This window comes from Bradyrhizobium sp. BTAi1 (assembly GCF_000015165.1).
GTDB classification, from domain to species: Bacteria; Pseudomonadota; Alphaproteobacteria; order Rhizobiales; family Xanthobacteraceae; genus Bradyrhizobium; species Bradyrhizobium denitrificans.
This window is the reverse complement of sequence record NC_009485.1, coordinates 1,960,490-2,017,052: the sequence shown is the minus strand read 5'-3', so window position 1 is coordinate 2,017,052 and position 56,563 is coordinate 1,960,490. Positions and strand designations below refer to the sequence as shown.

The 56,563-nt window shown below is 65.3% G+C and carries 52 protein-coding genes and 2 pseudogenes (2 of these 54 cut by a window edge); 13 read left to right on the top strand and 41 right to left on the bottom strand.

What is annotated here, in order from left to right; translation table 11 throughout:
* Together BBTA_RS09075 and BBTA_RS09070 are read right to left on the bottom strand one after the other, a co-directional pair.
* Positions 1-817, bottom strand: the 5' portion of a protein-coding gene (locus BBTA_RS09075) for a transporter substrate-binding domain-containing protein (protein WP_012042174.1). Its footprint begins 350 nt before the window's first position; 817 of the gene's 1,167 nt are visible here — the first part of the coding sequence; it begins with the start codon at positions 815-817; the stop codon falls past the left edge of the window.
* Positions 818-985: 168 nt separating this feature from the next.
* Positions 986-1,987 carry a GlxA family transcriptional regulator gene (locus BBTA_RS09070; protein ID WP_148221421.1) on the bottom strand — a complete coding sequence of 334 codons (1,002 nt, stop codon included), beginning with the start codon at positions 1,985-1,987 and terminating at the stop codon, positions 986-988.
* A 56-nt stretch (positions 1,988-2,043) separates the two neighbouring features.
* On the opposite strand from BBTA_RS09070, the gene BBTA_RS09065 reads away from it, so the two are divergent.
* From BBTA_RS09065 to BBTA_RS09050, 4 genes are read left to right on the top strand one after another with little or no spacing between them, the layout of a single operon-like run.
* Positions 2,044-3,294, top strand: coding sequence for a sarcosine oxidase subunit beta family protein (locus BBTA_RS09065; protein WP_012042172.1), 1,251 nt, complete (start codon positions 2,044-2,046; stop codon positions 3,292-3,294).
* Between the two features lie 8 nt (positions 3,295-3,302).
* Positions 3,303-3,566, top strand: a complete 264-nt coding sequence (locus BBTA_RS09060; RefSeq protein WP_012042171.1) for a sarcosine oxidase subunit delta — start codon at positions 3,303-3,305, stop codon at positions 3,564-3,566.
* Complete coding sequence (locus BBTA_RS09055; RefSeq protein WP_012042170.1) at positions 3,563-6,541, top strand: sarcosine oxidase subunit alpha family protein; 2,979 nt, start codon at positions 3,563-3,565, stop codon at positions 6,539-6,541. The genes BBTA_RS09060 and BBTA_RS09055 overlap by 4 nt, the downstream gene beginning before the upstream one ends.
* Positions 6,534-7,136, top strand: a complete 603-nt coding sequence (locus tag BBTA_RS09050) for a sarcosine oxidase subunit gamma (RefSeq protein ID WP_012042169.1) — start codon at positions 6,534-6,536, stop codon at positions 7,134-7,136. Before BBTA_RS09055 ends, BBTA_RS09050 begins: the two co-directional genes overlap by 8 nt.
* Before the next feature lie 233 nt (positions 7,137-7,369).
* Here BBTA_RS09050 and glnT read toward each other — a convergent pair whose 3' ends face one another.
* The 4 genes from glnT to BBTA_RS09030 form a co-directional block, all read right to left on the bottom strand.
* A complete protein-coding gene (gene glnT, locus BBTA_RS09045) occupies positions 7,370-8,668 on the bottom strand; it encodes a type III glutamate--ammonia ligase (protein WP_012042168.1) in 1,299 nt (432 codons plus the stop codon).
* A 79-nt stretch (positions 8,669-8,747) separates the two neighbouring features.
* Positions 8,748-10,073 (bottom strand): FMN-binding glutamate synthase family protein, encoded by a 1,326-nt coding sequence (locus BBTA_RS09040; protein WP_012042167.1) that lies wholly within the window; start codon positions 10,071-10,073, stop codon positions 8,748-8,750.
* Between the two features lie 10 nt (positions 10,074-10,083).
* The gene (locus tag BBTA_RS09035; RefSeq protein WP_012042166.1) at positions 10,084-10,767 is read right to left on the bottom strand and encodes a protein glxC; all 684 of its coding nucleotides are present in this window, start codon (positions 10,765-10,767) and stop codon (positions 10,084-10,086) included.
* Positions 10,767-11,660, bottom strand: coding sequence for a glutamine amidotransferase family protein (locus BBTA_RS09030; RefSeq protein WP_012042165.1), 894 nt, complete (start codon positions 11,658-11,660; stop codon positions 10,767-10,769). Before BBTA_RS09030 ends, BBTA_RS09035 begins: the two co-directional genes overlap by 1 nt.
* Before the next feature lie 255 nt (positions 11,661-11,915).
* On the opposite strand from BBTA_RS09030, the gene BBTA_RS09025 reads away from it, so the two are divergent.
* Positions 11,916-12,593 carry an XRE family transcriptional regulator gene (locus BBTA_RS09025; RefSeq protein ID WP_012042164.1) on the top strand — a complete coding sequence of 226 codons (678 nt, stop codon included), beginning with the start codon at positions 11,916-11,918 and terminating at the stop codon, positions 12,591-12,593.
* A gap of 65 nt (positions 12,594-12,658) precedes the next feature.
* Here BBTA_RS09025 and BBTA_RS09020 read toward each other — a convergent pair whose 3' ends face one another.
* The 8 genes from BBTA_RS09020 to BBTA_RS08985 are packed head-to-tail and all read right to left on the bottom strand — an operon-like array spanning position 12,659 to position 20,042.
* Positions 12,659-13,585 (bottom strand): NAD-dependent epimerase/dehydratase family protein, encoded by a 927-nt coding sequence (locus tag BBTA_RS09020; RefSeq protein WP_012042163.1) that lies wholly within the window; start codon positions 13,583-13,585, stop codon positions 12,659-12,661.
* 3 nt (positions 13,586-13,588) lie between these two features.
* Positions 13,589-14,590, bottom strand: a complete 1,002-nt coding sequence (locus BBTA_RS09015) for a fumarylacetoacetate hydrolase family protein (protein ID WP_012042162.1) — start codon at positions 14,588-14,590, stop codon at positions 13,589-13,591.
* Positions 14,590-15,165, bottom strand: a complete 576-nt coding sequence (locus BBTA_RS09010; RefSeq protein ID WP_012042161.1) for a cupin domain-containing protein — start codon at positions 15,163-15,165, stop codon at positions 14,590-14,592. Before BBTA_RS09010 ends, BBTA_RS09015 begins: the two co-directional genes overlap by 1 nt.
* Before the next feature lie 16 nt (positions 15,166-15,181).
* Positions 15,182-16,339 (bottom strand): MFS transporter, encoded by a 1,158-nt coding sequence (locus BBTA_RS09005; protein WP_012042160.1) that lies wholly within the window; start codon positions 16,337-16,339, stop codon positions 15,182-15,184.
* A gap of 52 nt (positions 16,340-16,391) precedes the next feature.
* Positions 16,392-17,522, bottom strand: coding sequence for an FAD-dependent oxidoreductase (locus BBTA_RS09000; RefSeq protein WP_012042159.1), 1,131 nt, complete (start codon positions 17,520-17,522; stop codon positions 16,392-16,394).
* 39 nt (positions 17,523-17,561) lie between these two features.
* Complete coding sequence (locus BBTA_RS08995; protein ID WP_012042158.1) at positions 17,562-17,924, bottom strand: Rieske 2Fe-2S domain-containing protein; 363 nt, start codon at positions 17,922-17,924, stop codon at positions 17,562-17,564.
* Positions 17,908-18,861 (bottom strand): VOC family protein, encoded by a 954-nt coding sequence (locus BBTA_RS08990; RefSeq protein WP_012042157.1) that lies wholly within the window; start codon positions 18,859-18,861, stop codon positions 17,908-17,910. Before BBTA_RS08990 ends, BBTA_RS08995 begins: the two co-directional genes overlap by 17 nt.
* A 23-nt stretch (positions 18,862-18,884) precedes the next feature.
* Positions 18,885-20,042, bottom strand: a complete 1,158-nt coding sequence (locus tag BBTA_RS08985; RefSeq protein ID WP_012042156.1) for a S9 family peptidase — start codon at positions 20,040-20,042, stop codon at positions 18,885-18,887.
* Positions 20,043-20,187: 145 nt separating this feature from the next.
* On the opposite strand from BBTA_RS08985, the gene BBTA_RS08980 reads away from it, so the two are divergent.
* Positions 20,188-21,096 carry a LysR family transcriptional regulator gene (locus BBTA_RS08980; protein ID WP_012042155.1) on the top strand — a complete coding sequence of 303 codons (909 nt, stop codon included), beginning with the start codon at positions 20,188-20,190 and terminating at the stop codon, positions 21,094-21,096.
* An 84-nt stretch (positions 21,097-21,180) separates the two neighbouring features.
* Here BBTA_RS08980 and BBTA_RS08975 read toward each other — a convergent pair whose 3' ends face one another.
* The 3 genes from BBTA_RS08975 to BBTA_RS08970 all read right to left on the bottom strand — a co-directional run bounded on the left by BBTA_RS08975 (position 21,181) and on the right by BBTA_RS08970 (position 23,558).
* Positions 21,181-22,164, bottom strand: a complete 984-nt coding sequence (locus BBTA_RS08975; protein WP_012042154.1) for a transporter — start codon at positions 22,162-22,164, stop codon at positions 21,181-21,183.
* 268 nt (positions 22,165-22,432) lie between these two features.
* Positions 22,433-22,693, bottom strand: coding sequence for a hypothetical protein (locus BBTA_RS39980; protein ID WP_148221420.1), 261 nt, complete (start codon positions 22,691-22,693; stop codon positions 22,433-22,435).
* A 295-nt stretch (positions 22,694-22,988) separates the two neighbouring features.
* Positions 22,989-23,558: an HlyD family efflux transporter periplasmic adaptor subunit gene (locus BBTA_RS08970; protein WP_041750505.1), complete on the bottom strand. Its 570-nt coding sequence runs from the start codon at positions 23,556-23,558 to the stop codon at positions 22,989-22,991.
* Between the two features lie 105 nt (positions 23,559-23,663).
* Between BBTA_RS08970 and BBTA_RS08965 the strand changes: the two genes are divergently transcribed.
* Complete coding sequence (locus BBTA_RS08965) at positions 23,664-24,731, top strand: LysR family transcriptional regulator (RefSeq protein ID WP_244424391.1); 1,068 nt, start codon at positions 23,664-23,666, stop codon at positions 24,729-24,731.
* A gap of 205 nt (positions 24,732-24,936) precedes the next feature.
* On the top strand, positions 24,937-26,316 hold the full coding sequence (locus tag BBTA_RS08960) for an aspartate aminotransferase family protein (protein ID WP_012042152.1): 1,380 nt from the start codon (positions 24,937-24,939) through the stop codon (positions 26,314-26,316).
* Between the two features lie 122 nt (positions 26,317-26,438).
* On the opposite strand, the gene BBTA_RS08955 is transcribed toward BBTA_RS08960, so the two are convergent.
* Positions 26,439-27,764: an FAD-binding oxidoreductase gene (locus BBTA_RS08955; RefSeq protein WP_012042151.1), complete on the bottom strand. Its 1,326-nt coding sequence runs from the start codon at positions 27,762-27,764 to the stop codon at positions 26,439-26,441.
* 240 nt (positions 27,765-28,004) lie between these two features.
* Here BBTA_RS08955 and BBTA_RS08950 point away from each other — a divergent pair, with 240 nt between their 5' ends.
* Positions 28,005-28,481, top strand: a complete 477-nt coding sequence (locus tag BBTA_RS08950) for an Lrp/AsnC family transcriptional regulator (RefSeq protein WP_041750504.1) — start codon at positions 28,005-28,007, stop codon at positions 28,479-28,481.
* Between the two features lie 8 nt (positions 28,482-28,489).
* On the opposite strand, the gene BBTA_RS08945 is transcribed toward BBTA_RS08950, so the two are convergent.
* The 7 genes from BBTA_RS08945 to BBTA_RS08915 all read right to left on the bottom strand — a co-directional run bounded on the left by BBTA_RS08945 (position 28,490) and on the right by BBTA_RS08915 (position 36,800).
* The gene (locus BBTA_RS08945) at positions 28,490-30,148 is read right to left on the bottom strand and encodes an ABC transporter ATP-binding protein (protein ID WP_012042149.1); all 1,659 of its coding nucleotides are present in this window, start codon (positions 30,146-30,148) and stop codon (positions 28,490-28,492) included.
* The gene (locus BBTA_RS08940) at positions 30,149-31,003 is read right to left on the bottom strand and encodes an ABC transporter permease (RefSeq protein WP_012042148.1); all 855 of its coding nucleotides are present in this window, start codon (positions 31,001-31,003) and stop codon (positions 30,149-30,151) included.
* Positions 31,000-31,950, bottom strand: a complete 951-nt coding sequence (locus BBTA_RS08935; RefSeq protein ID WP_012042147.1) for an ABC transporter permease — start codon at positions 31,948-31,950, stop codon at positions 31,000-31,002. The genes BBTA_RS08940 and BBTA_RS08935 overlap by 4 nt, the downstream gene beginning before the upstream one ends.
* A gap of 81 nt (positions 31,951-32,031) precedes the next feature.
* On the bottom strand, positions 32,032-33,639 hold the full coding sequence (locus BBTA_RS08930; protein ID WP_012042146.1) for an ABC transporter substrate-binding protein: 1,608 nt from the start codon (positions 33,637-33,639) through the stop codon (positions 32,032-32,034).
* Between the two features lie 51 nt (positions 33,640-33,690).
* Complete coding sequence (locus BBTA_RS08925) at positions 33,691-34,410, bottom strand: HAD-IA family hydrolase (protein ID WP_083780628.1); 720 nt, start codon at positions 34,408-34,410, stop codon at positions 33,691-33,693.
* Between the two features lie 157 nt (positions 34,411-34,567).
* The gene (locus tag BBTA_RS08920) at positions 34,568-35,944 is read right to left on the bottom strand and encodes an aminotransferase class III-fold pyridoxal phosphate-dependent enzyme (protein ID WP_012042144.1); all 1,377 of its coding nucleotides are present in this window, start codon (positions 35,942-35,944) and stop codon (positions 34,568-34,570) included.
* Between the two features lie 13 nt (positions 35,945-35,957).
* Positions 35,958-36,800 (bottom strand): GNAT family N-acetyltransferase, encoded by an 843-nt coding sequence (locus BBTA_RS08915; RefSeq protein ID WP_041751337.1) that lies wholly within the window; start codon positions 36,798-36,800, stop codon positions 35,958-35,960.
* Positions 36,801-36,969: 169 nt separating this feature from the next.
* On the opposite strand from BBTA_RS08915, the gene BBTA_RS08910 reads away from it, so the two are divergent.
* Together BBTA_RS08910 and BBTA_RS08905 are read left to right on the top strand one after the other, a co-directional pair.
* Positions 36,970-37,638, top strand: coding sequence for a haloacid dehalogenase type II (locus BBTA_RS08910; RefSeq protein WP_012042142.1), 669 nt, complete (start codon positions 36,970-36,972; stop codon positions 37,636-37,638).
* 13 nt (positions 37,639-37,651) lie between these two features.
* Positions 37,652-38,926: an FAD-binding oxidoreductase gene (locus BBTA_RS08905; protein WP_012042141.1), complete on the top strand. Its 1,275-nt coding sequence runs from the start codon at positions 37,652-37,654 to the stop codon at positions 38,924-38,926.
* A 21-nt stretch (positions 38,927-38,947) separates the two neighbouring features.
* Here BBTA_RS08905 and BBTA_RS08900 read toward each other — a convergent pair whose 3' ends face one another.
* A complete protein-coding gene (locus BBTA_RS08900; RefSeq protein WP_012042140.1) occupies positions 38,948-39,871 on the bottom strand; it encodes a glyoxylate/hydroxypyruvate reductase A in 924 nt (307 codons plus the stop codon).
* Between the two features lie 205 nt (positions 39,872-40,076).
* Between BBTA_RS08900 and BBTA_RS08895 the strand changes: the two genes are divergently transcribed.
* Positions 40,077-40,973 carry a GNAT family N-acetyltransferase gene (locus BBTA_RS08895; RefSeq protein ID WP_041750503.1) on the top strand — a complete coding sequence of 299 codons (897 nt, stop codon included), beginning with the start codon at positions 40,077-40,079 and terminating at the stop codon, positions 40,971-40,973.
* Positions 40,974-41,040: 67 nt separating this feature from the next.
* On the opposite strand, the gene BBTA_RS39975 is transcribed toward BBTA_RS08895, so the two are convergent.
* Complete coding sequence (locus BBTA_RS39975) at positions 41,041-41,352, bottom strand: hypothetical protein (RefSeq protein WP_012042138.1); 312 nt, start codon at positions 41,350-41,352, stop codon at positions 41,041-41,043.
* A gap of 2 nt (positions 41,353-41,354) precedes the next feature.
* Here BBTA_RS39975 and BBTA_RS08890 point away from each other — a divergent pair, with 2 nt between their 5' ends.
* The gene (locus BBTA_RS08890; protein ID WP_041750502.1) at positions 41,355-42,254 is read left to right on the top strand and encodes a LysR substrate-binding domain-containing protein; all 900 of its coding nucleotides are present in this window, start codon (positions 41,355-41,357) and stop codon (positions 42,252-42,254) included.
* A 223-nt stretch (positions 42,255-42,477) separates the two neighbouring features.
* Here the strand turns inward: BBTA_RS08890 and BBTA_RS08885 are convergent, their stop codons facing one another.
* The 14 genes and pseudogenes from BBTA_RS08885 to soxC form a co-directional block, all read right to left on the bottom strand.
* The gene (locus tag BBTA_RS08885; RefSeq protein WP_012042136.1) at positions 42,478-43,938 is read right to left on the bottom strand and encodes an amidase; all 1,461 of its coding nucleotides are present in this window, start codon (positions 43,936-43,938) and stop codon (positions 42,478-42,480) included.
* Between the two features lie 15 nt (positions 43,939-43,953).
* Positions 43,954-44,751, bottom strand: coding sequence for a xanthine dehydrogenase family protein subunit M (locus BBTA_RS08880; protein ID WP_012042135.1), 798 nt, complete (start codon positions 44,749-44,751; stop codon positions 43,954-43,956).
* A 9-nt stretch (positions 44,752-44,760) separates the two neighbouring features.
* A complete protein-coding gene (locus BBTA_RS08875) occupies positions 44,761-47,148 on the bottom strand; it encodes a xanthine dehydrogenase family protein molybdopterin-binding subunit (RefSeq protein WP_012042134.1) in 2,388 nt (795 codons plus the stop codon).
* 2 nt (positions 47,149-47,150) lie between these two features.
* Entirely contained in the window at positions 47,151-47,639 is a 489-nt protein-coding gene (locus BBTA_RS08870) for a (2Fe-2S)-binding protein (protein WP_012042133.1), read from the bottom strand.
* Between the two features lie 26 nt (positions 47,640-47,665).
* Positions 47,666-48,772, bottom strand: a complete 1,107-nt coding sequence (locus tag BBTA_RS08865; RefSeq protein ID WP_012042132.1) for an ABC transporter ATP-binding protein — start codon at positions 48,770-48,772, stop codon at positions 47,666-47,668.
* Positions 48,773-48,783: 11 nt separating this feature from the next.
* Positions 48,784-49,674, bottom strand: coding sequence for an ABC transporter permease (locus BBTA_RS08860; RefSeq protein ID WP_012042131.1), 891 nt, complete (start codon positions 49,672-49,674; stop codon positions 48,784-48,786).
* Positions 49,671-50,552, bottom strand: a complete 882-nt coding sequence (locus BBTA_RS08855; protein WP_012042130.1) for an ABC transporter permease — start codon at positions 50,550-50,552, stop codon at positions 49,671-49,673. The genes BBTA_RS08860 and BBTA_RS08855 overlap by 4 nt, the downstream gene beginning before the upstream one ends.
* A 72-nt stretch (positions 50,553-50,624) precedes the next feature.
* Complete coding sequence (locus BBTA_RS08850) at positions 50,625-51,977, bottom strand: PotD/PotF family extracellular solute-binding protein (protein ID WP_041750501.1); 1,353 nt, start codon at positions 51,975-51,977, stop codon at positions 50,625-50,627.
* A 741-nt stretch (positions 51,978-52,718) separates the two neighbouring features.
* Positions 52,719-53,694: pseudogene (locus BBTA_RS08845) on the bottom strand (IS3 family transposase); the annotation flags it as partial.
* A 285-nt stretch (positions 53,695-53,979) separates the two neighbouring features.
* Positions 53,980-54,282 carry a 4-oxalocrotonate tautomerase family protein gene (locus BBTA_RS08840; RefSeq protein WP_012042127.1) on the bottom strand — a complete coding sequence of 101 codons (303 nt, stop codon included), beginning with the start codon at positions 54,280-54,282 and terminating at the stop codon, positions 53,980-53,982.
* A gap of 52 nt (positions 54,283-54,334) precedes the next feature.
* Positions 54,335-54,903: pseudogene (locus BBTA_RS38480) on the bottom strand (alcohol dehydrogenase catalytic domain-containing protein).
* A 66-nt stretch (positions 54,904-54,969) separates the two neighbouring features.
* The gene (locus BBTA_RS08830; RefSeq protein WP_012042124.1) at positions 54,970-55,377 is read right to left on the bottom strand and encodes a DUF302 domain-containing protein; all 408 of its coding nucleotides are present in this window, start codon (positions 55,375-55,377) and stop codon (positions 54,970-54,972) included.
* 68 nt (positions 55,378-55,445) lie between these two features.
* Entirely contained in the window at positions 55,446-55,991 is a 546-nt protein-coding gene (locus tag BBTA_RS08825) for a c-type cytochrome (protein WP_012042123.1), read from the bottom strand.
* Positions 55,978-56,563 carry the final stretch of a sulfite dehydrogenase gene (gene soxC / locus BBTA_RS08820; RefSeq protein ID WP_244424390.1) on the bottom strand. Its footprint extends 818 nt past the window's final position, so the window shows 586 of its 1,404 coding nt (coding positions 819-1,404); the start codon falls outside the window, past its right edge; its stop codon occupies positions 55,978-55,980. The genes BBTA_RS08825 and soxC overlap by 14 nt, the downstream gene beginning before the upstream one ends.

Sequence of the window (56,563 nt, the reverse complement as noted above, 5' to 3'; positions counted from 1 at the left end):
CAACGAACCGCCGCGCGGCCTGCGACGACAACGTCTCGAAGAACGGCGCCGCAGTGATGTGGCCTTCGGCGGCCTCCGCCCCCATCTCGGCCACCTCGGCCTCGCTGGTGCTGAGGCTCGCGATCGGCATCCGTGTCGGATCGAAATCGGCGGCGCGATAGGCGCGATAGAACTCGGCTGTCCCGCTGCCCACGACCGTCGAGAAGATCACGTCCGGCGACGTCTTCTTGATGCGGGCGATGACCTTGTCGAAATCCTTGGCTTGCGCAAGCAGCGGAACATAGATCTCGTCCAGCACCTTGCCTTTGCCCTGGACCACGAAATCGGCCATCAGGCGGTTCGACTCATAAGGGAAGACATAGTTCGAGCCAACGAACAGGAAGCGGTTGCCATAGGTCGAGAGCAGGAAGCGCGCCAGCTGCAGCGAATTCTGGTTCGGCGCGGCGCCGGTGTAGATGCAGTTGCGGGAATATTCGAACCCTTCATAAAGGGTCGGGTAGAACAGCAGACCGCGATGGCCCTCGACCGAAGGCAGCACGGCCTTGCGCGTGCTCGACATGTAGCAGCCGAACAACAGACGGATGCGGTCGACCTGGAACAGGCGCTCGGCAAAGGCGCGGAACTTCTTCGGGTCCGAAGCAGGGTCGTAGATGATCGGCTCGATGGGGCGACCGAGAATACCGCCGGCAGCGTTGATCTCGGAGATGGCCAGCAAGGTGGCGTTGAGTTGTGTGCGTTCGATGCCCGAGGTCACGCCGGTATGCGAAAACAGCACGCCGACGCGCCAGCTTTCAGGCTGCCTTTCTGAAGAACCCATGTGACGACAGCACCACTCTCCTGAATGCGCGTTTTCCGACACCGGAGATCGGCATTGCGGACGAACGCCACCTTTATTCTGTCTAGGATGATTACTTGCTTGGCGTCAACCGCACCGCCGGATGGCGGAGCTTGCGCCGCGGAGAGAGGCCGAACAAGATCGGGAGTGTCATCGGTGTGCCCTGCGTTCCTCGCGCGGTGCCAGGCCGAACTGACGCCGATAGCAGCGCGCGAAATGCATCGGCGTCGCAAATCCCGTGGCGAGCGCGACCTCATGGATCGCCATCGTGCTCTGGCGCAGCAGCCCGCGCGCGTGCTCGAGCCGAATCTGCAGATAGCGGCGATGAAGGGTCGTCCCGAGATGTTGCGCAAACAAACGCTCCAGCTGCCGCAACGACAGGTCAGCGCCGGCGGCAAGCTCGCGAGGTGCCAGCGGACGTTCGATCCGCCTTTCCATGCGCAGCAGCGTGTCGACCAGCTTGGGATGATGCACCCCGAAGCGCTGTGCCGGCGACAGCCGCTGTGCAGCCCCGCCGCGCCGGACCTCCGTCTGCAGAAACCAGTCGCTCACCGCCGCCGCCAGCCGCGCGCCGTGATCGATCCTGATCATCGCATGCATCATGTCGAGCGCCGCGATGCCGCCAGCGCAGGTGAAGCGGTCGCGATCGATCTCGAACAGCGAGCGGCTGAGCGACAAGTGCGGAAACGTCTCGGTGAACGCCGGCATGTGCTCCCAATGAAGGGTGCAGCGATAGCTGTCGAGCAGGCCAGCCTGGGCGAGGATGAAGGGACCCGCTGAGACGCCGATCATCCGGACGCCATGCCGCGCCGTGCTCCGCAAATAAGAGAGAGTGGGTGGATGCGAGAAAGTGGCCGGATTTCCGCCGGCGCAGACCACGATGGAGTCGAGACGTGCGGCGCTGCCGATGGTGGCATCGGCCGGGATCCTGACGCCGTTGGAGGCAGCGATATCGCTGCCGCGGATCGCGATGTGACGCCAGCGGTACAGCGTCCGGCCGCTGAGCACGTTCGCCGCCCGCAGCGGTTCGACCGCCGACGCATAGGACATCAGCGCGAAGCCGGGGATCAGCAGGAAGCCAACCCGATGCGCCCGGACGTCGTCGCCCCTCGGTCCGTCGCTTCTAGACCCTCTTTCGTCGTTTCTGGACATCACCTCGGAGAGATAGCAGCGCATTGTGCCTGCGACAACCCGGTGATCGAAGGCGCATGCGCTATTCGCTGTTCTCTCTCGCCCGCCAAGCCCTGCGCGGCCATCGCGACTGGCAGCCGGTCTGGCGCGATGCCGCCCCGCAAGCGAGCTACGACATCATCATCGTCGGCGGCGGCGGCCATGGGCTGGCCACCGCCTATTACCTCGCCAAGGAGCACGGCATTCGCAAAATTGCCGTGCTCGAAAAAGGCTGGATCGGCTCCGGCAATGCCGGCCGCAACACCACGATCATCCGCTCCAATTATCTGCTGCCCGGCAACGAGCCGTTCTACGAATGGTCGATGAAGCTGTGGGAGGGCCTGGAGCAGGACCTGAACTACAACACCATGGTCAGCCAGCGCGGCGTGCTGAACCTCTATCATTCCGACGCGCAGCGCGATGCGTTTGCCCGGCGCGGCAATGCGATGCGGCTGGCGGGCGCCGATGCCGAGCTGCTCGATGCCGACGCCGTCAGGCGCATGCTGCCATTTCTCGATTTTGACAATGCGCGCTTTCCGATCAAGGGCGGCCTGCTGCAGCGGCGCGGCGGCACCGCGCGGCACGATGCGGTCGTCTGGGGCTACGCCCGCGGCGCCAGCGCGCGTGGCGTCGACATCATCCAGAACTGCGAGGTCACCGGCTTCGTGCGTGACGGCGATCGCATCACCGGGGTCACCACGACGCGCGGCACGATCCAGGCCGGCAAGGTCGGGCTTGCGGTTGCCGGCAGCAGCTCGCGGGTCGCGGAGTATGCCGGCCTGCGGCTGCCGATCGAAAGCCACGTGCTGCAGGCCTTCGTCTCCGAAGCCATCAAGCCGCTGATCCCCGGCGTGGTCACCTTCGGCGCCGGTCATTTCTACATCAGCCAGTCCGACAAAGGCGGGCTCGTCTTCGGCGGCGATATCGACGGCTACAATTCCTATGCGCAGCGCGGCAATCTGCCGACCGTGGAGGACGTCTGTGAGGGCGGCATGGCGCTGATGCCGGCGATCGGCCGCGTGCGCATGCTGCGCTCCTGGGGCGGGCTCGTCGACATGTCGATGGACGGCTCGCCGATCATCGACCGCACGCCGCTGCAAGGACTCTATCTCAACGCCGGCTGGTGCTATGGCGGCTTCAAGGCCACGCCGGGCTCCGGCTGGTGCTTCGCGCATCTGCTGGCGCGCGATGAGCCGCATCCGGTCGCGAGCGCCTATCGCCTCGACCGTTTCGCAACCGGCCACCTGATCGACGAAAAAGGTCAGGGCGCGCAGCCAAATCTGCACTGAGGCCAACCATGCGAATTCCCTGCCCGTTCTGTGGCGAGCGCGACGTCAGCGAGTTCGCCTATCACGGCGACACCGCAAAGCGGCCTGATCCGGCCACCGACGACGGTCAGCGGCGCTTCTTTGAGGCCGTCTATCTGCGCGACAATCCCGCCGGCCCGCATCGCGAACTCTGGTATCACGCACAGGGTTGCCGCAGCTGGTTGATCGTGACCCGCGACGTCCGGACCCACGAGGTGCTCGGCGCCGCGCTCGCCACGCGAGGCGCGGCATGATGCCGGATTCCAACCGGCTCGCCTCCGGCGGCCTGATTGATCGCAGCAAGACCATCGGCTTCAGCTTCGACGGCCGCAGCTATCGAGGCTATGCCGGCGATACGCTGGCCTCGGCGCTGCTTGCCAATGATGTTCGCCTCGTCGGCCGCTCCTTCAAATATCACCGTCCGCGCGGCATCATGACCGCAGGGCCCGAGGAGCCAAACGCGCTGGTCGAACTGCGCGCTGGCGCCCGTCGCGAGCCGAACACGCGCGCCACCACCATCGCGCTGTTCGACGGCCTCGAGGCCTGGAGCCAGAACCGCTGGCCGTCGCTGCGCTACGATGTCGGGGCGATCAACTGGCTGCTGTCGCCGCTGTTCGTCGCCGGCTTCTACTACAAGACCTTCATGTGGCCGGCCGCGTTCTGGGAGAAGGTCTACGAGCCGGCGATCCGCCGGGCCGCCGGTCTCGGCCGCGCCAGCGGCGAGGCCGACCCCGACACTTACGAGAAGATCAACGCCTTCTGCGACGTCCTGATCATCGGCGGCGGGGCGGCCGGGCTTGCCGCGGCACTGGCGGCCGGGCGCAGCGGCGCGCGCATCATGCTGTGCGACGAGGATTGCACGCTCGGCGGGCGGCTCAACAGCGACCTCGGAGAGGTCGATGGCCGGCCAGGCGCCGACTGGGCGCGGCACGTCACCGCCGAGCTCGAGGCTTTGCCGAATGTCCGGATCCTCAGTCGCACAAGCGTGTTCGGCGTCTATGATGGCGGCACCTATGGCGCGCTCGAGCGGGTGTCCGATCATCTCGCCGAGCCGCAGCCGCATCAGTCGCGGCAGCGCTATTGGAAGATCGTCGCCAAGCGCGCGGTGCTGGCGAGCGGCGCGATCGAGCGCCCGATCGTGTTCGGGGGGAACGACCGCCCCGGCGTGATGATGGCCGCCGGCGTACGCAGCTATCTGAACCGCTACGCGGTCAAGCCCGGACGGCGGGCCGCGGTCTATACCGGCTGCGATGACGCCTGGACGACCGCGTTCGACCTCGCGCGCAGCGGCGTCACAGTGACGGCCATCATCGATCACCGAGCGACGGTCGCGCCGCAACTCCGGGCCGAAGCAACACGGCTCGCGATTCCCGTCCATCTCGGAGCCGACGTCACCCAGACGCGCGGCGGCCGCCGCGGCCTGCAGGCGATCACGCTGCGGCGCGCGGATGGGCGAGAACAAGGCTTGCCGGTCGACCTGCTGGCCATGTCCGCCGGCTGGTCGCCGCATCTCGCACTGACCACGCATCTCGGACATCGGCCGCGCTGGTCCGAGGCCCATGCCGCCTTCGTGCCGGATGCATTGCCGCCGGGCATGAGCGTCGCGGGCGCAGCGGCGGGCGCCTTCGGTCTCGCCGAGGCGCTGCGGCAGGGCACGGCGCTCGGCACCGCTGCCGCTGAGGCAACGGGTTTTGCTATCACTGCCGCCCCGGCGCCGCGGGCGGACGATGAGCCCATCGCGCTGGCGCCGTTCTGGCATCTCGGCTCGTCATCGAAGGCTTTCATCGATTTCCAGCACGACGTCACCAGCGCCGATGTTGCGCTCGCCGCACGCGAGGGCTTCCGCTCGGTCGAGCTTCTCAAGCGCTACACCACGCTGGGCATGGCGACCGATCAGGGGAAGACCTCGAACATCAATGGCCAGGCGATGATGGCCGAACTGACGGGCCGCAGCATGGCCGAGATCGGCACCACGATGTTCCGCGCGCCAGCGACGCCGGTCGCGATCGGCGCGCTCGCGGGCCATCACCGCGGCCGCGACTTCCGGCCGACGCGCCTGACGGCCGGACACGGCTGGGCCGAGCAGAGCAATGCGAGCTTCGTCGAAGCAGGCGCTTGGCTGCGCGCGCAGTGGTTCGCGCAACCGGGCGAAACCGACTGGCTCACCACCGTCTCGCGCGAGGTGCGCGACGTCCGCAGCAAGGTCGGCGTCTGTGATGTCTCGACACTCGGCAAGATCGACGTCCAGGGCAGCGATGCCGGCACCTTCCTCGACCGCGTCTATATCAACATGTTCTCGACCTTGCCGGTGGGCAAGACCCGCTATGGCGTGATGTTGCGGGAGGACGGGTTGGTGATGGATGACGGCACGGCCGCCCGCTTCGCGCCAGATCATTATGTGGTGTCGACGACAACCGCGAACGCCGCCAAGGTCATGCAGCATCTGGAACATGCGCGCCAGGTGCTATGGCCCGAATTGGACGTGCAGCTCGTCTCCGTCACCGAGCAATGGTCGCAATATTCCATCGCGGGCCCCGGCGCCCGACAGCTGTTGGACCGCCTGCTCGGCGACGTCGTCGATGTTTCCGATGCCGCTTTGCCGTATCTCGGATGCGTCGAGTTCACCTGGCGCGACGTGCCGGCGCGGCTGTTCCGCGTCTCATTCTCCGGCGAGCTCGGCTATGAGATCGCGGTGCCGGCGCAATATGGCGACGCGGCGATCCGCGCGATCATGGAAGCCGGCGCTGAGTTCGGCATCATCCCCTACGGCACCGAGGCGCTCGGCGTGATGCGCATCGAAAAGGGCCATGTCGCCGGTAACGAGATCAACGGCACCACAACAGCCGCCGATCTCGGCCTCGGCCGGATGATGTCGCAGAAAAAGGATTACATCGGCCGCGTGCTGGCGCACCGGCCCGGCCTCACCGATCCCGACCGCCCGACGCTCGTCGGCCTGCGCCCGATCAATCCGATGGCGCGGCTACGCGCTGGCGCTCACATGCTCGCGCTGGGCGCAGCGCCGACGACAGAGAACGACGAGGGCTATGTCACGTCGATCGCGTTCTCGCCGGCGCTCGGGCATTGGATCGGCCTTGCCCTCGTCAAGCGTGGACCGGCGCGACACGGCGAACGCATGCGCGCCTATGATCCGGTGCGCGACGGCGATACCGAGGTCGAGCTCGTCTCGCCGGTCTTCATCGATCCACAGGGAGCGCGGCTCCATGGCTGAGCACAGTCCGTCGTCGTCACCTGCCACGTTCGCCGACGCCGCGCCCGCGCCGCCCGGCAGCCAGGTCACGATCACCGAGCGAGCCGATCTCGGGCTGGCGACGCTGCAGGCCCGCAAGGGCCAGGAGGCGGCCTTGCGCGAGGCGATCCGGCAATATTGCGGCGTCATGCTGCCGGATCGCCCCGCCGTGGCCAGCGCCGACACGATCGCCTTCGCAGGCCTCGGTCCGCAGCATTGGCTCGGCATGGCCGACGGCAGCAGCCATCGCCTGGCCACGGCCTTGAAGGCCGCAATCGGCCCGCTCGCCTCCATCGTCGACCAGAGCGGCGGCTATGTCGTGTTCCGCGTCGGCGGCCCCGCCATCCGCGACGTGCTCGCCAAGGGCTTTCCGATCGACCTGCATGAGCGCGCGTTTCCGCCCGGAGCGGCAGCCACGACGGTGGCCGCACATATCGGCGCCATCATCTGGCGCAACGAGGACCAGGACGGATGCGCCTCGTTCGACATCGCCGTGTTCCGCAGCCTGTCCCGCAGCTTCTGGCATTGGTTCTCGGAGGCGGCGGCGGAGTTCGGCTGCGAGGTGAGGCCGTCCTAGAGCATCCGTGCGACAATCGGTGGCCACGCCTTCGCGCGGCTGATGCCGCCCGATGACTTTGCACAGCCTGGGAACTAACACTCCGCTCTCACCGCGTCATTGCGAGCGTAGCGAAGCAATCCCGAATCATTCTGCGGAGACAGTCTGGATTGCTTCGTCGCTTCGCTCCTCGCAATGGCGCGCGGGGCGATCTGGGCTCACTTGCACATCGTCATGCGAACGACAGCGGCCACTTAGCAATCCAACGTCGTTTCGCGCTCCCACTCCGTCAAATGGCGCGCATAAGCGTTCCACTCCTCGGTCTTGAGCTTGACGTAGCAGGGAATGAAATCGCCGAGCTTTTCGGCCATGACCGGCGAGGCCTGCAGCGCGCGGATCGCATCGAGCAGGTTGAGCGGCAGCTTCTTGCCGGTCTTTACGGCGTGGCCGTCGGTATACATGTTGATGTCGAGGCGCGGGCCCGGGTCGCGATCATTGGCGATGCCGTCGAGGCCGGCGGCGAGCAGCCCGGCCTGCAACAGATAGGGATTGGCGGCACCATCGGCGAGGCGGACCTCGAAGCGGCCGGCTTCGGGAATGCGGATCAGATGGGTCCGGTTGTTGCCGGAATAGGTCACCGAGTTCGGCGCCCAGGTCGCGCCCGATGTCGTCCTCGCCGCATTGATGCGCTTGTAGGAGTTGACGGTCGGGTTGAACAGCGCGGCCAGCGCATCGGCCGAATGCATGATACCGCCGAGGAACTGATAGCCCAATTCGGACACGCCGAGCTCGCCGGCCTCGTCCTCGAACAGATTGCGGCCGTCCTTCCACACCGAGACATGGGCATGGCAGCCATTGCCGGTGAGATCGACGAACGGCTTCGGCATGAAGGTGGCGCGCAGCCCGTGCTTCTCGGCGATCGAGCGCACCATATATTTGAAGAAGGCGTGGCGATCGGCGGTCGTCAGCGCGGTGTCGAACTCCCAGTTCATCTCGAACTGGCCGTTAGCGTCCTCGTGATCGTTCTGATACGGCTTCCAGCCCAGCGCCAGCATGGCGTCGCAAATCTCGGCGATCACCTCGTAGCGCCGCATCAGGGCCTGCTGGTCGTAGCACGGCTTCGACTGCTTGTCCGCGACATCGGACGGCGCACTGCCGTCGGCGGTGATCAGGAAGAACTCGCATTCGACACCGGATTTCAGCTCATAGCCCTGCGCCGCCGCATCGGCGACCATGCGCTTGAGCAGGTTTCGCGGCGCATGTGCCACCGGCTTGCCGTTCATCCAGGGATCGGCCGCGAGCCAGCCGACCTCCGGCTTCCACGGCAGCTGGATCAGGCTCGCCGGATCGGGCATCGCGAACACGTCGGGATCGGCCGGGGTCATGTCGAGCCAGGTCGCGAAGCCTGCGAAGCCAGCGCCGGTCTTCACCATGCCGTCGATCGCCGCCGCCGGCACCAGCTTGGCGCGCTGCACGCCGAACAGGTCGGTATAAGAGATCAGGAAATATTTGATGCCGCGCTCACAGGCGACGGCATGGAGGCTACTCGACATGATTCCCTCTTTGAGTCCTTGAAGACCCCGGCATCGTCCATCCGTCGATCGCGTCGGCGGCGCGCGCAGCGCTGCCAGCCTATTTGTCGCGTCCCGGAATCCAGTTGGTGCCGGCGAGCGGCACGCCGGCCATCGCCGCCGCCTCGATCGTCAAGGCGACGAGATCCTCCGGCTCAAGATTATGCAGATGACTCTTGCCGCAGGCCCGCGCGATCGTCTGCGCCTCCAACGTCAGCACCGAGAGATAGTTAGCGAGCCGGCGGCCGGCCTTGACCGGATCGAGCCGCGCGGCCAGCACGGGATCCTGGGTCGTGATCCCCGCGGGATCGAGACCTTCCTGCCAATCATCATAGGCGCCGGCGGTGGTGCCGAGCTTCTGATACTCGGCCTCCCATTGCGGATCATTGTCGCCGAGCGCGATCAGCGCCGCGGTGCCGATCGAGACCGCGTCGGCGCCGAGCGCGAGCGCCTTGGCGACATCGGCGCCGGTGCGGATGCCACCGGAGACGATCAGCTGCAGCTTGCGATGCAGACCGAGATCCTGCAGCGCCTGCACGGCGGGCCGGATCGCGGCGAGCGTGGGCAGCCCGACATGTTCGATGAAGACGTCCTGGGTCGCGGCGGTGCCGCCCTGCATGCCGTCGAGCACGATGACATCGGCACCGGACTTCGCCGCCAGCGCCGTGTCGTAATAGGGACGGCTGGCGCCGACCTTGACGTAGATCGGCTTCTCCCAATCGGTGATCTCGCGCAGCTCCTCGATCTTGATCTCGAGATCGTCGGGTCCGGTCCAGTCCGGGTGGCGGCAGGCCGAGCGCTGGTCGATGCCCTCGGGCAATGTGCGCATCTTGGCGACGCGTGGCGAGATCTTCTGCCCGAGCAGCATGCCGCCGCCGCCGGGCTTGGCGCCCTGCCCGATCACGATCTCGATCGCATCCGCTTTGCGCAGATCATCGGGATTCATGCCGTAGCGCGACGGCAGATATTGATAGACCAGGATCGACGAGTGGCCGCGCTCCTCCGGCGTCATGCCGCCGTCGCCCGTGGTGGTCGAGGTGCCGGCTGCGGAGGCGCCGCGCCCCAATGCCTCCTTGGCCGGACCGGACAATGAGCCGAAGCTCATGCCGGCGACGGTCACCGGGATCTTCAGCTTGATCGGCTTCCTCGCGAAGCGCGTGCCGAGCGTGACGTCGGTGCCGCATTTCTCGCGATAGCCCTCCAGCGGATAGCGCGAGATCGAGGCGCCCAGGAACAGGAGATCGTCGAAATGCGGCAGCGCGCGCTTGGCGCCGCCGCCGCGGATATCGTAAATGCCGGTTGCTGCAGCCCGCTGGATCTCGGCGATCACGTTCGGGTTGAAGGTCGCGGAGAAACGCGGCGGGGTGCGATGTGGAGGCACGGACATCGTGATGGCCTCAATAGGCGTCGACATTGTCGATGTGGAAGTGATAGAGGCGCCGCGCCGAGCCATAGAGCTTGAAGTCATCGGCGCGCGCCTCGACGCCGGCCCGCTTCAGCACGGCCGCGAGGATCGCGCGGTCTTCCTCCGTCATCGGCTTCTCGATGCAGTCGGCGCCCAGGCTGGCGACGCGGCCACGCACGAACAATCGGGCCTCATAGATCGAATCGCCGAGCGCATCGCCGGCGTCGCCGAGCACGACCAGATTGCCCGCCTGGGCCATGAACGCACTCATCGGCCCGATCGAGCCTTTCACGACAATGTCGATGCCCTTCATCGAGATGCCACAGCGCGCCGAGGCATTGCCCTCGATCACCAGCAGCCCGCCGCAGCCGGTGGCGCCGGCCGATTGGCTGGCGTCGCCTTTGACGCGAACCTCGCCGGACATCATGTTCTCGGCGACGCCGACGCCGGCATTGCCTGAAATCACGACGGTGGCAGCCTTGTTCATGCCGGCACAATAGTAGCCGACGTGACCGTCGATCTCGACGGTGACCGGGGCGTCGAGCCCGCAGGCGACCGCGTGCTTGCCTGAGGGATTGCTGACGATCCAATGCGTCTCGTTGGTGGTGGGCGACAGCGCATGAAGCGCAGCGTTCAGTTCGCGCAGCGGCGCTCTCGCAAGATCGAAGCTCGGCATCAGCGCCGCTCCCAGGCATAGACCGTGGCCGGCTCGGGCTCGAAGATATGCGCCTTGTCGACCCCGGGCAGGCCAGCGAGCGCGCGATACTCCGAGCCGAACGCCACGTAATCGTCGGTCTCGGCCATCACTGCGGGCTTGCAGGAGATCGGGTCGCGCAGCACGGCGAAGCCGGTCTCGGTGCCGACCACGAAGGTGTAGAAGCCATCGAGATCGGACAGGCTGTCGGTGAGCGCCTGCTTCAGCGAGGCGCCCTCGCGGATCCGCCAGCTCAGATAGCCCGCCGCAACCTCGGTGTCGTTCTCAGTGGCAAAGCGCATGCCCTCCCGCTGCAGCATGCGCCGGACGCCATTATGGTTCGACAGCGAGCCATTGTGCACGAGACATTGATCGAGCCCGGTCGAGAATGGATGCGCGCCACGCGTCGTCACCGCCGATTCCGTCGCCATGCGGGTGTGGCCGATACCATGGCTGCCGGCCATACGCGGCAGGCCGAAGCGCTGCGTCACCTGCTCGGGCCGACCGACCTCCTTGTAGAGCTCCATGCGCGCGCCGGCGCCGACGAAGCTGATGTCGTCATGTCCCTCGATGAAGGCGCGCGCCGCCTTCTCCTTGTCGAAGCAGATCGACAACACGGCATGGGTATCGTGCAGGGTCACCGCCGGCGTTTCATTGATCGCCTTGCCGAGCTCGGCCACGGCACGCCGCAAAACGTCCTCGTCGGCACCGGAGATGGTGAGTTTAACGCGGCCCTGCGTGCGATCGCCGTAGACCGCGAAGCCGGCACTGTCGGGTCCGCGATCGCTCATGACGACAAGCATCTCGCTGAGCAACGCGCCGAGCTCCCGCTCCAACCGGGGAGCTTTCAGAAACAGCCCGACGATTCCGCACATGCGCCGCTCCGATCCACATCATTGTGGGACGGGCTGAGCGCCCCGTCCGACCGTCAGGATAGCCCAGCAGCAATTCTCGTCAAGAAACTTTTGTTCACTTCAGGAAAGTTCAGACGTGGACCGGCAGGCGGGCTTGGTGCGGATCGAGAGAACCTGAAAATGGGCGCTTGTACTGGCCGCGACGCCCGCTGCGGCGTATAGACGTCATAGGGTCAGCGCTGCTGCGAGGCCGCCGAGAAGCAAACGAGGTTTCCTGTGGCGAAAGGTGCCGCGAAGCATCCCAGGAAGGACAGCAAGGCCGAGACGTCCCGCGCGGAGCCCGAGCTGCTGACAGGATCGCTCGCGCCGAAGGACGCCACGCCAACCCTGGAGTCGGAGATCGGCGCCGAGGTGCGCCGCTTGCGCAAGGACCTCGATCTCACCGTATCAGAACTGGGCGCGGCGGCCGGCATCTCGGCCGGCATGCTGTCCAAGATCGAGAACGGCTCGATCTCGCCGTCACTGGCGACACTGTCGGCGCTCGCCAAGGCGCTGAACGTGCCGATCGCGCGACTGTTCCGCGAGAATGGCGAGGAGCGCGACTGTTCCTTCGTCAAGGCCGGCCAGGGCGTTCGCATCGAGCGCCGCGGCACCAAGGCCGGCCATCTCTACGATCTGCTCGGCCACTCGCTCGGCGGCGACGTGGTGGTCGAACCCTATCTGATCACGCTGAAGGGCGACGCCGTTCCTTACACGGATTTCCGCCACGCCGGCGTCGAGTTCATCTACATGCTGAGCGGAAAGGTGCGCTATCGCCATGCCGACCGGCTGTATCTGCTGGAGCCCGGCGACGCCCTGTTCTTCGACGCCGCAGCGCGTCACGGCCCCGAGGAGTTGATCAAGGCGCCGATGACCTATCTCTCGGTGATCATCTATCCCCGACGCGCCCGTTAGCGGCGGCACAGCGCGGTCGCGCGCTCGAGGCGAGCTTCGCGCGCCGCAGCGGCTTCGACCTTCTCTCAGATGTAACCGGCGCGGAGCGCATTCGTGATCATCTCCGCCGCCGATCCATCATGGGCGAAGCCCAACGCCAACTCGGCATCAACCTCCAGCATTGGAAAGCGTCCGAACACCTTCTCGATGCTGTCGTCAGGATCGAACGTCACGCGCGCGGGCCGCTCAGCGCCATAGAGCTGCGCCAAGCCTGCCATCACCTCGGCGATCGAAAGTCGAAGCGCCGGGAGTTGCAGAGTGCCGCAGACATCAATCTCGCCGGCGCGGATGAGATTGTCGACCGCGACTTTGGCCGACAGCCACCAGGCGGTCGCGTCCCGTGACACCGGGCAGGCATAGCTCTCGCCCGCGGACACCGCATGCAGCAGTTCGCTCATGAAGGCGGAGCCGAAGCCGCTCACCGGTCGCGGCCTTGCGACGATGCCGGGCAGCCGCAGCGCGATGCCTGACAGCTCTCCGCGCCTGGTGTGATCGGCGAGCGCGATCTCCACCATCCGCTTGTGCGCGCCATAGCTGATCAGGGGCCGCGCCTCCGTCTGCGCGCTGACCGGCGCGCCGGACAGCGCGCCATAGACGGCGATGCTGCTGGCATAGACCACGCGCGGCCGGTTGCCATGCTGGGCCAGCAACTGCAGGAGATCGAGCGACGCATCCAGATTGACGCGGCGACCGAGCGCAGGCTCGACCTCGGCGCGGCCGCCGGGCACGCTGGCGAGATGGAACACGCGGTCGAACGACGCAGCGCCGAGTTGCTCCAGCACGGCGCGGTCGTCCAGGCCGCCGCTGATCCAGGACAGACGCGCACCCAACGCTTCCGGCGGCGCTGCGACGAGATCGAGCCCGGTGATGTCGGCCCCGTCCGTATCGACCAGCAGCCGTTGCAGCAGCGCACGGCCAATGAAGCCCGCGGCACCCGTGACCAGAATACGCATCGCTCACTCCGGCCGATCGGTGCTCGCCGCACGAACCACGCGCTGCGCGATGCGTCCGAACGGGCCTCCCCGGCCATCGGCGAAGCAGGCCTGCATGGTCACCTCGTCACCGAAGCGCAGGAAGGGCGTGCGCGCCTCGCCGCGTTCGATCATCTCGATCGCCCTGACCTCAGCCAGGCAACTCGATCCGGCGGCGCGATCGGCATTCGACACCGTGCCCGAGCCGATGATCGTGCCGGCCGTCAACCGCCGCGTCCGGGCGGCATGGGCGATGAGTTGCGGAAACGAGAACGCCATCTCGCGGCCTGAGGCCGCGCCGATCCGCTCGCCATTGCGGTGAACATGGAGGGCCATGTCGAGCCGGCCGTCACGCCAGGCGTCGCCGACCTCGTCCGGAGTCACCGCCATCGGCGCGAAGCTCGTCGAGGGCTTCGCCTGCAGGAAGCCGAAGCCGGTGCGCACCTCGCGCGCACCGACCGCGCGCAGGCTCCAATCATTGATCTGAACCAGCAGCCGAATCCGTTGCGCGGCCTGCTCTGGCGACACGGCCATCGGCACATCATCGACGATGACGCCGAACTCGCCCTCGAAGTCGATGCCATCCGCCTCCGTCACGAAGGGCACGTCGGCCTGCGGCCCGAGGAAATCGTCGCTGGCGCCCTGGTACATCACCGGGATGGTGTCGAAGTCGGGGATCGGCGGCTTGTTGAAGGCGACATCCATCAGCCGTCCGTGATTCAGGAAGGCCGAGCCATCCAGCCATTGCGGTGCGCGCGGCAGCGGTGCAAGGCATCGCGTGGGATCGAACGCCATCACATCGGCAGCCGATCCATCCTCGAGGCTCTCGGCGAGCCGGCGCAACGCCGGCTCGACCTGCTGCCAATTCCGCAGCGCCGTCAGCAGATCCGGTGCGATGGCGCTGGCATTGCACGCGCGCGCCTGATCCCGGGAGACGATGAGCAGGCCGCCATCGGGGCTGCCGTTCCGATAGGTTGCGAGTCTCATCAGCTGGCCTTGGTCGGGTTGGCTTCCGGACCGAACTTGCCGTCGACCAGGATGAACAGCATCCGGCACGGTTTGTCGCTGCGATTGGCCCAGGCGTGATTGGTGCCGCGCTGGATCACGACGTCGCCGGCCTTGAGGTCCGCCGTGCCCTTGTCGAGCACCAGCGTGATCTCGCCGGAGATCACGATGCCGTAGTCGATCGTCTCGGTGCGGTGCATCAGCGGATGCGGTGACTCCGTCGTCACGGTTGAGGCGTGCGGATCGCCGATCTGGCTGAACGCGGCCTTCATGCGCGTCGCGCCGTTGCGGAGAAAGTCCTCGGTGTCCGGCGGAATGTCGACGAAGCGGATGCGGCTGCCATGCGTCGGCGGTGGCAGCTTGAGCGGCCCGATCGTCGGATCCGGACCATTGTCGATCGGCGCCGGCGTCGCCTGCGTGCTCCAGACCTCGTGGAAGAAGGTGCCGGGGATCGCCGCCAACTCGGTGACGGTCGGCAAGGCGCCGTCGGACGAGATCACGGCGGCGCCCTGCTGGTCGTGTCCGGTGACGACGCGGCGGATTTGCGGAAGGGTCATGCAACAGGTCTCCTGATCAGGCAATTTCGAGAGAGGCAGCGGTCACCGCGCCGCGCGCGGCAAACACACGTGAGAACATCACGGCGGCGATGGACGAGATGATGACGGCGCCGAGCCCGAGCGCGGGATAGCCGAACAGCTGCACCAAGGTGCCGCCGAGGATGGGGCCGATCGCGGCGCCGATCATCAGCATCGCCGGCGTGCCGGCGAGCGCCCGCGCGGTGGGGTCGAGGCGCGACAACAGCCCGAACGCGAAGGTGTGGGTGAAGATCATGACCGCGGCAAAGATCGCGGTCGGCACAGCATAGGTCAGGAAGCCCGAGCCGAAGGTGATCGTCACGGCGATCAGCGCCTGACAGACGGGCCCGGCCAGCAGCACGTATCGGGCCGGCAGCCGCCGCTCCAGAACGGCGGCAAGCGGCGCCGGCAGCAGGTTGACGAAGCCGAGCGCAATCAGCACGCCGGTGACCGCCTCGACACCGAAGCCGCGGTCGGCCCCGATCCGCTCGATGAAGCTGAACAGCATCGCCTGCGTCAGCGCCATGCAGCTGATGCCGGCGATGCCGAACCATACGGCGCGGGGAAGATGGCTCACCTCGGCGATGAGATCCTCGTCGCTGCGCACCACGCCCTTCGGAAAGGCCAGCGCCGCCGCCAGCGCCGCGACCGCCATCACGCCGGCGAACACCACAAACAGCGCAGCCCCGCCGAAGCGCGCCACGAGATTGGGCGTCATGCCGAGAAAGAGAATGGCGAACACACCGAGCGCCATTCCGACAATGGCGAACAGCCGGTGCGGATTGGCACTGCGGGCGATCGTACCATGGGTGAAGCTGAGCCCGCAGGCCGCCGTCGCGCCGGCCAGCGCGTGCAGCATCGCGAGCAACGCAAACTCCGACGTCTGGCTGGCGGCCAGGAACACCAGCGCGGCCACGGCGTATCCGGCAGTTGCCGCCAGCCGGGCGTTCATCCGGTTGAAGCGCGGTGCAAACACTAGGCTGCTGAGCACGGCACCGAGCAGGAACAGCGTGGCCAGAAGGCCGGCCTGCTGCGGACTGAACCGATAGCGCTCGATCAGCGCGCCCACCCAGACCGGGAGCGCGACGAGATCGACCATCCCGGCGCAATGCGCGACCATCAGGGCGATGCGCCCGCGCCAAGTTTCCGTCGTCACCGTCATGGCTTCCTCCCCGTTGATGTTGTTGTTCGTTGATGGTGTTGCCCGCTCAGATCGGCTGCAGCAGCGCGATCGTGGACTCGCGCATGATCCTGGCGTGCTCCGCCTTGTCGCCATTCTCCATCTCGATGCGGCAGAGTTGCGCGGAGTTCTCGATCACCATGCGGCAGCGCTCCCAGCGCCGCGCATGGAAGCGGTCGAACGCCTGCTGCAAGGTCGCGGCGCGTGCGAGCTCCTCGGCCAGCACGATGCCGCTCTCGATGCCGATGCCTGCGCCCGAGGCGAGATGCGGCGTGGTCGCCGCCACCGTATCGCCGATCATGATGACGCGGCCGCGATTCCACGGCGCCGGCACCAGCAGGTTGGCGAGCGGCCGATAATCGATCTGAGCATCCAGGGTGAACAGATGCGGACCCAGCGCCACCAGCACGGGATCGCCGAACGGCGCGAGCATGTCGGCAACCAGTTGCGGCCATGACGCGCGCTCAGCCTGCAGCTTCTCCGGCCGCGCCTCGGTGATGAACATGTACATGTGGCTCGGCGACACCGGGTTGACGCCGACCTTCACCGCCCCACCAAGCCAGATTCGCGGACGTACGATCTCGGCGGGCCGCGGCAACACGGCGCGCCAAACCACCTGCCCGATATATTGTGGCGGCTTGATCTCGGGAAACAGCAGCGCACGGGTCTTCGAATGGACGCCGTCGGCGACCACGACGAGATCATAGTGGCCGGTCGTGCCATCGGTGAAGGTGACCGCGACATCGCCGTCGTGCTGCGTGATCTGCGTGTAGGTGCATCCGACCCGCACGTGAACGCACGCGGCACGCGTCGCATCGGCGAGGATGCGGCCGAGCTCCGGCCGCATGATGCCGCCGCCGCCGGGCACATCCGATCCAACGGTCTTCGGTGTCGGGATCTCGCCGATCCGATGGCCTGCCGGCGTGACCAGGTCAACGCCATCCGCTGTGTAGCCGCGCCGCGCGAATTCCGCGAACACGCCGAGCGTCTCCAGCGCGCGCAAGGTCGGCCCGCTCACCGTGATGCCGGCGCCCTCCGGCCGCCAATTGGCATCGACCTCGACGAGATCGACGTCGATGCCGGCCTTGCGCATCTGAATCGACGCGGCCATGCCGGAAAAGCCGCCGCCGATCGTCAGCACCCTGCTCACCACTGCCATGGCGCCCTCCTCCCTCTGCAGTCCGCCCTTCCGGGCGTGTTATGATGTCACGAACAGCTCGCCGTCGATGACGACCAGCTCGAGCCGGCTCAGCCGCTCGCCGCGGCATGGACCCTGCACGCATAGTCCCGTATCAGGCACGAACTCGGCGCCATGCGCGTGACAGACGATGCGCGTGCCCTCGGCGTTGAGATACGCATCCCTGCGCCAAGCCATCGGTGCGCCATCGATGTGCGGACAGGCATTGCGCCAGCCATGCAACTGGCCCTGCCATCGCACGACGAACAGGCTGTCCTGGCCCTCATCGTCAGGATCGAAGCCGCGCGACTGCGCTTCGCCGATCTCATCGGCGCGACATAGCCGCAACAAGGCAGCCAATCCGGCCTCATGCGTAGTCGCCATTCTCGTGAATCCCCGGGCCCGGGTACCATTTCTTGCGCATCTTCAGCAGGAAGGCCTGCGAGTTGTCCGCCGAGGCCGTCGCCTCGCGCGGTTGCCAGCTCGCATCGTGCTGGTCCATGTCGGCATCCATCTCGATGTGGCAGCCGAACGGGCTGTTGAAGTACCAGAACCAGTTCGATCCCAGGATGTGACGGCCAGGGCCCCAGAACGCCTGATAGCCCTTCTCCACGAAGCGATAGCCGTTGCTGATCATCTCCGAGGGGCCGCCGAAATGGAACGTGAAGTGCTCGACGCCATGCATCTGCGGCGGCGCGCCGATCAGGAAATGGGTGTGGTGATCGAGCGAGCCGCCGGGCTGCAGGAACGGGCCGGTGCCAGTGAAACGGTCGGTGCAGCGGAAGCCGAGGCGATTGACGTAGAAGGCCTCCGCCTTGACCACATCGGGCACGAAATACACGACGTGCGACAGCGAGCGCGGACGGATCACGCTGCCCGGCGGCGGCACGCCGAGACTGTTGATCGGCCGGAACACGACCCCGCCCGGCGCATTCGAGATCTCGCCGGCCAGCACGAAGGGTTTCCGCGCCGTCAGTTGGAAGCCGATCACGAAGCCTGAATCGTCGATCGATTCAATCGAGCCATCAGCCAGCCGCCGCACCTCGCGATCGCGCCGCAGCTCGGCCACGATCGCCCCCAGCGTCGCCTCGTCGGCTACGCCCATGACCGTCTTGCGCAGACGGCAGCCCGGCACGGGCGGCCGCGGCAGCGCCGGATCGTCCTGCCGCGCGATGACCACAGCCGTTCCATCCATCGCCTCGAAGCGGCCGCCGCGATCGGAGACCCCGACCGGCGCAAGGCCGTAGTCGACGAGAAAACGCGACGCGCCAGCGACGTCGTCGACCCCAAATACCAAGCTTTCCAAACCAACGATCTTCATGATCAGCTCCCTCACGCGAGATCTCAGGCGACGCGTCCGCCCAGCGTCTCCGCCACCCAATCCGCGATGTAGTGGCCGGCATTGATGCTGTTGTCGAAGCTCGCATGCTGCGCGCCGCCCTCACGCTCCGTGAAGATCTTCAGCTCGCGCTTCGGCGAATTGACCAGCTGCTCATAGGTCCGCTCCGCCCAATGCAGCGGGATCTGCGAGTCCTTCTCGCCATGCGTCACCAGGAACGGCACCTTGATGCGATCGAGAATGCCGTCGAGGTGGACCTGCTCGGCAATCCGCATGAAGTCGTCCTGATCCCTCGCGCCCCACACCCAGCGTACATGAGCCCAGTAATGCGGGACCGGAAAATTGCCTTCCTTCTGCAGCCGCTTCTTCTGCACATCGCGCCAATCATGATTGGCGCCCCAGGCGACGCCGCAGGCGAAGCGCGGCTCGAAGGCCACCGCGCGCGGGCAGTAATAGCCGCCGAGCGAGACGCCCTCGAGACCGATGCGCTTGGGGTCGACATCGCTGCGGGCCTCCAGCCAGTCGACGACGCGGGACGCCCAGTGCTCGCAGTCGTAACGCGCGGTCAGCCCCTGCAGCCGCAGCGCTTCGCCCGATCCGGGCTGATCGATCACCAGCGACGACACGCCGCGTTTGGCGAGCCAGGCCGGCAGGCCGACGCGGTATTTCATCTCCTTGGTGGAATCCAGGCCGTTGACCTGCACCAGCAGCGGCGCCGGCTCTTCGACACCGGCCGCACGGACCAGGAGACCGGAGATATGAGACCCTTCATAGGGAATCTCGACGCGCTCGCAGTTCTCTTTTGCCAGCGCGATTCCCCTGGCGAAGAGATCGAGACATTTGCGGTACAGCGCCAGACGTCCCGGTGCATCATGCGCCTGGAGACGCTCGCAGGTGATCAGATAGCTCGCCGCGCGGCCATATTTCTCGCCGGCGGACAACAGCCGCCCCTTCGCCTCGTCCTCGGCGGCGAGCGCACTGAGCTTGTCGGCCATCCGGGCCCAGGTCTCGCGGAAGGCCTGGGTACCGCTGGCATCGGGCTGACGCGCAGCCTCCTGCAACGGCGCGCACATCTCCTCGATCTCGCCGATCCGGGCGCCCATCTCGATCGCCAGATCGACCGAGAGATTCCAGACATAGTTGGTCGGAAAATACTTGAACATCATTGCACTTCGGACGCGCTATCGGCCGCGCGCCCCCTCCACGCTTCTTCCCTGGGTCGGGGAATAGCCTGGTTTGACCATTCCGAAAAATTGATTATCAAGATCCGTCACATTGATCTCCTGAATACCTCGCGCGGGGCCGCCGATGCGCTTCAACAACAAGTTCGATCTCAATCTGCTGGTCGCGCTGGACCATTTGCTGCACCTGCGCAGCGTCAGCGGCGCCGCCGCGCGCATGAACATGACGCAGTCGGCGATGAGCAACGCCTTGCTGCGGCTGCGCACCTATTTCGATGACGAACTGCTGGTGAAGATCGGCCGCAAGATGGAGCTGACGCCGCGGGCGGAGGTTCTGAAGGACTCGATCCGGGACCTTCTGGTACGGGTCGATTGGGCCATCGCGTCGTCTGCCCAGTTCGATCCGGCGCAATCCGACCGCTGCTTCAAGATCCTGGCATCGGACTACACGCTGGTGACGCTGATCCCGCGGCTGCTGGCCCGCAGCGAGGCGCTTGCGCCTGGAATCCGCTTCGACTTCATACAGCAGGTGCAGCGGCCGGAGCGCGCGCTTGAGCGCGGCGATGTCGACCTGCTGATCATCCCGGAAGAATTCAGCTCCAAGCTGCACCCGTCCGAGGTGATCTTCGAGGACGATTTCTGCGTCATCGCATGGAGCAAGGGAAAGTATGGCAAGGGCAAGCTGTCACGACAGGATTTCGCGAGGGCGTCCCACGTCGTGATGCGGCCAGCCATCGCGGCGCAATCGCTCGAAACCTATTACCTGGAGCAGCGCAACGCGAGCCGCAGCGAGGACGTGTCGGTCTACGCCTTCACGGCGATCCCGCATCTCGTCGCCGGAACGAACCGGCTCGCCACCGTGCACCGGCGGCTCGCCATCGCCGCGCAGCGCAGCCTGCCGATCCGCATCATCGAACTGCCGATTGCGCTGCCAGTGCTGCTGCAGCGCGTGCAGTGGCACCGCTATCGCTCCAACGATGCCGGCCTGCTATGGCTGCGCAAGCTGATGCAGGAGGTCGTAACCGAGCTGTCCTGATCGTCGCCGGTCCTGCTCGTGGGACAGCCGGCGCAGGACGCCGGCCGCTGGTCGTCTGTGCGATGGAAGACTGGGCCGTGCCGATCAGCGCTTGACCGGCCCGGCTCCCGCCGGCGGCGTGGGCACCCAGAGCGGGAAAGCCAGATTGGCCCAGACGGTATCACCGCGGCTGCCATTCTCGACGTAGAACGTGTGCTGGTAGTTCACGTTGATCTGAAACGGCCCAGCATTATAGGTCAGCGACGGACCGGCGTTGAGCGAGCGCAACCGGTTGCCGTCCTGCACGCCCGCAAAATTGAAGGCCTTGACGCCGTTGATCTTGTCGTCCTGATACTGGTGCGTATAGCCGCCGACGACGCCGAGTTTCCAGGCGCCGATATTGTAGCCTGCGTTGAAGTCGACCACCAGCGCATCGCCGCTGCGATATTGCTGCGACAATTGCGTGAAGGAATTGACCGAGTCGGTGTTGGTGCCGTTGAGCAGCAGACGCGGCGAAACGGCGAACTCGAAGCCCTTCGGATCGGCATAGCGATAGGCGACAACCGGCGAGATGGTCGTATAGTTGGTGCCGACGTTGAGCGGCTGTCGCGCCGAATAGGTGCCGGTGTTCGGCATGATGTCGAGCCCGAACGTGACGGTCTGAACGGGAGACAGCGCCCAGCTCAGGATGATCGGCGAGAAGGTGATGTTGCCAAGACCGTTGGCCTGGAACGAGCCGCCGGGATTGGTGCTTTCCAGGTGCACGAAGGGCACCACGAGCTGCGAATAGACGTGAGCGCCGAAGAATTCACCGGGATAGCTGGCGAGAAAGCGCATCGTCTCCGATACAGCAGACAACTTGAAGTTGATCGGCAGTTTGTTGCCCTGCCCGTCATACAGGCCGTTGGCGCTGGTGTAGCTGGTCTGGCTGATCGCGAACAGGCCAGGGATCGGCGGGAACGACGCGATGAATACGCCGGGCGAGCCCGCGGGATAGTTCGTGGCGGCGTTCTCGGCCGCCCATGCTCCCTGGATCATTGCAGCCAGCAGCAACGCTACGGAAGCGGACCGCTTCAGTCCTCTCGTCATCATTCCCCCCTTGGCGGCGCGTTTTCTACGAAACGAGCTTGCCCCGACCGGCCGATGCGACGCGCCGGCGCCCAACCGATCGCGCCATTGATGGGCGATCCCCGATCATTCGTAAAATTGATCGTTTTGATTTGAGATATTTATAGATTTGATATGAATGCTGCGGCGGGTGTGACGTTGCAGCGTTGGCTCCAACGAATAAGGCCTCTGAAGTCACCCTCAGAGGCCTGGTGTCTACGCAACCGGTAGAGGCACTATCACGCGACGATCATCTCGTCTGGTTCTGCACGCGAGACGCTTGTCCCTGCTTTGGCTGATGTGCCACCGCGGCATCGTTCCAGACGATCGCCTCCACGCAATTGCCACCGGCACCGGCAACCGATGCTTGGCATTGCGCCAGAGTCGAAAAACACCCCTTCACCGCGGAATCCTTTGCGCAGTATTCGGCGGCTTGTGCCCATGAGGAATTCAGCAGCAATGCACCGGCCACACAGAGCGTGGGCACAGCAATCCTGAAGATCGATTTCATATCAAAGTCCTTCTCATCCGCGGTCGGCCAAGTGGATCCTTGCCACTCCGTAAGCGGACAATGCGACGCGTGCGAGCCCTTGATAATTGGGATTGGTACAAACAGCATCTTTGGATTCGACGCATAATCCCTTCAGGCTTGGCCGGCTATCCGCCTCGCTGGAGGTCGCCCCGGCAGTGGGCCGGCCGCTCCCGCGGCGTCATCTGTCAACATAGACTTGCTCCCCGCCGTCTGCCGGGGTGCCCGGATTGCTTTGTGAGTAAGCTTTGCAGGTCTTGCGTTACTATCTCTCAGCTCACGGCAGATCGGTGATTTTCAGGCCGGACATCGGTATCGGGACACGGCACACGCAAACTGGAGATGCGGCACGAAGATCGCCGTCGCGAGGCTTCGTGTTGATGGTCGGTATCACCGATGCACTCGCCGGAAAGGTCGCTGCGTCGACGGCATCGTCAAATGCGATCAGCACGGGGATCATGATCTCTGACGCGTGCATTGACCCGCCGTCTTCGCCCGAGAGGCGCAGCAGGGCCGTCTTTTCTGAAACCTCGACGACATGGCCGGACAACGTACGGTCCGGCGGACCCTTGATGTCGATCGATACGGGCTGTCCAGCAGCTATCCGGGTCGCGTGGCGATCGTCGAAATAGGCAACGACGTACGCCGTATCCGATTTGGCGTCCATTTGGACGACGGCGTCGTTCGTCGAAACAAGATCGATCGTGAGCGTCAGATGATACCAGCCGGCGGCGCCCAGGAGGGCGGCACCGGTCATTGTCGCGTAGACGAGGCGGCGACGTGAGCCAAATCCAGCGATGGCGCGCTGGGCCAGATAAGCCAGAGTGCCGAATCCTGTTCTGATCAAGTGTGCGGCGTGAGGCCGGTATCGCGATCTCGCGAACATGTGAAAGGCTGCCTTGTGATTGGAGAAATTCGCCCAATATAGGGAGCGGCCGCCGACCGCGAGACGGTGGCCAGGCGCGGGCAGGATGCCGACGAACTCGCATTTGCTCTTTCTCGGATCAGTTTCGATCCAAATGCCAGTTTGGGCGCGCGCCGCTGTTCTGATAAGGCGGGACGGACGAAATGGGTAATTTGGGTTTTGCAGATAATGGCTCGCGTTCAGCTTTCTGAGCTTACGGCATTCGTCGCTGTCGCCGAGCGCCTCAGCTTCACCAAGGCGGCCCGAGAACTCGGGATGGCGTTGCCGACCATCAGCCAGACTGTCAGATCGCTCGAGGAGGATCTCGGGGTCCGGCTCTTCAATCGGACGACCCGCAGCGTGGCGCTGACGGAGGCAGGAGAGCGGCTGCTTGCAGAAGTCCTGCCGGTGCTCGAGGGCGTAGGTCAGGCGCTTGAAAGCATCAACCTGTTCCGGGAGAAGCCGATCGGGACTCTGCGTCTCACCGTCGTTCGTCCGTTCGGGTTGAGACAGCTGGCGCCATTGATCCGATCGTTCTCGGCCGAGTATCCGGACATTCGTCTGGAGATCGCTTTGGACGACGCCAACGTCGATATCGTCAAACACCGCTTCGATGCGGGGATTCGTGTCGGCAGCGGCGTGGGACGAGACATGAAGATCGTGCGCATGCTCGATGACTTTGCTATGCTGACCGTGGCATCGCCAAACTACTTATCGAGGCATCCGGAGCCCTTGAGTCCCGGCGATCTACGTCGTCACAACTGCCTCAAATACAGATCGCCAGGCGAGAATTCGATCCATCAGTGGACCTTGAGCGACGGTCGTCAGAAAATGGACGTCCCCGTCGAAGGGTCTCTTGTCGTGAACGACCTTGATCTTCTGGTGGAGGCGGCCTTGAACGGCGTCGGCATCGCCTATTTGCCGAGACCGATCGTCGAGACTCATTTGGCAGCAGGGCGATTGGTGCATGTCCTGCCGGGCTGGGAGTACATGATGCCAGGCATTTTCCTGTTTCACCCAAGCCGGCGCCAAGTGCCCGTACCGCTGCAGGTCTTTGTGAAATTCATACAGAAGTGGCGAAAGACGCTGTCGGTCGGCGTGCACCAATCACCCTAGACCTCGGCGGACTTGGTCGACGCGGTCAGCATTGCCGACCGCTCGGGTCATGGCGACCAGGCGCAGCTCAGTTGCCGAAGCCGCTTCGGCCGTTCACCGGGCCGAGCCCGCGCGGCGACAGTGCCTCCGACCCATGATGGGATTATCGTTTTCGTCCGGTTCGCGATAGACTGCCCTCTTCCGCCACCAGAAAGTCCCCTCCTCCATGCGAACCAATTCCCTGCAGAGCAAAGATATCGCCCACCAGATCCATCCCGCGACCAATCTGAGGCGGCACGAACGCGTCGGTCCGATCGTCATCGATCGCGGCTCCGGCATCTATGTCTATGACGACGAGGGGCGCGAATATATCGAGGGCCTGGCCGGGCTGTGGAGCGTGGGCGTCGGCTTCGGCGAGAAGCGCCTGGTCGAAGCTGCGACACGCCAGATGGCCAAGCTGCCCTATTACCACATCTTCGCGCACAAGACGCATGAGCCCTCGACCCTGCTGGCCGAGAAGCTGGTGTCGATGGCGCCTGCCAACCTGAAGCACGTCTTCTTCACCAGCTCCGGCGGCGAGGCCAACGATTCCGCCATCAAGTTCGTCTGGTACTACAACAACGCGCTCGGGCGGACCGACAAGAAGAAGTTCATCGCCCGCCAGGGCGCCTATCACGGCATCACGATCGCCGCCGGCAGCCTCACCGGCCTGCAGGCCAATCAGCGCGGCTTCGACCTGCCGCTGCCGTTCGCCAAGCACCTCACCTGCCCGCATTACTACCGCTTCGGCCTGCCCGGCGAGAGCGAGGAGGCGTTCACCGAGCGGCTGGCCAAGGAGCTCGAGGACCTGATCCTCAGCGAGGGCCCGGATACGGTCGGGGCCTTCATCGGCGAGCCGCTGATGGGCGCCGGCGGCGTGATCGTTCCGCCGGTGAATTACTGGCAGCGCATCCAGGAGGTCTGCCGCAAATACGATGTGCTGGTGATCGCCGACGAGGTGATCAACGGCTTCGGCCGGCTCGGCACCCTGTTCGGCTGCGACACGTTCGGCATCAGGCCGGACATCCTGGTCTGCTCCAAGCAGATCACCTCGTCCTACCAGCCGCTCGCCGCGGTGCTGATCAGCGACGAGATGTACCAGGCGATGGCCGACCAGTCCGACCGGCTCGGCACCTTCGGCCACGGCTATACGGCGAGCGCCCACCCGGTCGCGACCGCCGTCGCGCTGGAGAACCTGGCGATCATCGAGGAGCGCAACCTGGTCGCCAATGCGGCCGAGGTCGGTGCGCACCTGCATGCGGGGCTGTCGCGTTTTGCCGATCATCCGCTGGTCGGCGAGGTCCGCGGCCGCGGCCTCATCGCTGCCGTCGAGCTGGTTGCCGACAAGGCGACGAAGGCCCGCTTCGACCCGGTCGGCAAGGTCGGACTGAAGTTCTTCGATCGCGCCCATCAGCACGGCCTGATCATCCGCAACGTCGGCGACAGCATCGCGATCTGTCCGCCGATGATCATCACCGCCGCGCAGGTCGACGAACTGCTGAAGCGCTTCAAGGCGACGCTCGACGACATCACCGACTGGGTCAACGCCGGCATGCCGGAGGCCTGACCCCTCGCCTGCGTGTGCCTTGGTCCCTTCGCCGGCGAAGGCGCACGCCCCTCATTCGAGCGCGGTCCTCGACGCCCAATCATTCAGCGCCGAGGGCCGAGCCGCGTCGCGGCATCCGGCCCTCAGAAGTCTGCGACCTTCGTCGCCCCATGGCGCGCAAAGCGCCCGGGGGCGTAAGGCTTGGGATCGACGATCGGCGTGGCAGCTGTGAGGAGGTCGGCGATGAGGTGACCGGCACCGGGTCCGATGCCGAAGCCGTGGCCGCTGAAGCCCGCGGCCACGATCAAGCCGGGCATGGCAGCCAATTCGCCGATCACCGGCACGCCGTCCGGCGTGGAGTCGATATAGCTCGCCCAGGTCGCCGTGACCTTGCTCTGTTTCAACGCCGGCAGCAGCGCCAGGGCACGGTCATGGGTGAGGCGGATGGTCGCCTGATCCGGCGTTGGATCGAGAATGCGCGTGGACTCCATCGGCGTCGGCGCGTCGAGCCGCCAGCGCCCGAGCGTCTCGTGCCCCATTCTCAGCCCTTCGAAGCCGCCCGGCAGCAGGCTGCGCCAGCGCTTGGCGAACATCGGCAGGAAATGTTGCGCGAAGCGCAGCTGCTGCAGGGTCGGATCGACGCGGCCGCGGCCGCTGATGGCCAGCGTATGGCCGCCATCGCCGCGCCTCGTGATCGAAACCGCAGCGGTGTGCAGCGCCGGCGGCAGCGGCTCCGCGGACGGCGACAAGGCAAGCGCCGAGGCGCGGATCGAGGCAATGGGGAGCGCGACGCCGAGCTGATGGCAGAACGATGAGGCCCAGGCGCCGGCCGCAAGCACCGCGGTCGGCGTGCGGATCGTACCGCGCTCGGTGACGACGGCGGAAAGCCGGCCGCCGCTGGTCTCGACGCCGCGCACGGCGCACATCTGGTGCACCGAGCCACCCTGCTTCAGGATCGCGCGCGCCACGGCGGGCGCAGCATCGGCGGGACTGGCGGTGCCGTCGGTCGGCGAGAACACGCCGCCCTTCCAACTGCGCCCCGTGGCCGCGCCGCGCGCGGTGGCCTGGCGACTATCGAGCATATGCGTCGTGACGCCAGCGGTCCTGGCAAACTCGCCCCAGCGCGCCCAGCCGGCGAGCTCCGCTTCGTCATTGCTGAGATAGAACAGGCCACAGCGCGAGAAGCCGGTCGCCTCGCCGCTGTCGGCGGCGAAGCGTTCCCACAGATCGAGGCTGAGCGTCGCCATCGGCAACTCGCGCGCGTCGCGGTTCTGCTGCCGGCACCAGCCCCAGTTGCGGCTGGACTGCTCGGCGCCGATGCGGCCCTTCTCGACCAGCGCGACCGAGAGGCCGCGCCGCGAAAGGTAATAGGCGGCGAACACGCCGACGATGCCGCCCCCGATGACCACGGCATCTGCACGCTCAGGCAGCGTGGGGGATGTTTCGACGTGCACCAATGGTGCGGGCATGCAGGGTCTCCGGCTCTCGGCTGTGACAGGTTAGAGCGGTATCCGGCACGGCGGGCGCTGGATTGGGCAGCCGGACGGCATTTGATTCTGCTGACAACCGCCCCGCCGGTGCATTGTTTTGCATTGCATAATTTGAATGATTGCGGCCCCATTCTTGCTTCACGGACATTCCGATGGCTCCATGGCAGCATTTTCTGCTGTAATGGGTCCGCACGCGTCGTCACACGGGATCCCGGCCTCATGAAGCTCGATCGCATCGACATCAAGATCCTGCACGAACTGCAGAAGAACGGCCGCGTCACCAATGTCGAGCTGGCCGAGCTGGTCAACCTGTCGCCGAGCCCCTGCCTGATGCGGGTGAAGAAGCTGCAGGCCGAGGGCTATATCGAAGGCTATTCGGCGCAGATCTGCGTCTCCAAGCTCGGCCAGACGCTGACCGTGTTCACCGAAGTGACCCTGAAGAACCATCGCCAGATCGACTTCGCGCGCTTTCTCGCCGCGGTGGAGAAGATCGACCAGGTGATCGAGTGTCATCTCGTCTCTGGCGGCTACGACTACATGATGAAGTTCGTCACGGCGGGGATCGGCGAGTATCAGACCATCATGGAGCGGCTGACCGACATGGACATCGGCATCGAGAAATATTTCAGCTTCGTCGTGCTGAAGTCGCCGATCGTCAAGCCCTATCTGCCGCTGACCAGCCTGTTCCAGATGTAGGTGCGCGGTCAGCGCTGGCAGTAGGCGCGGACCTGTTCGGGATCCTGGCGCAGATTGTCGAGCCATGTCGGATCGAGCTTCGGCACCGACGACAGCAGAAGCTGCGTATAGGGATGCTCCGGCCGCGCCATGGCCTCGGGCGTGATCTGCTCGATCTTGCGGCCGCGATACATCACGACGATGTCGTCGCAGATCGCCTCGACCACCGACAGGTCGTGGCTGATGAAGACATAAGCGAGATCGAGCTCGCGCTGCAGCTCTTTCAGCAGATCGATGATCGCGGCGGCGACGACGGTGTCGAGCGCCGAGGTGATCTCGTCGCAGACGATCAGCTTCGGATCAGCCGCCAGCGCGCGGGCGAAGTTGACCCGCTGCTTCTGGCCGCCCGAGAGCTCGGCCGGACGCCGCAGCCGCAAGCTCCGCGGCAGCTTCACCATATCGAGCAGCTGGTCGATCCGCGCGCTGCGCGGCTTGCGCGCCATGCCGTGATAAAAGGTCAGCGGGCGGCCGAGAATGTCCTCGACGGTCTGCGCCGGATTGAGCGCCGTATCGGCATGCTGGAACACGATCTGCAATTGGCGCAGCTGGTCCGCGCTGCGGCTACGCGCGCTGCGTCCGAGTTCGCGGCCGTCGAACACGACGCCGCCGGCGAAAGGCGGCAGGATGCCGGCGATGGCACGGGCGAGCGTCGACTTGCCGCAGCCGGATTCGCCGATGATGCCGAGATTGCGCCCGCGCGCGACGCGCAGGCTGACGTTCTCGACCGCCACGATCGCAGGCTGGCCGTCCGAGCGCAGCGGACCATAGCCGACCGACACCTCATGAACCTCAAGCAGCGCCTCGGCCGCGGTGGGACCGCTCACTGCAGGCCGCGGCGCGTGGTGCGGCGTCACGGCGGCGAGCAGTTGCTGCGTATAGGGGTGCTGCGCGCGCGCGAGAATATCGCGGGTCGCTCCGGATTCCTGCACCTCGCCGTTCCGCAGCACGACGATACGGTCGGCGATCTGGGCGACAACCGCGAGATCATGCGAGACATAGATGCCGGCGATGCGGTGCGCCGAAATCACCGATTTGAAAGCTCTGAGTACCTCGACCTGCGTCGTCACATCGAGCGCCGTGGTCGGCTCGTCGAAGATCAGCAGTTTGGGATTCGCGATCAAAGCCATGGCCGCCGCCAGCCGCTGCAGCTGGCCGCCGGACACCTGATGCGGATAGCGATCGCCGATCATCTCGGGATTGGGCAGCGACAGCGCGCGGAACAGCGCCACCGCCTTGGCGCGCGCCTCCTCCAGCGGCATCACGCCGTGGATGCGCACGACCTCGATGACCTGGTCCATGATCCGGATCGCCGGATTGAACGCCGCGGCCGCGCTCTGCGGCACATACGCGATCTTCGCGCCCCGTACCGCGGCCCGGTCCTTTTCGGACAGCGCCACCATGTCGACGCCGTCGACCGCGACCGTGCCGCCGACGATCCTGCAGCCCGCGCGCGCATAGCCCATCAGGGTCATGGCAATGGTCGTCTTGCCGGAGCCACTCTCGCCGATCAGCGCGACGATCTCGCCCTCGGCGATGTCGAGATCGACGCCCTTGATGATCGCGATGGTGCGGCCGGAATCGGTGGTCGCCTCGACGCGAAGCTCGCGGATCTCAACGAGGCTCGTCATCTAGGAGTTCTCCCGGTCGCGGATCTTGGTCGGCAGATTGTCGATCAGGAGGTTGACCGCGATGGTCAGGCTGGCAATCGCCAGCGACGGGACAATCACGGCCGGCGCGGCATAGGGCAAACCGCCGATGTTCTCGCGCACCAGCGCGCCCCAATCGGCGTAGGGCGGCTTGACGCCGAGGCCGAGGAAGGACAGCCCCGACAGCAGCAGCACGATGAAGACGAAGCGCAAGCCGAGATCGACCAGCACGGGACCGATGATGTTGGGCAGGATCTCCGCACGGATCAGATAGAACAGGCTCTCGCCGCGGATGCGGGCCACCACGACGAAATCCATGGTGTTGATATTGACGGCGAGCGCGCGGGCGAAGCGGAAGGCCCCGGGGATGTAGATCACCGCCATCGTCACGATGAGAACGGGAATCGACGATCCCACCGCAGCGACAACGACGAGGCTGAACAGCTTGCTCGGGATCGAGTTCAGCGCATCGAGAAACCGGCTCAGCACCATATCGACGACGCCGCCGGTGATCGCCGCAATCATGCCGAGCATGACCCCCGACACGCCGGCGATGATGACGGAGGCAATCGAAATGCCGAGCGTATATCTGGCGCCCATCAGGATGCGCGAGGTCATGTCACGGCCGAGATAGTCGGAGCCGAGCCAGAGTTCGCGGCTGATCGGGCCGAAATAGTCGGTGTCGACGATGTCGCCGATCGGATGCGGAACGATCGCGGGCGCGGCGAGCGCCACCACGATCCAGAATCCCACGACCAGCGCCCCCGCCACGCCGACAGCATTGATGCGGTAGCCAAATCGCTGATGGCGCGGAGCGGATTTCGCGACGCTGGTCATCGCAGCCTCGGATTGGAGAGGATGGCGATGATGTCGGCCGTGGTCGTCAGGAACAGATAGCCGAAGCAGAAGATGATGGCGCAGCTCTGGATCAGCGGCAGATCGCGGGTCGACACCGCGTCGACCATCAGCTTGGCGATGCCAGGATAGTTGAAGACGGTCTCGACGATGATGACGCCACCAAGGAGATAGGACAATGACAGCGCCACCGCATTCACGATCGGACCGAGCGCATTGGGGAGCGCGTGGTGAAAGACGAGCCGGCCGCGCGAGGCGCCCTTCAGCAGCGCCATCTCGACATAGGGCGTGTTCAGCGTCTCGACCACGGCCGCCCGGCTCATCCGGATCATCTGCGCCGAGATCACGACGGTGAGCGTGACGACCGGCATCGCGTAAGCGCGCGCGAAATCATAGACGGTGCGGATCTCGCTGGTGAAGGACACCGCCGGCAGCCAGTTGAGATAGACCGCAAACAGCAGCACGGCGAGCGTCGCGATCATGAACTCCGGAACAGAAACCACGCCGATGATCGCGATGGTGAGGCAGCGGTCATACAGCGTGTTGCGCAGCATCGCCGCGGTGATGCCGAGCGTCAGCGCCAGCGGCACCGAGATGACCGCTGTGAGGCCGGCGAGCTTGAGGGTGTTGACGAGCCGTCCTGATATCAGCTTGGCGACCGGCATGTTGTTGGCATAGGAGACGCCGAGGTCACCATGCACCACGCCGGCGAGCCAGCGCAGGAAGCGGAAGATCGCGGGATCGTCGAGGTGCATCGCCTTGCGCAGGCCTTCGACGGCCTCCGGGGTCGCGGCCTGGCCGAGCAGGATGGTCGCGGTGTCGCCCGGCAGCATCGCGGTGGCGAAGAACACGGCGAATGAAACAATGATCGCGGTGACCAGCGCGATGGCCAGCCGGGCAAGGACGAGGGAGACGATCCGATGTTTCACACTGGGCGTCCGTGAGCCTGATCAGAGGATGTTGGTCAGTTGGACACCGGCCTCAACGCCGGCGGCCAGCGTCTCTGACATTCACGAATCGAGCCAGACATATTCAGCAAAGGCATATCCCATCATGCCGCCGAGCGGGCTCGGCTCCAAGCCCTTCAGCTTGGACGAGGTGGCATCAATATTGGAGATATAGGCCGGAATGATGGTGCCCGCCTCCTCCGCGATCTTGACCTGCATCTCGGCATACATCTGCTTGCGCTTGGCCTGGTCGAGCATCCCGCGCGCCTCGAGCATCATCTTGTCGAACGTCTCGGACTTGTAGCGGCTCTCGTTCCAAGGCGCCTCGGAGGCGTAGAGCAGCGAAAACAGGATGTCCGGCGTCGGCCGCGGATTGATGTTGCCGAAATGGACCGGCGCCTTCAGCCAGTAATTGTCCCAATAGCCGTCCGACGGAACGCGCTGCACGTCGAGCGTCAGTCCGACCGCCGCGGCCGAGGCCTGGATCACCATCGCCATCTCGATCGCGGAGTTCGCAGCTTCCGATGCGACCACCGGGATCGGCGTACCGAGCACGCCGGCCTTCTGGAACAGGAATTTCGCCTTGTCCGGATCGAACGGCTTCGGCTTGAGGTCGGGATTGTGGAAGAAGTTGGCCGGCGAGACCGGCTGGTCGTTGCCGACGACCCCGAAGCCGCGCAGGACCGATTTGACGATCTGCTCGCGGTTGACGATGTGCTTCATGCCATCGATGAAATCTTTCTTGTTGCCCGGGGCCATATCGAGCCGCATGTTGAGATCGGTGTAGTTGCCGGTCGTCGATTTCGACAGCGCGATCCCCTCCTTGCCCTCGATCAGGCGGAGCGAGCGCGGATTGATGCTGGCCGCGAGCTGAATATCGCCGGAGAGCAGCGCGTTGACGCGCGCATTCTCTTCCGTGATCGCGATGAACTCGATCTGGTCGAGATAGGGACCGTCCTTGAAATAGTTCTTGTTGCGCACGCCGATCGAGCGCACGCCCGGCTCGAAAGCCTCGCGGACGAAGGCGCCGGTACCGTTCGCCTTGGAGAAGTCGGTGGTGCCGTCGGCCACGATCATGAAGTGATGCAGCGCGAGGATCATCGGCAGGTCAGCGTTCGGACTCGCCAGGGTGATCTCGACGGTGGTCTTGTCGACCGCCTTGAAGCCGGTCATCTGCGCCGCGATCTTGGCCACCTTGGAGCCGGTCGCCTTGTCGAGATGCCGCTTCAGCGAGAACACGACGTCGTCAGCCGTCAACGGCTTGCCGTCGTGGAAGGTGACGCCCTTCTTGAGCTTGACCGTCCAGGTCTGCGCATCCGTCGACTCCACGGCTTCAGCGAGCTCCATCTGCGCCGCGCCGTTCTTGTCGAGTGTCGTCAGCCGGTTGTAGAACGAGCAGCAGCGGACATAGTCGGTCGAGAACGACGCCTTGGCCGGATCGAGCGTGTCGGCGGTCGAGGTCGACCATCCCGCCGCCTTGATTGATCCGCCCTTCTTCGGCGTTGCCGCGTCAGCGCGCTCGGCGCGGCCGAGGATGGTGCTGCCTGCAGCGAGCGCGACACCGTTGGCTAACATCATCTTCAGGAGATCCCGGCGCGACGCGCCGCGCCGGATCGCCGCCTCGACCAGCACATCGTCACGCGAAGTCCAGTTGGTGATCCCGTTGCTCATGTCATCCGTCCCCTGTTTGCGATCCGGCAGAATGAAATCGTCAGCAGTTCGTTATGTCGCAGGCACGTGGTCCACCGCGTCGGCCAGTTCGGCCATCGAATGGAAATGAAAATCCGGCTTCGTGAAGGACGCGGGCGCGATGGTGCCGCCATAGCCCTGCTTGTCGTGACGCCGCTCGATCCAGCAATTGGTGATGCCGAGCTGCCGGGAGATGCCGATGTCGTGATACTGGCTCTGCGCGACATGCAGGATCTGCGAGGTGGTGCCGCCGTCGCGTGCGACGAAGTCGAATACCTGGGTGAAGAAGCAGGGATCCGGCTTCTCCGTCCCGGTGTCGTCGACCGTAAAGGTCGCGTAGAACGGCGAACCCAGCTCGCGCTCGAAATGATCCAGCGCCCAACGCCGCGCATTGGTCATTGCGATGAGCTTGTAGCGACTGGCGAGGCGGGCCATGGCCGCGGCGCTGTCGGGAAACGCCTTCCAGCGCGCGGCCGAATCGCGGAAGCGCTCGCCGAGCGTGGTCTGTCTGGGCAGACCGAGTTGCGGTGCAATGACGTCATAGACGCGCACGAGATCATCCGGGAAACGATCCGCGTCGGCGGCGTAGCGTGCAGCGCGGTACAGGCTGAGCGCCTGCTCACCATCGATGACCTTGCTGGATTCCGCCGCGATGTCGCCGAGGCTGGTGACGATCCCGCCTTCGAAGTCGATCAGCGTGCCGACCACATCGAAGGTCAGATACCTGAATTGGGCGAGATCCATCGTGCTCATCCTGGTGTGCGGTGTTCTTTGTGGCGGTCCCAGTGTGAGGCTGGGTTCCGGCGAAAACTTCCGAATTGCGGGGACCCCACGGCACAAAATTGCGAATAGGAGCGGGCGCCGACATATCGGCGCTGCTGCACAGGCCGCGGTCTGCCGGTGCCCGGTTTCATGGCATGGCTTGGCGGACGTCCGGGTCGGCCAGGGTCTGGTCGAGCGTTCGCGCGGTCCGCGCGATGATGGCATCGATATCGGACTCGCTGCAGCACAGCGGCGGCGCGTAGCCGAGCACCCCGGTCGGAAACGCGCGAATGACGAGCCCATTGGCCCAGGCGCGATCGAAGATTCGGCGCGACGGCTCGGCGCTGGCCGGCAAGGGCGTCTTCTTCTCCTTGTCGACCACAAGTTCGATCGCGGCCAGGAGGCCGCGGCCGCGGACCTCGCCGACCAGCGGATGATCCTGCATCGCGCGCAGGCCCGCCATCAGCCGCGCACCGGCACGCCGGCCATTCTCCAACAGGCCGCTCTCATACAGATCGAGCACGGCAAGGCCGACGGCCGCACTCACCGGATGGGCCGAATAGGTATAGCCGTGCCCCACGGCCGCCGCCCCTGCCCCATCGGCGATCACGCCATAGACATGATCGGACATCAGCACCGCGCCCATCGGGACGTAGCCGGAGGTCAGGCCCTTGGCCACGGTCATGAGGTCCGGGACGACCTCGTCATCGGTGCAGGCGAACAAGGGTCCGGTACGGCCGAAGCCGGTGATCACCTCGTCGGCGACGAACAGGATGCCGTGCTGCCGGCAGCGCGCGCGGATCGCCTTCATCCAGCCGTCGGGCGGCACCAGCACGCCGCCGGAGCCCTGGATCGGCTCAGCATAGAACGCCGCCACCCGCTCAGGCCCGCCGAGTTCGGCGATCTTGGCGTCGAGCGCGGCGAGCGAAGCCGCAATGATCGCATCGGCATTGCGGCCGACCGGATTGCGATACGGGTAGTGCGAGGGAATCTTGTGCTGCCAATTGAGCGGCACGCCGAAATTGGCGTGGAATGCGGGCAGCGCCGTCAGTCCCGCGCCGACCGTCGAGGAGCCGTGATAGCCCTGCTGCAGGGTGATGAACTGGTCGCGCTGCGGCTGGCCCTTCACGTGCCAGTAATTGTGGATGAAGCGCACCGTGCTGTCGACGGCATCCGAGCCGCCGAGCGTGAAGTAGACGTGGTTGAGATCGCCGGGCGCACGCTCGGCCAGCGCCGCCGCGAGGCGGATGGCAGGCTCCGAGGCGAGGCTGAAATAGCCGGTGGCGTAAGGCAGCTCGCGCATCTGCTTGGCGGCCGCCTCGACGATGCTCTCGTGACCATAGCCGGCATTGACGCACCACAGGCCTGCGAAGCCGTCGACCAGCTGATGGCCGGAGGCATCGGTGACGACGGCGCCCTTGGCCGATGTCAGGACGCGCGCGCCGGAGGCCTCGTGGCCGCGATAGGACGCAACCGGATGCACCAGATGGGCGCGGTCGAGTTCGATGAGCGAGTTGCTGAGCATGACGATCTCCGGTTCAGCCGAACGCCTGACTGGCCAAGGCAAAGGATGTCGGAGGCTGGGGCGTGCTGTCGTTCGCGGCAGGACGGTGCATGACGATGCCGCCGCCGACATGCGCGAGGCCAAGGCTCATCAGCCATGGCGCGAGGCCGGTCTCGATCCCGGTGTCGACACGAATGAATTCGTTCTCCCGTCCGGCGAGAAAATGCCCGACCAGCGCCTTGGCATCATCGAGATCGAAGGCGACGACCGGGCCGATCACGAGGCCGCGACCAAAGCGACGCAGCGCTGCGAAGCCGGCTGCCTGCGCCTGTCGTTCAAGCACCGCGAATTCGCCGACCGATGCGAGATGGGCGACCAGATCGCTGCGCTCTGCGCCAAAAGCCGCGGCGTCGATGGCGGTGATGGCGGTGATGTCGTCTGCCGTGGCCGCCCGCACGGCATCGGACCGCGTGACAGCCTGCGTGAGCTGTCCCTGATGCTGCACGATCTCGGTGGTTCTGGCGAAGCCGAGCTTCTCATACAGCGGCAGGCCATCCGCGGTCGCGACGAGCTGCAGCCGCCGGTCGCGCGCGAGCGTCAGCACCTCCCGCATCAGCTGCCGGCCGAGCCCCTGCCCGCGCTCGGCCTCGTCGACGATCACCATGTTGATGGTGCCGGCCTCGCTGCCATAGGGCGTCATCAGCGCGGTGCCGATCACGCGCGCGTCAGCCGCGACGGCCACGCGACCTTTGCTCAGCGCAAGCGCCATCTGCCAATCCTCGCGACGATGCGGCCAGCCGGCCTGCCGCGACAGCCGCGTCGCGGCGTCCAGGTGATCCGGGCTGAAAGCGACGAAGCTCACGGCGTCGGACATCATGTCATGCACTCCCATTTCCACAGGAGTCTGGGCGAGCGAGACCCGGCAGATCGGCTGAAGGCGATGACGACCACAACATCTTCCGCCGCAGAACCGGGGCAAAGCCGCATCTTATGCTGGCGCGCCGGCCTATCATTGGACGCCGAGACGATGACTGGCATGAGGATCCATGAGCAGCTTCCGCCCCAAATATGTGACCTTCGACTGCTACGGCACGCTCACCAATTTCGAGATGGCCGAGGCCGCGCGCGATCTCTACGCTGCAATCCTCTCCGAGCCTGCGATGACCGAGTTCATCCGCGTATTCGCTGCGTATCGGCTCGACGAGATCCTGGGCGCCTGGAAGCCTTATGCCGAGGTCGTCAGCAACGCGCTGGCGCGCAGCTGCCGCAAGATCGGCATCCCCTACAAGCCCCAGGACGGCGAGACGGTCTATCAGCGCGTCCCGACCTGGGGACCGCATCCCGACGTGCCGGTGGGCCTCGCCAAGGTGGCCAAGCACATCCCGCTGGTCATTCTCTCCAATGCCATGACGGCGCAGATTCCCTCCAACGTCGTCAAGCTCGGCGCGCCGTTCCATGCCGTCTTCACCGCCGAGCAGGCGCAGGCCTACAAGCCGCGGATGCGGGCCTTCGAATACATGTTCGACATGCTCGGCTGCGGCCCCGAGGACATCACGCATTGCTCGTCCTCGTTCCGCTACGACCTGATGACGGCGCACGATCTCGGCATCAAGAGCAAGGTCTGGGTCAACCGCGGTCACGAGCCGGCCAATCCCTATTACGGCTACACCGAAATCAAGGACATTTCCGGCCTGCCCGGCGTATTCGGTCTCTAAGCAGAGTGCTGCAATGAAATATGTCTCCTACTGGCGCGACACTGCGGCCGCGTTTGCCGGCGGCCACACCGGGCCCGTGGAGGGGCACTACGACGTCGCCATCATCGGCGGCGGCTTCACCGGACTCGGCGCGGCGCTGCAACTCGCCAAGGCCGGCGCCAAGGTCATCGTGCTCGAAGCCGACCAGGTCGGCTCGGGCGCATCGGGGCGCAATGGCGGCCATCTCAACAATGGGCTGGCACACAGCTTCCTCGCCGCGAAAGCCGAACTTGGCGCCGAGCGCGCCATCGCGCTCTACAAGGCGTTCGACGACTCGATCGATACGCTGGAGCGCCTGATCGCGGAGGAGAACATCGCCTGCGATTTCCGCCGCTGCGGCAAGCTCAAGCTCGCCTCGAAGCCCGGACATTTCGAAGGGATCGCGAGGAACTTCGAAGCCATCAACCGCGAGGTCGATCCGGAGACGAAGCTGCTCTCGGCCACCGATCTGAAAGCCGAGATCGGCTCACCATTCCATGGCGGCATGCTCTTCAAGAAGAGCGCGATGATGCATATGGGCCGCTTCGCAGCCGGCCTCGCCACGGCGGCCAACCGCCGCGGCGCCATCATCGTCGAACAGGCCGCGGTGACCGAGCAGGTACAGGAGGCCAAAGGGTATCGCCTGACCACGGCCAAGGGAACGCTGCGCGCCGAGCAGGTGCTGCTGGCCACCGGCGCCTACACGCCGTCGGCCTTCGGCTATTTCCGCCGCCGCATCATTGCCGTCGGCAGTTTCATCATCGCGACCCGGCCGCTGACGGCGGCCGAGGCGGCGTCGGTGCTCCCGGGCAACCGCACCTATGTCAACTCGATGAACATCGGCAACTACTTCCGCCTGTCGCCGGACAATCGCCTGATCTTCGGCGGCCGCGCGCGCTTCTCCGCGACATCCGACCAGCGGTCGGACGCCAAGAGCGGCACCATCCTGCGGGCCGCGATGGAACGGATGTTCCCGCAGCTTGCAGGCATCGACATCGAATATTGTTGGGGCGGCCTCGTCGACATGACCGCCGATCGCTATCCGCGCGCTGGCCGCGAGGGCGGGCTGTGGTACGCGATGGGCTATTCGGGCCATGGCGCGCAGCTCTCGACCCATCTCGGCACCATCATAGCCGATGCGATGCTCGGCCGGCCCGACAAGAACCCGATGAAACATGCGCCCTGGCCGGTCGTGCCCGGTCATTTCGGCAAGCCATGGTTCCTGCCGTTCGTCGGCGCCTACTACAAGACCCTGGACTGGATCCGCTGAGCCGTGGCGGCGCGCCGGTCCTCAGTAGCCGCGGCTGCGGTCGACGAGACCGACCGGATCGAGCCCGGCGCGATGCCGCTTGATGTTCTCGGCCACGGCGCGCGCGGCCGATTCCGGCTGCGTGACGCTGGCGACATGCGGCGTAATCAAGACCCGCGGATGCCGCCACAGCGGATGATCCGCCGGCAGCGGCTCCGGCTCGGTCACGTCGAGCACGGCGCCCGACAAATGTCCGCTGTCCAGCGCAGCGAGCAGCGCCGTCTGGTCGAGCTGCGCGCCGCGCCCCGTCTGCACCAGCGCAGCGCCGCGCGGCAACTTGGCAAAGAGCTCTGCGTTCATCAGGCCACGCGTCTCGTCCGTCAGCGGCAGCAGACAGATCAGGATGTCGGTCGTCGCCAGCAGCCGCTCGAGACCATCGGCGCCATGATGCGTGGTGACACCGTCGATCGCGTGCGGGCTGCGGCTCCAGCCCGACAACGGAAAGCCGAACGGCTTGAGCCGCTCCAGCACGGCCTGGCCCAGCAGGCCCAGGCCCAGCACGCCGACGCGACGTTCCTGCGCCTGCGGCTGCGTGACCGCGCGCCAAAGCTGCTGTCGCTGCTGGTCGTGATAGACCGGCCAGTTCCGATGCAGCGCCAGCACGGCCAGCGTGACGTATTCCTGCATCATCCTGATGATGCCGTCCTCCACCATGCGGACGATCTTCACCTGCGCGGGAATCGAAGCGGCGCTGAACTGATCGATGCCTGCGCCGATCGAGAACAGGATCTCAAGATTGCGATAAAGATCGAGGTCTGGCGGCACCAGCCATGTGATCATGTAGCGGACGTCATCGGGAGCGACGTTGGCCGGGTCAAGTACGAACGGGAGATCCGGAAGCTCGCGCGCCAGCACCTCGCGAAACACCGCGCCGCGACGGGCATCCGAGTTGAACAGGAAGGTCATCACTGTCGTTCCCAGGCAGGCCGGCCAGATCGCTGTGATCCGCCTTCCGCCCGCATCCGCCATGCTAACGGCGCCAGGCACGTATTCCATGCCGAATACGCCCAAGGATCGAGTGGAATGTTGCGCCGATCTGTCCGAAAAATACTGAACCAGACGTTCGGCGCCGGCATCAATGGTACTGGCGCGACCGACAGGGAAGATGAGAATGGATGATCCCGGCGTCGAGTCTCGGGCGGTCGATGTCTTCGAGATGCGCCTCGCCGACATCGACACCGTTGACGTTGCGCAGTTGTTGGCGCTCTCGATCTCGGTCCGCTGGCCGCATCGCGCCGCGGATTGGCAGTTCATGCTCGACCAGGGACACGGCTTCGTGGCGCTCGACGAGATCGGCCGCGTTTGCGGATCGGCGATGTGGTTTCCCTACACCGAGGCGTTTGCAGCCGTCGGCATGGTGATTACCTCACCACGACTTCAGGCGCTCGGCACCGGCAACTGGCTGATGACGCGGGTGATCGCCGCGTGCGGCGAACGTGCCCTGCGGCTCAACGCGACACATGCGGCCGACCGCCTGTACAGGTCTCTCGACTTCAAGCCAGAGACGACGTTGTACCAGTGTCAGGGACGGGCAAACGGCGCGGCCGCCGCCGCGGTGGAGAGCGATGGCGTCCGACCGCTGAGCGAGATCGAGCTGTCCGCGGTCATCGCGGCCGACGCGCGCGCCTATGGCGCGCCGAGAACCAAGCTGATCACGGCGCTGTTTCAGCAATCGACCGGCTACGGCCTGCTTCGATCCGGACGGCTCGCCGCCTTCGCCCTGTGCCGACGGTTTGGACGCGGCCACGTCATCGGCCCGGTCGTCGCCGCGTCCGACAGGGATGCGATTGCGGTGGTCGCGCCCCACATTGCGGCCCATGCGCGGCAGTTCCTGCGGATCGATACTCACAGCGAGGGCAACGAATTCCGCGCCTTCATCGCCGCCGCAGGCCTCGCACTGCATGACACGGTGACGACGATGTCGTTGCGGACCGACGCCAACGACACCGGGTTGCGCGCCGCTGGTGCGCCGAGCAGCTATGCCGTGATCAGCCAGGCGTTTGGCTAGAAGGCCTGCGCGCGAATCTTGTCCGGAAGCCACAGCTTGCGCCAAGATGCGCGCCGAAGGCTCAGCTTCAATTGTCCTCGGCGGCCGCAAGACGCGTGACTGGAATGAGATCACAAGGTGCGAGCTGGGCCCGCAAAGCGCACACGCTCCCCGGCCCGGAGCGTTCGACGCTGACGCGTTCGAACCTGAATTGGAAACTCACGATTGAATTTCTGATCGGATTCCAGATTCGCAGCGCGATGCCGCCGAACGGACAGGACTCGTCGAGTTTTCGGTAGCGGATGGGCGCGCTCCGACCCGAACCATAGCCGCGCAACGCCTGGCCGACGCTGCGACATCGTCGTTGCATAAAATTTGCATGAGACACGGTATGGATCAAGAATGAACCTCATCAGCCTCGACATTCGCATGCTCCGGTCGCTGATCTCCGTCGTCGAGACCGGCAGCATCACTGAAACCGCGCGGCGGCTGGGACGCACCCAGCCGGCGATCACCTTGCAGCTCCAGCGTCTCGAGGAGCTCACGGGCAAGCAGCTGTTCGTCCATGGCGGGCGACGGCTGGCGCTGACCGAGGACGGCGGCATCGTGCTGACTTACGCCCGTTCCATCCTGCGGCTGCATGACGAGCTGATCTCGCAGCTGGCATCGCAGGAGATCGAGGGCCAAGTCGTGCTCGGCACGCCCGACCTCTACGCGGCCTTCATCCTCCCGTCGATCCTCAGCGTCTTCCGCAAATCCTTTCCGCGCATCCAGGTCGAGCTGAACTGCGCGCTGTCGACGCCGCTGGTGGAGCTGGTGAAGCGCAGCGAGGTCGATATCGCACTGGTCACGCGCATGAATGATTTCACCGGCGGCCAGGTCGTAAGGCGGGAGCAGCTGGTGTGGATGACCGGGGAACAGTCGGCGGCCCATCAAGAGCGGCCGATCCCGCTGGCGCTGCTTCCCCAGGGCAACATCTATCGCGACCACGCGATCGCGGCGCTGGAGGCCGCAAATTTGCGTTGGCGCATCGCCTGTCAGAGCGAGAGCGTCGGCGGCCTGCAGGCCGCGGCGTTCGCCGGAATGGCGGTGACCGTGCTCGGCCGCAGCGCGCTGGTCGCGGGCATGCGCGAGCTCGGCCCCGCCGACGGACTTCCCGCGCTGCCGCAGGTCGAGCTGCTGCTGTACAAGTCGAGCGGCGCCACCTCGAAGGCGGCCACCGCGCTGCACGATTACCTCGCGCATTATCTGCGCCTCGGCGATCAGCTCGGCGAGACCGGGGTCCCTATCGATATGGGCTGAGCGCATGCGGGTCGCCGGCGCATCTTCGCACCACGCCCGCGCAACACGGCATGAGTTCGCAGGGTGGGCAAAGCAGCCGCCGCATGCCCATCGTCGCGCAGCGATCTCATCAGCAAGACGGTAAGTTCAATCAGCGTTTCGCTGCCCAATGCAGCGCAGGTGATGAGCTTAAGGGTGCGTCATGGGTTGCGTGCGGGTGCAACCGGCACACATCGCGCACCAACTAACCGCGCATCTCCGGCCACCTCCCGGCCCACGGCTGCGCCTCCTCGAAGGCCGCAGCGATCTTGAAGATCGTGGGTTCGTCGAGCCAGGGCGCGATGATCTGCAGGCCGATCGGCAGGCCGTCGCGATCGAAGCCGCACGGCACGGTGGCGGCCGGCAGGCCGGCCAGATTGATCGGCCAGGAGAACGGCGACCAGCCGAGATGCGGATCGACCGGCGTGCCGTCGATGCTCGCGACCCCGAGCTGCCCCGCACCGAACGCGGTCACCGCGACTGTCGGCGTCACCAGCGCATCGACGCGGGAGAACAAATCGACGAAGGCGGCGCGCATCTGGGTGCGGCGATAGCCGGCCTCGACATAATCGACGCCGGCGTAACTGCGGCCCGCCGCGATCACATCGCGATAATCGGTGTCGCAATCGGCGAGCTCGTCTCCGGTCTTGTGCGCGACCGCTGCGGCCTGCTCGATGAAGGCAATCGGCTTCAGCGTCCGTTCCAGGATTCGGCTGTCGATGCCGGGATGATCGCCGCTGATGCGCGCGCCGCAGTCCTCCAGCACAGCGACCGCCTTGGCGAAGGCCGCGCGCACATCGGGCGCGACGGCGGCATAGCCGAGATCGGCGCTGGCGCCGATGCGCAGGCCGGTCAGCGGCCGCGGGCTCGCGTCGAAGCGGCGCTCCGCGACCGCGAGGCTCGCCGCATCGCGCAGATCGTGGATGGCGATCGTCTCGAGCGCCAGCGCGGCGTCTGCCACCGTGCGCGTGATCGGGCCGGTATGCGCCAGCGAGGCCCAGGAGGGCGGCGCGAAGCCGGGCGAGCGCGGCACCAGGCCAAAGGTCGGCTTCAAACCGAACACACCGCAGAACGACGACGGCACCCGGATCGAGCCGACGCCGTCGGTGCCGATCGCGATCGGACCGCAGCCCGAAGCGACCGCCGCAGCCGCACCACCGCTCGACCCGCCGCTGGTGTGTGCCGGATTCCACGGATTGCGCGTCAGTCCCGTCACCGGACTGTCGGCGGTCAGCTTGTAACCGGACTCGCAGGTCGTGGTCTTGCAGGTGATGATCGCGCCCGCAGCCTTCAGCGCCGACACCACAGCCGCATCGGCGTCGGGGACGAAGCTCTTGTTCATCGGCGAGCCGGCATAGGCCGGCACGCCCGCGACGAACACGAGATCCTTGATGGTGACGGGCACACCGGCCAGCGGACCACACGGCTCGCCCGCACGCATCGCGGCGGCGAGGCGCTTGGCGTCGGCACGCGCCTGCTCGTACATCGCGGTCACCACGACGTTACAGCGGGTGTGCGTGGCGTCCAGCGCCGCAATGACGTCCTCGACCACGTCAACCGGAGTGAAGCGCTTGCGCCGATATCCCGCCAGCAGATCGACGGCAGACAAACGAGCGAGATCGGACGGCGCGTCCGCAGCGGCCGCGTGGGCAGACAAGGCTGTCATGATGGGTCCTGAAGGCTACCTCGATGCGGCCGTGACGGCGCGCTTGGCCATGACCGTGACGAGATGCGCCCGGTAGTCGGCTTCGGCATGGATGTCGGATGTCAGCCCGGCCGCATCGATCTTGATGGAGGCGATGCTGGTCGGTTCGAAGCTCTGGCTCAGCGCCTGCTCCATCGCCGCAACGCGGAACACGCCCGCCCCGGCGCCGGTCACCGCGACGCGCACGCCGTCGGCAAACCTGGCGACGAACACACCGACCAGCGCATAGCGCGACGCCGGCGCCTTGAACTTCGCGTAGCCCGCCGCCACCGGCACGGGAAAGCGGATCGCCGTGATGATCTCGCCGGGCTCCAAGGCGGTCTCGAACAGGCCGACAAAGAACCGATCCGCCGCGATCTCACGCGCGCTGGTGATGATGGTGGCGCCGAGGCCGAGCACGGCGGCGGGATAGTCGGCGGCCGGGTCGTTGTTGGCGACAGAGCCGCCCAGCGTGCCGCGGTTGCGGACGGCTGGATCGCCGATCTCGGATGCAAGATGAGCGAGCGCGGGAATGCGCGCCTGCACGATCGGTGACGCAGCGACCACCGCATGTGGGGTCATGGCGCCGATCGTCACGGTCACGCCGTCGTCGCTGATCCCTTTCAAAGCAGGCAGTTTCGCGAGATCCACCACGGCGGCTGGCGCCGCGAGGCGCTGCTTCAGCGTGGGGATCAGGGTCATGCCGCCGCCGAGGACCTTGCAGTCCTCGACCGATGTGAGCAACTTGACCGCCTCCGAGATCTCGTTCGGCTGGTGATAGGCAAATGCACGCATGTCTCCCCCCTACTCTGCGGCCACTGGCAGCGACGCGTTCTGCAGCAGGCGCCAGATGCGGTTCGGCGTCGCCGGCATGTCGACATGGGTGACGCCGAGATGTGCCAGCGCATCGACCACCGCGTTGATCACGGCGGCCGGCGAGCCGATGGTGCCGACCTCGCCGCAGCCCTTCACGCCCATCGGCGTATGCGTGCACAGCGTCGAGTGCGTGGCCACCTTCATCATCGGCAGATGGTCGGCGCGCGGCACGCAATAATCCATCAGCGAGCCAGAGACCAACTGCCCGGAGCTCTCGTCATAGACTGCATTCTCATAGAGCGCCTGGCCGACGCCCTGCACGATGCCGCCATGCAGCTGGCCCTCCACGATCATCGGGTTGATGACGGTGCCGACATCGTCCACCGCCGTATAGTTGACCAGCGTGACGATGCCGGTCTCCGGATCGATCTCGACCTCGGCGATGTGGCAGCCACCCGGATAGGTGAAGTTGACCGGGTCGTAATAGGCCTGCTCCTCCAGTCCCGGCTCGAGGATCTCCAACGGATAATTGTGCGGCACGTAGGCCGCGCCTGCGATCTCCTCGATCGTCTTGACCCGGTCAGTGCCGGCAACCGAGAACTTGCCGGCCTCGAAATGGATGTCCTGCTCGCTGGCTTCCAGCAGATGCGCGGCGATCTTCTTGCCTTTGACGATCACCTTGTCGGCGGCCTTCGACAGCGCCGCACCGCCGACCACCAGGGAGCGCGAGCCATAGGTGCCCATGCCGAACTGGACGCGGTCGGTGTCGCCGAACACGATGTCGACATTCTCGAAGGGGACGCCGAGCTTCTCGCACACGATCTGCGCGAAGGTCGTCTCATGGCCCTGGCCGTGATTATGCGTCCCGATCATCACGGTCACCTGCCCCGCCGGATGCACCCGCACAGTGGCGCTCTCATAGAGGCCGCCACGCGCGCCCAACCGTCCGGCGAAGCGCGACGGCGCGAGTCCGCAGGCCTCGACATAGGTCGAGAAGCCGAGCCCGCGGAACTTGCCATTGCGCGCCGATTCCGCCTTGCGTACGCCGAAATTCTTCACGTCGGCGGCGACTAGCGCGCCGTCGAGACACCCCATCGGATCGCCGGAATCGTACTGCACCAGCACCGGCGTCTGGTACGGATAGGCCTCCTTCGGGATCATGTTGCGCCGGCGCAGCTCGACGCGGTCGATCCCCATCTCGGCCGCGGCGACATCGACGATGCGCTCGACCACGAAGGTCGCCTCGGGCCGACCGGCGCCGCGATAGGCGTCCACGGGCACGGTGTTGGTGAATACGACCTTGACGTTGCAGTAGATCGCCGGCGTCGTGTAGACGCCGCCGAGCAGCGGGGCGTACAGATTGGTCGGGATGTTCGGGCCGAAAGTCGAGAGATAACCGCCCATGTTGGCGAGCGTCTTGACCCGGAGCGCCAGGAATTTCCCGTTCTCGTCGAGCGCCAGCTCGGCCTCGGTGACGTGATCGCGGCCGTGACGGTCCGACAGATAGCCTTCCGAGCGATCCGCCACCCATTTCACTGGGCGCAGCACGCGCTTGGCCGCCCAGGTGACGACGGCCTCCTCGCCATAATGGAACTGCTTGACGCCGAAACCGCCGCCGACATCGGGCGCCACGACGCGCACCTTGTGCTCCGGCAGCTTCAGCACCAGCGCGCTCATCAGGAAGCGCACGACATGGGGAAACTGGCTGGTGGTCCACAGCGTGTGGTGGCCCTTGCCCGGATCATATTCGGCAATCGCCGCCCGCGGCTCCATCGGATTGCCGATCAGGCGATTGTTGACCAGGCTCAGCTTGGCGACATGCGCCGCCTTGCGGAACGCCGCCTCCACCGCGGCCTTATCGCCGAGCTCCCAGTCGCAGCAGACATTGTTCGGGACGTCGTCGAACAATTGCGGCGCGTCGGGCCTGACCGCATCGAGCACGCCGACGACCGAGGGCAGCACCTCATAGTTGACATTCACCAGCTCCGCCGCCGACTTCGCCTGTTCGAGCGTCTCGGCGATGACGAAGGCCACCATGTCGCCGACGAAGCGCACCTTGCCCTGCGCCAGCATCGGGAATGGCGGCTCTTTCATCGGGACGCCCTTGGCGTCGCTGATGCCCCAGCCGCAGGGCAGCGAGCCCAGGCCGTCGGCCGCGACATCCTCGCCGGTCAGCACCGCGACCACGCCCGGCGCCGCCAGCGCGGCGGATTTGTCGATGCCGCGCAGCACGGCATGGGCATGCGGCGAACGGATGAAAACACCCGCCGTCATGCCCGGCCGCTTGATGTCCGACACGTAGTTGCCGCGCCCGGTGAGGAAGCGCTGATCTTCCTTGCGCTTCGGCGCCGCGCCGATCCCGATCACCTGCCCCATGGTCACTCTCCCGCTGACGTGGCGTGCATGGCGGCCGCGCCGGCCATGACCGCGATGACGATGTTCTGATAGCCGGTGCACCGGCAAATGTTGCCTTCGAGCCCGCGCCGGACCTCGGCCTCGGTCGGTGCCGGATTGGCGGCAGCGAGAGCGGTCGCGGTCATCACCATGCCCGGCGTACAGAAGCCGCATTGCAGGCCATGATGCTCGCGGAACGCTTCCTGCATTGGATGCAGCCCGTTCGAGCCTGCGGTGGCGCCGAGCCCCTCGATGGTCAGCAAGGTCGCGCCGTCCAGCGACGGCGCCAGCAAGGTGCAGCTCTTCACGGGCGCACCGTCGAGATGCACGACGCAGGCGCCGCACTGGCTGGTATCGCAGCCGACATGCGTCCCCGTGAGGCTGAGCTGCTCACGCAGGAGATCGCTGACGAGCGTTGCCGGCGCCACGTCGACCGTGGTCGGACGGCCATTGAGGGTGAAGGAGATCTGCACGGTCTACTCTCCGTTGTCGAAAAGGGTCAGGCGAGCGGGCGGGCGCGATCCGCCACCCAGGTGGCCAGAACGACGTCGCCGACGTTGAAGGGATCTGCGAAGAAGGTCTTTTCGGGCACATAGGCGACGAACTCGTCGTCCGGCACGGTGTCGAGCATGACCTTGACGAAATAGCCCTGATACTCGATCGCGGTCACGCGACTCGGCAGCGCGGTGCCGCAACCGGGCGGCAGCGACGCGCCGGGCCGGACCAGCGCAACATCGTCACGGCGCACGGCGATATCGATAGTGTCGCCGACGCCGATGCCGCGACGCGCCTGCAGCGGCACCTCGATGGCCTCTCGCGCGCCCTGCTTCAGCAGGAAGCTCCCGCCATTGACCTTCGCGACCCGGCCGGACAGCACGTTCTGGCCGCCCATGAACTCGGCGACGTACCGGTCGCGCGGATGGGCGTAGACCTCGCGCGCCGGCCCGGCCTGCTTGATCCGCCCCTGCTCCATCACCACGACGAGATCGGCAAGCGCGATCGCCTCGAGCTGGGTGTGGGTGACGTGGATGAAGGTAATGCCGAGCTCGCGCTGCATCCGCCGCAACTCCTGGCGCATCTGCACCCGCAGCTGCTCGTCGAGCGCCGACAGCGGCTCGTCGAGCAGCAGCACGCGCGGCTCGGTGATCGCGGCCCGCGCCAGCGCCACGCGCTGCTGCTGCCCGCCGGAGAGCTGCGCCGGCAGCCGGTCGGCAAACTGCGTCAGGCGTACCTTCTCGATCATCGCGTCAGCCGCCCGCAGCCGTTCGGCCTTGGACTGGCCGCGGACCTGCAGCGCAAAGGCGATGTTCTCGCGCACCGTCAGGTGCGGAAACAGCGCGTAGGACTGGAACATCATCGCGGTGCGCCGCTGCACCGGCGGCAGGCCGACCACGTTGTGGCCGCCGATCACGATCTCTCCCGCGGTCGGGTCCTCATGGCCGGCAATCATGCGCAGGATGGTGGTCTTGCCGCAGCCGGACGGGCCGATGAAGCAGCAATAAGCGCCGTCGGCAATCCTGAGATTGACGCCGTCGACGGCATTGACGACACCGTCATAGCTCTTGCAGACACCTGCGAGCTCAATATCGCCTCGTTCGATCCGCATCCGTCCAAGCCTTATCCTTTGATCTTCTGCGCGCCGCGCTTCTTCTGGATCAGCACGATGCTTCCCAGGCTGACGCCGATGACGACGAAGGACACGATCGTTGTCACGGTGCCGAGCGCGTAGAGCGAGGGCGAGGTGACGTTCAACGTCATGCTCCAGATCTCCAGCGGCAGCGTGTTGAGAGAGCCCGCCGTCTGCAGGGTACGCGCGAACTCGTCGTAGGACAGCGTGAAGCCGAACAAGGCGACCGCAACCAGTCCAGGCGCCAGCACCGGGATCATGACGAGCCGGATCGCCTGCCAGCGGCTGGCGCCGAGATCGCGCGCCGCCTCGTCCCAGGCATTGTTGAAGCGCGACATCACCGCGAACATCACGAGCACGCCGAACGGCAACGTCCACGACAGCTGCGCGCCGAGCGCCGAGGAGTACCAGGCCGGGCTCAGTCCCAGCGCCTGGAACAGCAGGCCAGTGCCGAGCCCGAGCACCAGGCCGGGCGCCACGAGGCTGCCGATCATCATGTAGAATACGATGCTGTCGCCCTTGAAGCGGCGACGGAAGCCGAGGCCGGCCAGGAACGAGATCACCACCGTGATGATGGTGACGATCACCGCGAGCTTGATCGAACGGTCGAACGAGCCCTTGACGTCGCCGGTACGCACCTGGGTGAACAGGTCGATGAACCAGTGCAGCGAACGCCCCTTCATCGGAAACACGAGGCCGCCGCGAACGTCCTGGAACGACAGGATGTAGATGCAGAACATCGGGCCGTAGAGCGCGAGCACATAGGCTGTAAACAGCGACGCCAGCACGTAGAAGGTCCAGGGCCGCTTGCCCCTGCTCGGCGCGATCGCCTTGCGCGCGGAGATCCCCTGCTCGGGATTGTCGACCACGACGGCACTCATCGGGTGATCTCCCGCCGGATGTCGACGCTGCGCAGGATCAGCGACACGATGGCGACGAGCACCAGCGTCAGCAGCACCGCGCTCGCCGCTGCCGTCGGATATTGCAGCACGCCGACGTCCTCATAGAAGGCGCTGACCACCGAGGCGGAGCCGCCGCCGGACATCACCTTGACGACAAAGAAGTCGCCCATCACGATCGAGACCACGAAGATCGAGCCGAGCGCGATGCCGCTCTTGGCCATCGGCACCACGATCAGGCGCAGGATGTCGAAGCGGCTGGCGCCGGCATCGATCGCGGCCTCGATCAGCCGCTTGTCGATCCGCGCCATGGCATTGAAGATCGGCACGATCATGAAGATCGTCAGCTGGTGCACATAGGCGATGACGACGGCGAGATCCGAGAACAGCAGCACTTCCAGCGGCTGGCGGATCACCCCGGTCGAGATCAGGGCCGCGTTGATCAGCCCTTCCTTGCCGAGCAGCGGGATCCACGAGATCATGCGGATGATGTTCGAGGTCCAGAACGGCACGGTGCACAGCAGGAACAGCCCGATTGCGAGCAGCTGGTTGCGCACGTGAAAGACCAGGAAGTATGCCACGAAGAAGCCGATCAGCAGCGTGAAGATCCAGGTCAGCACGGTGAACTTGATCGTTGCCAGATAGAGCTTGAGCGTCAGCGCCGAATGCAGCACTTCGACGTAGTTCGCCAGCGTGAAGCCCGGCGTGAGCCCGCCGAATCCGTCCGAGCCGAAGAAGCTTGCCGCCAGCACCACCAGGATCGGCGCCAGGAAGAACGGCACGAGCACGCCGACCAGAGGCGACACGTAAAGCCAGCCGGTCAGGCTCGAACGAGAGGTTGAAGAAGAGCTCGGCATCATCGCGGAGATTGCTTTGCTGTCGCCTGCGCCGGCACGGGATCGTGCCGGCCGTGCAGTGGAAAGAGGCAGGAATCAGGCCACCTTGAAGTCGTTCCAGCGCTTGTTCATGTAGGCAGCCTCGTCCATCAGCGTATTCCAGCAGGAGATGTTGGTGACGCGGTCGAGGAACGAGCCGCCGTCGCGCTTGGTGCCGGCCTTCTCCATCGGCACGCCATAGGGGTCGTTCACGACCTCCGGCGCGGGCTTGCCCTCGTACCAGAAATCCCATTCCGCAGCGGAGAGGAACTTCTTCGCCGTCGACGGCACCGGGCTGTAATAGCCGTAGCGCGCCACGAAGCCGCCCTGCCAGCCGGACAGGTACCAGTTGAGATACTCATAGGCGGCGTCGAGCTTCTTGCCGGTGAGGTGCTTCATCAGACCCATGCCGTTGCACCAGCCGCGATAGCCCTCCTTGCCGTTCTTGACGTTGACAGGCGCGTAGACGCAGGGGATCTCCTTGACGCGCACCGCGGCCACCGCCGGCGACCACATCGACTGGATCACCACCTCGCCTGCCGCCATCAGTTGCACCGACTGATCGAAGGTGGTCCAGGTGGCGCGGAATTGCCCCTGCTTCTTCAGCTCGATCAGCTTGTTGCAGGTGAAGTCGATCTCCTCCTTGGTCATGTTGCCCTTGTTGCCGTACTTGATCAGTCCGGCACTTTCGAAGCACAGCGCGGCATCCATGATGCCGATCGCGGGCACGTCGAGGATCGCGGCCTTGCCCTTGAACTTCGGGTCGATCAGGTCCTTCCACTCGGTCACCTCGTGGCCGACGAGATCGGGCCGGTAGCCGATCGAGTCGGCATTGTAGACCTGTGGCAGGAAGGTCGCCCACTCGGTCACACCGTCATGAAGATCGGTCGCATCGGGCTTGGCGATGTACATCGCCTCATAGGGCGAAATGCCCTGGCGCGGAATCTTGTTGCCATTGATCTCACCTTTGGTGAAGATCGGGAGGATGTTGTCGAACTCCTTGATCTTCTTGACCTCGATGCCCTGGATGACGCCGCGCTTGGCGGCCAATTTGGCTTGCCAGCCCTCGAGGTCGGCGATGTCGACGCTGTTCGGCTGGCTGATGAAACGGTTGATCGCCGCCGACGTATCGAGGTTCTGCATCGTGACCTTGAAGCCGAGATCCTTCGCGGCCTGGTCACCGATCGCCTTCACCACCGAATAGGACACGCCGACATGGCGCAGTTCGATATCCTTGATCTCCTGCGCCCAGATCGTCGGCGCGCCCGGCACGATGTCCGAGCCAACCGCTGCACCCGCAAGCGCGGCCGCACCCTTGAGCAATGAACGCCGGCTCAGCCTGTCTTTCGGCGGCCTGGTCTTTAGTCCCACCGTCTCGCCCGTCGACGTGCGTGTCTCGTTGTCGCGCATAGCAACCCCCGCTGGTTACAAGGCAGCACGACATCCTTCGTTGGATGTTGGCCCGCTTGCGTTTCGATCTTGATGCGAGGCTATCGGCGGGATTTTGCGAAGTAAAATTGGAAGCAAAAATTGCGGATATAAGCGCCGCTAATGTCGACTGTCCTCTGCTTGAGCTCTCGGCAATCGCACAGATCCGCGCCAATCGGCTGAGAACCGATTGAGCAGTGGACCGATGTTGGCCGCAAACGGATTCTTTTTCGACGGCGATCAAGAAACGGACACGAGAGCGTCGTATCTTAAGCTGAGCCCACAAAGCCTTGAGATTCCTCGACCAATCTCAAGACACTCCAGGATCAGTCAATCGCGCCGACGACAGAATTCCGCTGGCAGCGCCGCAACGCAGCTCAACGAGCCAACCACTGCAAATAACGAGGACGTTCTGCCTTCTTGATCCTGTCGCGCGAGCGGCCACAGAGACGCATTCCCACAGAGTAGATCCGAGCGTCAACGGCCTCGCGTGGTCCAATTCTATCAGAGATATTAGGGCGCTCCGATCGACCAATTTGATCGGCAAGGCCAATCGTCACGTCTCCGCATTGAAACGATCGACAAGTTCGAGCACGCGCTCTTGCACATTCATTCACTCGCGCCCGGCTAATAAGCCCAAATCATTTTCGGCCAACAGCGAGCCTTGAGGTGATTGCTGCTGAGATAAATCCAATTCGGCCCGGATGCCCTTGCCCCCAAGTTTTATCCAGATCTGAGTTCGTTCGGGCGGTTTGATGTGCCCATCTGGGCGGTCGTAGCAGCTGGCGCGGAGCTCTCGGCATAGCGCAGCGCCAGATCCCGACGCGGATTGAAGGTGGCGGCGAATTCGGATGGCGTCTTCCATCCGAGCTGGGAGTGTGGCCGAGCGTCGTTATAGTCGGTCCGCCAGCATCGGAGCGCGACGCGGGCCTGAGCAAGCGAGGCGAACAGCGTCTCGTTCAGCAGTTCATCCCGCAGGCGACCGTTGAAGCTCTCGATGAAGGCGTTCTTCATGGGCTTGCCCGGCGCAATGTTGTGCCAGGCGACACGGCTCTGATCGGTCCATGTCAGGATGGCATTGCTTGTGAGCTCACTACCGTTGTCGCTCACCACCATCATCGGGTTTGCCGCGCTCGGCGACCAGCCGGTCTAACTCTCGTGCGACCCGGACGCCCGAGAGTGAAGTGTCGGCCACCAGCGCCAGGCACTCGCGGGTGCAGTCGTCGACCACGGTCAGGATGCGGAAGCGCCGGCCATCGGTCATCTGATCCGACACAAAGATTCGGGAGCAGCGGCACCGTCATCGGCGCTCGCGTCCCGATAGCGCGCTTGCTGCCACCTCTGCGGCGCACCGTGAGCCGTTCCTCCAGGTACAGCCGGAACAGCTTCTTGTGATTGACCAGGTAGCCCTCCCGCTTGAGCAGGACGTGCAGGCGACGATAGCCGAAGCGGCGACGCTCATGGGCGATCGGCCTCATGCGCTCCCGCAGCCCGGCATCATCAGCCCGGCTCGTCCGATATCTGACCGTCATGCGGCAACAGCCGATGGCTTTACACGCCCGCCGTTCGCTCATCCCGTGAACGCGCACGAGATGTGCGACAGCTTTCCGCTTCGCCGCAGGCGTCACCACTTCTTTCCCAGGAGATCCTTCAGGGCGGCATTGTCCAGCATGGCGTCCGCCAGCAGCCGCTTGAGCCGCGGGATCGAGGCAAGCCGAAATGGCAGCTGCGGTGCATCAAGAATGGCAGCTTGCATCATTTCAGCCTGCCTCACCGGCGCATCCTCTCCTGCTCATTGTCAACCGCGAGCTGATAAGATCGCCAATCTTGAACGCCGATCGTTCTCCTAACGCGTAGACGACGTGGCACTCGCCACGAATTGGTTTGGTTCTATGTCCATCGATCGAGCCTCCGTGAACGATGATACTAAGCGCAGGTCTCGGCAGTTTTTCGAGATTGACGTCCTTGATCGACCTTGTTGTCGTCAGGTGTTACGAACAGGTGCTGCGGCCGCCCATTCGGCGCGCGTGGTAGGATCGCCGTTGATCGTCTCGTAGATAGCCTTTGAGTTACCCAACGATTCCTTCAACGACTTTGGCCCCGCGAACGGCCGGCCGCCGATGTGCCAACCGTCGGTGTGAAGCTCCTCAATCAAGACCCAGACGACTTCGCGAAAGACCTCCGATCCCTCGAACTTGACCATCACGTCGGTAAGCGCTTTAGCCATTGCATGCTTTTCTTCAGTGGTGAAAACGCCTTCAACCAGTTTAACATTGACGAATGGCATGTTGGGTTTCCTTTCACATACGGGTACAAGTAAGGTCGATTGCCTCAGATCGCTATTGGAATTCAACCAGGATCTTCCCCTTTGCCGACCGGTCATCGACCGACGCATGTGCCGCGTCGACATTCGACAGGTTGAACCGGCGCGGATCGAAGCGCAGCTTCGACGAATTTGGTCGCCTCGCGTAGGATTTCCCCGTGATGCGCGCGGCATTCGCCGCTGAGGAGCGGCAACAGCGTGAATACGCCAGAATAGGTGCCGGCACGGAGAGAGAGCGGCGCGAGCGAATGCGTCTACCATCCGAGCGCGCTGACCACATGGCCGAAGCGGGCGACCGAGTTGAAAGCAGCATATTCGGCGAGCGATCCCTGCACGCCGCCGACACCGCTGTCATGCCATGAACTTCGTCGCCCTCGCGAAAGGTAGCCACCCCGGGCCCAAGCGCCGCCACGGTGCCAGCAGGTCGATACCGAGGACCGCATGAAAGGGATGACGCGCATGCGCCGCGACGCCAGCCCGGATTTTGATGCCGAGCGGATTGACGCCGCTCGCAGCAACCTTGACCAGCACCTCGCCGCGCCCAGGCACCGGCTGCGGGATCGAGGCGAGCCCGGATGGCTGCATCGCTCCGCCGAGTATAGCGGCTCGCCATGGTCGCGCTCATGTTGGCCTGCCTTTCCCGGTGATGGTTTACTCAGGCGTCGTTGTAGCTTTGGCCGCGATCGCCTTGACCGCGCCCGACATCGCTTCGACCAAGGGATTTGTGCTTTCGCTGAGGCCGTGCCGCTGCGTGAGATAGGCTGGATCGTTATAGGACAGAAAAGTCGTACCAGCCTCGTCCTGCCAGACCAGGGCCTTCAGCGGCAGGTCGATGCCGATCGTCTGCGCCACCTGCATCAGCGGCGTGCCGCCCTTGGCGGCGCCGAAGATCAACAGATCCGTCGGCCGCAGCGGCAGCCCGACCGCGGCCGCACCGGCGGCATGGTCGATGTGGGCGAACACGGTCATGCCCTTCGCGCGGACCTCGGCCTCGAACCGGTTCATGGTCTCTTCAGGTCCAAAGCTGCTGCGCAGCGTGATCAGTCCTTCGGCGGCCATTGCATGCACTCCCCATAGCGATGGCGCAGCGACCAGCGCCAAGATGGCGGCCCTCGCGAACGCCGCCCTCATTGCTTTCGGAACAGCTTCGCCGGATCGAATTCCGGCTCGGGCACGAAGCCGTCGCGGTTCGGCATCTTCACCCTCGGCAGGCTGTCGCGATCGAGCTTGCCGTCGGCCGGCAGAATGCCGTTCAGGCTCAGAATGTAGGCGGCGACGGCGTAGGTGTCGTCGTTGCTCAGCGAGCCTGGCGCCTGATATGGCATGGCCCTGTGAATGTAATCGAACAGCGTCGTGGCATAGGGCCAGTAGCTGCCGACGGTTTTCACAGGGTTTGCCGAGGCGAGTGTGCCCGGGCCACCGACCAGCCGGTCCTTGATGCCGCCGACGCCCTTGTCGCCATGGCATGCAGCACAATTGTCGGCGAAGACCTGCTTGCCCTCCGCCACCGTGCCGCTTCCGGGCGGCAATCCCTTGCCATCCGGCCTGACGTCGATGTCCCATAACGCGATCTCGTCGGGCGTTGCCTGACGACCGAAATCATAGGCGAGGACGGGCGAGACCAATGCGAGTGCGACCGCCACGGCGAGAACGCTCCTGCTAGTCGAGGACATTGCGGACTCTCCCGGTTTCGTCGATGCTCCAGGTCTGCTGCGCGTTGTAGTGAAACAGCGCGTTGGTCCCCATCGCCGCAATGAAGGATTTACGGTCGGGCTGCACATTGCCCCTGTCGTCGGTGGAACGGCTCACGATCCTGGTCGGCTTGCCTTCCCAAGTCCAATCCATCTGGAAGCGGACTTGCGCCTTCGGCAGCGCGGGCTGAGTCAGCTGCGCCTGCCTCCAGCTCTTCGCCCCGTCCGTCGATATCTCGACCTTCGCGATCCTGCCATGGCCGCTCCAGGCAAGGCCATTGATGCGCTGGTAACCCGGCTTGATCACCATCGTGCCCGACGGCGTGGTGATCACCGAGTTGGTGTCCATGCGCAGTTGGAATTGCGTGGCCTTGCCGTTCGCCTGCAACTGCGTGTAGCGCGCGGTCTCCCAGCGGGTCATCCAGGGCTGGTCGCCGAACTTCAGCCGGCGCAGCCATTTGATGTTGAGGTTGCCCTCGAACCCCGGCATGACCAGCCGCATCGGAAAACCGTGCGCCGGCCGCAGCGGCTCGCCGTTCTGGCCATAGGCGACG

What these genes read in the sequence shown, in the direction of transcription:
- BBTA_RS08825 (WP_012042123.1), bottom strand. Translation starts at nt 55,991, where the DNA reads ATGTCCTCGACTAGCAGGAGCGTTCTCGCCGTGGCGGTCGCACTCGCA.
- BBTA_RS08945 (WP_012042149.1), bottom strand. Translation starts at nt 30,148, where the DNA reads ATGACGAGCCTCGTTGAGATCCGCGAGCTTCGCGTCGAGGCGACCACC.
- BBTA_RS09055 (WP_012042170.1), top strand. Translation starts at nt 3,563, where the DNA reads ATGATGCCGGATTCCAACCGGCTCGCCTCCGGCGGCCTGATTGATCGC.
- BBTA_RS08950 (WP_041750504.1), top strand. Translation starts at nt 28,005, where the DNA reads ATGAAGCTCGATCGCATCGACATCAAGATCCTGCACGAACTGCAGAAG.
- BBTA_RS09060 (WP_012042171.1), top strand. Translation starts at nt 3,303, where the DNA reads ATGCGAATTCCCTGCCCGTTCTGTGGCGAGCGCGACGTCAGCGAGTTC.
- BBTA_RS08840 (WP_012042127.1), bottom strand. Translation starts at nt 54,282, where the DNA reads ATGCCATTCGTCAATGTTAAACTGGTTGAAGGCGTTTTCACCACTGAA.
- BBTA_RS09030 (WP_012042165.1), bottom strand. Translation starts at nt 11,660, where the DNA reads ATGTGCGGAATCGTCGGGCTGTTTCTGAAAGCTCCCCGGTTGGAGCGG.
- BBTA_RS08865 (WP_012042132.1), bottom strand. Translation starts at nt 48,772, where the DNA reads ATGCGGATCGAACGAGGCGATATTGAGCTCGCAGGTGTCTGCAAGAGC.
- BBTA_RS08875 (WP_012042134.1), bottom strand. Translation starts at nt 47,148, where the DNA reads ATGGGGCAGGTGATCGGGATCGGCGCGGCGCCGAAGCGCAAGGAAGAT.
- BBTA_RS39980 (WP_148221420.1), bottom strand. Translation starts at nt 22,693, where the DNA reads ATGAAATCGATCTTCAGGATTGCTGTGCCCACGCTCTGTGTGGCCGGT.
- BBTA_RS08910 (WP_012042142.1), top strand. Translation starts at nt 36,970, where the DNA reads ATGAGCAGCTTCCGCCCCAAATATGTGACCTTCGACTGCTACGGCACG.
- BBTA_RS09070 (WP_148221421.1), bottom strand. Translation starts at nt 1,987, where the DNA reads ATGTCCAGAAACGACGAAAGAGGGTCTAGAAGCGACGGACCGAGGGGC.
- BBTA_RS08915 (WP_041751337.1), bottom strand. Translation starts at nt 36,800, where the DNA reads ATGATGTCCGACGCCGTGAGCTTCGTCGCTTTCAGCCCGGATCACCTG.
- BBTA_RS08955 (WP_012042151.1), bottom strand. Translation starts at nt 27,764, where the DNA reads ATGCCCGCACCATTGGTGCACGTCGAAACATCCCCCACGCTGCCTGAG.
- BBTA_RS08920 (WP_012042144.1), bottom strand. Translation starts at nt 35,944, where the DNA reads ATGCTCAGCAACTCGCTCATCGAACTCGACCGCGCCCATCTGGTGCAT.
- BBTA_RS08930 (WP_012042146.1), bottom strand. Translation starts at nt 33,639, where the DNA reads ATGAGCAACGGGATCACCAACTGGACTTCGCGTGACGATGTGCTGGTC.
- BBTA_RS08960 (WP_012042152.1), top strand. Translation starts at nt 24,937, where the DNA reads ATGCGAACCAATTCCCTGCAGAGCAAAGATATCGCCCACCAGATCCAT.
- BBTA_RS09010 (WP_012042161.1), bottom strand. Translation starts at nt 15,165, where the DNA reads ATGACCCTTCCGCAAATCCGCCGCGTCGTCACCGGACACGACCAGCAG.
- BBTA_RS09015 (WP_012042162.1), bottom strand. Translation starts at nt 14,590, where the DNA reads ATGAGACTCGCAACCTATCGGAACGGCAGCCCCGATGGCGGCCTGCTC.
- BBTA_RS08905 (WP_012042141.1), top strand. Translation starts at nt 37,652, where the DNA reads ATGAAATATGTCTCCTACTGGCGCGACACTGCGGCCGCGTTTGCCGGC.
- BBTA_RS08885 (WP_012042136.1), bottom strand. Translation starts at nt 43,938, where the DNA reads ATGACAGCCTTGTCTGCCCACGCGGCCGCTGCGGACGCGCCGTCCGAT.
- BBTA_RS08925 (WP_083780628.1), bottom strand. Translation starts at nt 34,410, where the DNA reads ATGAGCACGATGGATCTCGCCCAATTCAGGTATCTGACCTTCGATGTG.
- BBTA_RS09040 (WP_012042167.1), bottom strand. Translation starts at nt 10,073, where the DNA reads ATGTCCGTGCCTCCACATCGCACCCCGCCGCGTTTCTCCGCGACCTTC.
- BBTA_RS08890 (WP_041750502.1), top strand. Translation starts at nt 41,355, where the DNA reads ATGAACCTCATCAGCCTCGACATTCGCATGCTCCGGTCGCTGATCTCC.
- BBTA_RS08850 (WP_041750501.1), bottom strand. Translation starts at nt 51,977, where the DNA reads ATGCGCGACAACGAGACACGCACGTCGACGGGCGAGACGGTGGGACTA.
- BBTA_RS08980 (WP_012042155.1), top strand. Translation starts at nt 20,188, where the DNA reads ATGCGCTTCAACAACAAGTTCGATCTCAATCTGCTGGTCGCGCTGGAC.
- BBTA_RS08860 (WP_012042131.1), bottom strand. Translation starts at nt 49,674, where the DNA reads ATGAGTGCCGTCGTGGTCGACAATCCCGAGCAGGGGATCTCCGCGCGC.
- BBTA_RS08855 (WP_012042130.1), bottom strand. Translation starts at nt 50,552, where the DNA reads ATGATGCCGAGCTCTTCTTCAACCTCTCGTTCGAGCCTGACCGGCTGG.
- BBTA_RS08990 (WP_012042157.1), bottom strand. Translation starts at nt 18,861, where the DNA reads ATGAAGATCGTTGGTTTGGAAAGCTTGGTATTTGGGGTCGACGACGTC.
- glnT (WP_012042168.1), bottom strand. Translation starts at nt 8,668, where the DNA reads ATGTCGAGTAGCCTCCATGCCGTCGCCTGTGAGCGCGGCATCAAATAT.
- BBTA_RS08900 (WP_012042140.1), bottom strand. Translation starts at nt 39,871, where the DNA reads ATGACCTTCCTGTTCAACTCGGATGCCCGTCGCGGCGCGGTGTTTCGC.
- BBTA_RS09020 (WP_012042163.1), bottom strand. Translation starts at nt 13,585, where the DNA reads ATGCGTATTCTGGTCACGGGTGCCGCGGGCTTCATTGGCCGTGCGCTG.
- BBTA_RS08940 (WP_012042148.1), bottom strand. Translation starts at nt 31,003, where the DNA reads ATGACCAGCGTCGCGAAATCCGCTCCGCGCCATCAGCGATTTGGCTAC.
- BBTA_RS08895 (WP_041750503.1), top strand. Translation starts at nt 40,077, where the DNA reads ATGGATGATCCCGGCGTCGAGTCTCGGGCGGTCGATGTCTTCGAGATG.
- BBTA_RS09050 (WP_012042169.1), top strand. Translation starts at nt 6,534, where the DNA reads ATGGCTGAGCACAGTCCGTCGTCGTCACCTGCCACGTTCGCCGACGCC.
- BBTA_RS08975 (WP_012042154.1), bottom strand. Translation starts at nt 22,164, where the DNA reads ATGACGAGAGGACTGAAGCGGTCCGCTTCCGTAGCGTTGCTGCTGGCT.
- BBTA_RS09035 (WP_012042166.1), bottom strand. Translation starts at nt 10,767, where the DNA reads ATGCCGAGCTTCGATCTTGCGAGAGCGCCGCTGCGCGAACTGAACGCT.
- BBTA_RS08995 (WP_012042158.1), bottom strand. Translation starts at nt 17,924, where the DNA reads ATGGCGACTACGCATGAGGCCGGATTGGCTGCCTTGTTGCGGCTATGT.
- BBTA_RS08880 (WP_012042135.1), bottom strand. Translation starts at nt 44,751, where the DNA reads ATGCGTGCATTTGCCTATCACCAGCCGAACGAGATCTCGGAGGCGGTC.
- BBTA_RS09000 (WP_012042159.1), bottom strand. Translation starts at nt 17,522, where the DNA reads ATGGCAGTGGTGAGCAGGGTGCTGACGATCGGCGGCGGCTTTTCCGGC.
- BBTA_RS09065 (WP_012042172.1), top strand. Translation starts at nt 2,044, where the DNA reads ATGCGCTATTCGCTGTTCTCTCTCGCCCGCCAAGCCCTGCGCGGCCAT.
- BBTA_RS08985 (WP_012042156.1), bottom strand. Translation starts at nt 20,042, where the DNA reads ATGTTCAAGTATTTTCCGACCAACTATGTCTGGAATCTCTCGGTCGAT.
- BBTA_RS08830 (WP_012042124.1), bottom strand. Translation starts at nt 55,377, where the DNA reads ATGGCCGCCGAAGGACTGATCACGCTGCGCAGCAGCTTTGGACCTGAA.